Origin of the sequence: Bradyrhizobium sp. 157, from assembly GCF_023073815.1 — a bacterium.
Classification (GTDB): Bacteria; Pseudomonadota; Alphaproteobacteria; order Rhizobiales; family Xanthobacteraceae; genus Bradyrhizobium.
Window position 1 is genome coordinate 57,672 of sequence record NZ_JADPKF010000105.1, and the last position, 57,671, is coordinate 115,342.

At 62.4% G+C, this 57,671-nt stretch carries 46 protein-coding genes and 2 pseudogenes (2 of these 48 cut by a window edge); 29 read left to right on the forward strand and 19 right to left on the reverse strand.

The window, feature by feature from the left end:
* The 8 genes from IVA95_RS33015 to IVA95_RS33050 all read left to right on the forward strand — a co-directional run.
* Positions 1-638, forward strand: the 3' portion of a protein-coding gene (locus IVA95_RS33015; RefSeq protein WP_346658087.1) for a hypothetical protein. Its footprint begins 82 nt before the window's first position; only the last 638 of its 720 coding nucleotides appear in the window; its start codon lies beyond the left edge, outside the window; it ends in the stop codon at positions 636-638.
* A 303-nt stretch (positions 639-941) separates the two neighbouring features.
* A complete protein-coding gene (locus IVA95_RS33020; protein WP_247514301.1) occupies positions 942-1,712 on the forward strand; it encodes a hypothetical protein in 771 nt (256 codons plus the stop codon).
* A gap of 140 nt (positions 1,713-1,852) precedes the next feature.
* On the forward strand, positions 1,853-3,784 hold the full coding sequence (locus IVA95_RS33025) for a hypothetical protein (protein WP_247514302.1): 1,932 nt from the start codon (positions 1,853-1,855) through the stop codon (positions 3,782-3,784).
* A 114-nt stretch (positions 3,785-3,898) separates the two neighbouring features.
* Positions 3,899-5,929 carry a type I secretion system permease/ATPase gene (locus IVA95_RS33030; protein ID WP_247514303.1) on the forward strand — a complete coding sequence of 677 codons (2,031 nt, stop codon included), beginning with the start codon at positions 3,899-3,901 and terminating at the stop codon, positions 5,927-5,929.
* 36 nt (positions 5,930-5,965) lie between these two features.
* Positions 5,966-7,330, forward strand: a complete 1,365-nt coding sequence (locus tag IVA95_RS33035; protein ID WP_247514304.1) for an HlyD family type I secretion periplasmic adaptor subunit — start codon at positions 5,966-5,968, stop codon at positions 7,328-7,330.
* A 44-nt stretch (positions 7,331-7,374) separates the two neighbouring features.
* A complete protein-coding gene (locus IVA95_RS33040; RefSeq protein ID WP_247514305.1) occupies positions 7,375-8,937 on the forward strand; it encodes a GNAT family N-acetyltransferase in 1,563 nt (520 codons plus the stop codon).
* A 659-nt stretch (positions 8,938-9,596) separates the two neighbouring features.
* Complete coding sequence (locus IVA95_RS33045) at positions 9,597-11,714, forward strand: VTT domain-containing protein (RefSeq protein ID WP_247514306.1); 2,118 nt, start codon at positions 9,597-9,599, stop codon at positions 11,712-11,714.
* Positions 11,714-12,394: an endonuclease/exonuclease/phosphatase family protein gene (locus tag IVA95_RS33050; RefSeq protein ID WP_213249355.1), complete on the forward strand. Its 681-nt coding sequence runs from the start codon at positions 11,714-11,716 to the stop codon at positions 12,392-12,394. The genes IVA95_RS33045 and IVA95_RS33050 overlap by 1 nt, the downstream gene beginning before the upstream one ends.
* A 9-nt stretch (positions 12,395-12,403) precedes the next feature.
* Here the strand turns inward: IVA95_RS33050 and IVA95_RS33055 are convergent, their stop codons facing one another.
* Positions 12,404-12,595: a hypothetical protein gene (locus tag IVA95_RS33055; RefSeq protein WP_213249357.1), complete on the reverse strand. Its 192-nt coding sequence runs from the start codon at positions 12,593-12,595 to the stop codon at positions 12,404-12,406.
* A gap of 205 nt (positions 12,596-12,800) precedes the next feature.
* Here IVA95_RS33055 and IVA95_RS33060 point away from each other — a divergent pair, with 205 nt between their 5' ends.
* Positions 12,801-14,399, forward strand: a complete 1,599-nt coding sequence (locus IVA95_RS33060; protein WP_247514307.1) for an alpha-amylase family glycosyl hydrolase — start codon at positions 12,801-12,803, stop codon at positions 14,397-14,399.
* 75 nt (positions 14,400-14,474) lie between these two features.
* On the forward strand, positions 14,475-16,070 hold the full coding sequence (locus IVA95_RS33065; RefSeq protein ID WP_247514308.1) for an alpha-amylase family glycosyl hydrolase: 1,596 nt from the start codon (positions 14,475-14,477) through the stop codon (positions 16,068-16,070).
* 8 nt (positions 16,071-16,078) lie between these two features.
* On the opposite strand, the gene IVA95_RS33070 is transcribed toward IVA95_RS33065, so the two are convergent.
* From IVA95_RS33070 to IVA95_RS33080, 3 genes are all read right to left on the reverse strand, one after another.
* Positions 16,079-16,774: a DUF3750 domain-containing protein gene (locus tag IVA95_RS33070; protein ID WP_247514309.1), complete on the reverse strand. Its 696-nt coding sequence runs from the start codon at positions 16,772-16,774 to the stop codon at positions 16,079-16,081.
* Positions 16,775-17,015: 241 nt separating this feature from the next.
* Positions 17,016-18,041 (reverse strand): YihY/virulence factor BrkB family protein, encoded by a 1,026-nt coding sequence (locus tag IVA95_RS33075; protein WP_247514310.1) that lies wholly within the window; start codon positions 18,039-18,041, stop codon positions 17,016-17,018.
* Between the two features lie 117 nt (positions 18,042-18,158).
* Complete coding sequence (locus IVA95_RS33080) at positions 18,159-19,088, reverse strand: dihydrodipicolinate synthase family protein (protein ID WP_247514311.1); 930 nt, start codon at positions 19,086-19,088, stop codon at positions 18,159-18,161.
* Positions 19,089-19,198: 110 nt separating this feature from the next.
* Between IVA95_RS33080 and IVA95_RS33085 the strand changes: the two are divergent.
* The 5 genes and pseudogenes from IVA95_RS33085 to IVA95_RS33105 all read left to right on the forward strand — a co-directional run bounded on the left by IVA95_RS33085 (position 19,199) and on the right by IVA95_RS33105 (position 26,910).
* A pseudogene (locus IVA95_RS33085) lies at positions 19,199-20,382 on the forward strand (CoA transferase).
* A 901-nt stretch (positions 20,383-21,283) separates the two neighbouring features.
* Positions 21,284-22,045 carry an SDR family oxidoreductase gene (locus IVA95_RS33090; RefSeq protein WP_247514312.1) on the forward strand — a complete coding sequence of 254 codons (762 nt, stop codon included), beginning with the start codon at positions 21,284-21,286 and terminating at the stop codon, positions 22,043-22,045.
* A gap of 36 nt (positions 22,046-22,081) precedes the next feature.
* On the forward strand, positions 22,082-22,918 hold the full coding sequence (locus IVA95_RS33095; RefSeq protein WP_247514313.1) for an enoyl-CoA hydratase family protein: 837 nt from the start codon (positions 22,082-22,084) through the stop codon (positions 22,916-22,918).
* A gap of 179 nt (positions 22,919-23,097) precedes the next feature.
* Positions 23,098-25,446, forward strand: coding sequence for a bifunctional salicylyl-CoA 5-hydroxylase/oxidoreductase (locus tag IVA95_RS33100; RefSeq protein ID WP_247514314.1), 2,349 nt, complete (start codon positions 23,098-23,100; stop codon positions 25,444-25,446).
* Positions 25,447-25,656: 210 nt separating this feature from the next.
* A complete protein-coding gene (locus IVA95_RS33105; RefSeq protein WP_247514315.1) occupies positions 25,657-26,910 on the forward strand; it encodes a flavin-dependent oxidoreductase in 1,254 nt (417 codons plus the stop codon).
* 124 nt (positions 26,911-27,034) lie between these two features.
* Here IVA95_RS33105 and IVA95_RS33110 read toward each other — a convergent pair whose 3' ends face one another.
* Complete coding sequence (locus tag IVA95_RS33110; RefSeq protein WP_247514316.1) at positions 27,035-27,490, reverse strand: cupin domain-containing protein; 456 nt, start codon at positions 27,488-27,490, stop codon at positions 27,035-27,037.
* A 21-nt stretch (positions 27,491-27,511) separates the two neighbouring features.
* Positions 27,512-28,687, reverse strand: coding sequence for an ABC transporter substrate-binding protein (locus tag IVA95_RS33115; RefSeq protein WP_247514317.1), 1,176 nt, complete (start codon positions 28,685-28,687; stop codon positions 27,512-27,514).
* Between the two features lie 213 nt (positions 28,688-28,900).
* On the opposite strand from IVA95_RS33115, the gene IVA95_RS33120 reads away from it, so the two are divergent.
* Together IVA95_RS33120 and IVA95_RS33125 are read left to right on the forward strand one after the other, a co-directional pair.
* Complete coding sequence (locus tag IVA95_RS33120) at positions 28,901-29,395, forward strand: MarR family transcriptional regulator (protein ID WP_247514318.1); 495 nt, start codon at positions 28,901-28,903, stop codon at positions 29,393-29,395.
* A 23-nt stretch (positions 29,396-29,418) separates the two neighbouring features.
* Positions 29,419-30,243, forward strand: a complete 825-nt coding sequence (locus IVA95_RS33125) for an alpha/beta hydrolase (protein WP_247514319.1) — start codon at positions 29,419-29,421, stop codon at positions 30,241-30,243.
* Here IVA95_RS33125 and IVA95_RS33130 read toward each other — a convergent pair.
* Positions 30,240-31,256: an AraC family transcriptional regulator gene (locus tag IVA95_RS33130; RefSeq protein ID WP_247514320.1), complete on the reverse strand. Its 1,017-nt coding sequence runs from the start codon at positions 31,254-31,256 to the stop codon at positions 30,240-30,242. The genes IVA95_RS33125 and IVA95_RS33130 overlap by 4 nt on opposite strands.
* A 252-nt stretch (positions 31,257-31,508) precedes the next feature.
* On the opposite strand from IVA95_RS33130, the gene IVA95_RS33135 reads away from it, so the two are divergent.
* From IVA95_RS33135 to IVA95_RS33150, 4 genes are all read left to right on the forward strand, one after another.
* Positions 31,509-31,958 carry a cupin domain-containing protein gene (locus IVA95_RS33135; protein WP_247514321.1) on the forward strand — a complete coding sequence of 150 codons (450 nt, stop codon included), beginning with the start codon at positions 31,509-31,511 and terminating at the stop codon, positions 31,956-31,958.
* A gap of 12 nt (positions 31,959-31,970) precedes the next feature.
* Positions 31,971-33,485: an FAD-dependent oxidoreductase gene (locus IVA95_RS33140; RefSeq protein ID WP_346658088.1), complete on the forward strand. Its 1,515-nt coding sequence runs from the start codon at positions 31,971-31,973 to the stop codon at positions 33,483-33,485.
* Between the two features lie 192 nt (positions 33,486-33,677).
* Positions 33,678-35,363 carry a benzoate-CoA ligase family protein gene (locus IVA95_RS33145; protein WP_247514323.1) on the forward strand — a complete coding sequence of 562 codons (1,686 nt, stop codon included), beginning with the start codon at positions 33,678-33,680 and terminating at the stop codon, positions 35,361-35,363.
* Between the two features lie 101 nt (positions 35,364-35,464).
* The gene (locus tag IVA95_RS33150; RefSeq protein ID WP_247514356.1) at positions 35,465-35,848 is read left to right on the forward strand and encodes a RidA family protein; all 384 of its coding nucleotides are present in this window, start codon (positions 35,465-35,467) and stop codon (positions 35,846-35,848) included.
* Between the two features lie 7 nt (positions 35,849-35,855).
* On the opposite strand, the gene IVA95_RS33155 is transcribed toward IVA95_RS33150, so the two are convergent.
* Positions 35,856-37,376 (reverse strand): mannitol dehydrogenase family protein, encoded by a 1,521-nt coding sequence (locus IVA95_RS33155; RefSeq protein ID WP_247514324.1) that lies wholly within the window; start codon positions 37,374-37,376, stop codon positions 35,856-35,858.
* Positions 37,377-37,499: 123 nt separating this feature from the next.
* Here IVA95_RS33155 and IVA95_RS33160 point away from each other — a divergent pair, with 123 nt between their 5' ends.
* The 6 genes from IVA95_RS33160 (at position 37,500) to uxuA (ending at position 43,637) form a co-directional block, all read left to right on the forward strand.
* Entirely contained in the window at positions 37,500-38,237 is a 738-nt protein-coding gene (locus tag IVA95_RS33160) for a FadR/GntR family transcriptional regulator (protein WP_247514325.1), read from the forward strand.
* Positions 38,238-38,317: 80 nt separating this feature from the next.
* Entirely contained in the window at positions 38,318-39,295 is a 978-nt protein-coding gene (locus tag IVA95_RS33165) for a sialic acid TRAP transporter substrate-binding protein SiaP (RefSeq protein ID WP_247514326.1), read from the forward strand.
* Between the two features lie 87 nt (positions 39,296-39,382).
* On the forward strand, positions 39,383-39,961 hold the full coding sequence (locus tag IVA95_RS33170) for a TRAP transporter small permease (RefSeq protein WP_247514327.1): 579 nt from the start codon (positions 39,383-39,385) through the stop codon (positions 39,959-39,961).
* A gap of 4 nt (positions 39,962-39,965) precedes the next feature.
* Positions 39,966-41,372 carry a TRAP transporter large permease gene (locus tag IVA95_RS33175; protein WP_247514328.1) on the forward strand — a complete coding sequence of 469 codons (1,407 nt, stop codon included), beginning with the start codon at positions 39,966-39,968 and terminating at the stop codon, positions 41,370-41,372.
* Positions 41,369-42,415, forward strand: a complete 1,047-nt coding sequence (locus IVA95_RS33180) for an L-idonate 5-dehydrogenase (protein WP_247514329.1) — start codon at positions 41,369-41,371, stop codon at positions 42,413-42,415. The genes IVA95_RS33175 and IVA95_RS33180 overlap by 4 nt, the downstream gene beginning before the upstream one ends.
* Positions 42,416-42,446: 31 nt before the next feature.
* A complete protein-coding gene (gene uxuA / locus IVA95_RS33185; RefSeq protein WP_247514357.1) occupies positions 42,447-43,637 on the forward strand; it encodes a mannonate dehydratase in 1,191 nt (396 codons plus the stop codon).
* Here uxuA and IVA95_RS33190 read toward each other — a convergent pair.
* From IVA95_RS33190 to IVA95_RS33220, 7 genes are all read right to left on the reverse strand, one after another.
* Positions 43,590-44,723 carry a dipeptide ABC transporter ATP-binding protein gene (locus tag IVA95_RS33190; protein ID WP_247514330.1) on the reverse strand — a complete coding sequence of 378 codons (1,134 nt, stop codon included), beginning with the start codon at positions 44,721-44,723 and terminating at the stop codon, positions 43,590-43,592. The genes uxuA and IVA95_RS33190 overlap by 48 nt on opposite strands.
* Positions 44,720-45,700: an ABC transporter ATP-binding protein gene (locus IVA95_RS33195; RefSeq protein ID WP_247514331.1), complete on the reverse strand. Its 981-nt coding sequence runs from the start codon at positions 45,698-45,700 to the stop codon at positions 44,720-44,722. The genes IVA95_RS33190 and IVA95_RS33195 overlap by 4 nt, the downstream gene beginning before the upstream one ends.
* A complete protein-coding gene (locus IVA95_RS33200) occupies positions 45,700-47,271 on the reverse strand; it encodes an ABC transporter substrate-binding protein (protein WP_247514332.1) in 1,572 nt (523 codons plus the stop codon). The genes IVA95_RS33195 and IVA95_RS33200 overlap by 1 nt, the downstream gene beginning before the upstream one ends.
* Positions 47,272-47,287: 16 nt before the next feature.
* Complete coding sequence (locus tag IVA95_RS33205; protein ID WP_247514333.1) at positions 47,288-48,856, reverse strand: ABC transporter substrate-binding protein; 1,569 nt, start codon at positions 48,854-48,856, stop codon at positions 47,288-47,290.
* Positions 48,853-49,740: an ABC transporter permease gene (locus IVA95_RS33210; RefSeq protein ID WP_247514334.1), complete on the reverse strand. Its 888-nt coding sequence runs from the start codon at positions 49,738-49,740 to the stop codon at positions 48,853-48,855. The genes IVA95_RS33205 and IVA95_RS33210 overlap by 4 nt, the downstream gene beginning before the upstream one ends.
* Positions 49,737-50,702, reverse strand: coding sequence for an ABC transporter permease (locus IVA95_RS33215; RefSeq protein WP_247514335.1), 966 nt, complete (start codon positions 50,700-50,702; stop codon positions 49,737-49,739). Before IVA95_RS33215 ends, IVA95_RS33210 begins: the two co-directional genes overlap by 4 nt.
* Before the next feature lie 313 nt (positions 50,703-51,015).
* On the reverse strand, positions 51,016-51,858 hold the full coding sequence (locus tag IVA95_RS33220) for an HD domain-containing protein (protein ID WP_247514336.1): 843 nt from the start codon (positions 51,856-51,858) through the stop codon (positions 51,016-51,018).
* Positions 51,859-52,212: 354 nt separating this feature from the next.
* On the opposite strand from IVA95_RS33220, the pseudogene IVA95_RS33225 reads away from it, so the two are divergent.
* Positions 52,213-53,432 (forward strand): annotated as a pseudogene (locus tag IVA95_RS33225) (SulP family inorganic anion transporter); the annotation flags it as partial.
* A gap of 44 nt (positions 53,433-53,476) precedes the next feature.
* On the opposite strand, the gene IVA95_RS33230 reads toward IVA95_RS33225, so the two are convergent.
* The 4 genes from IVA95_RS33230 to IVA95_RS33245 form a co-directional block, all read right to left on the reverse strand.
* A complete protein-coding gene (locus IVA95_RS33230; protein WP_247514337.1) occupies positions 53,477-54,058 on the reverse strand; it encodes a DUF2889 domain-containing protein in 582 nt (193 codons plus the stop codon).
* Between the two features lie 29 nt (positions 54,059-54,087).
* The gene (locus tag IVA95_RS33235; RefSeq protein WP_247514338.1) at positions 54,088-55,065 is read right to left on the reverse strand and encodes an NADPH:quinone oxidoreductase family protein; all 978 of its coding nucleotides are present in this window, start codon (positions 55,063-55,065) and stop codon (positions 54,088-54,090) included.
* A gap of 84 nt (positions 55,066-55,149) precedes the next feature.
* On the reverse strand, positions 55,150-56,223 hold the full coding sequence (locus IVA95_RS33240; protein ID WP_247514339.1) for an LLM class flavin-dependent oxidoreductase: 1,074 nt from the start codon (positions 56,221-56,223) through the stop codon (positions 55,150-55,152).
* Between the two features lie 167 nt (positions 56,224-56,390).
* Positions 56,391-57,149, reverse strand: a complete 759-nt coding sequence (locus IVA95_RS33245; protein WP_247514340.1) for a FadR/GntR family transcriptional regulator — start codon at positions 57,147-57,149, stop codon at positions 56,391-56,393.
* A 154-nt stretch (positions 57,150-57,303) separates the two neighbouring features.
* Here IVA95_RS33245 and IVA95_RS33250 point away from each other — a divergent pair, with 154 nt between their 5' ends.
* On the forward strand, positions 57,304-57,671 hold the 5' end (the start) of the coding sequence (locus tag IVA95_RS33250; protein WP_247514341.1) for an extracellular solute-binding protein. Its footprint extends 997 nt past the window's final position; 368 of the gene's 1,365 nt are visible here — the first part of the coding sequence; it begins with the start codon at positions 57,304-57,306; its stop codon lies off the right edge, out of view.

Sequence of the window (57,671 nt, forward strand, 5' to 3'; positions counted from 1 at the left end):
AAGCAGGTACGATAGTATCGTTGCGGCCTTGCAAGGCGCGGAACCATACGATGTTTGTCAGCAAGCTGCCCCCAAAGCCGGATTTCGACCTGCTCGCTGCCGCGGCTCCCGCCTCAGCGGATCGCCGCACATTCGTTCTCGCCCTGATGGGAAACCTGATCTGTAGCTGGTCGAACAACGAAAGCCTTTTTATCTACGTGCTGATGATACTCTTGCGCACCGACGAGGCTTCCGCTGCCGTCGTGTTCGCGACATTGAACACGACCCGCGCCAGACTCGATCTAATCCAGCGGCTGGCCAAGATCAGGGTTACCGACAAGACTCTGTCGAAAAATCTGACGGCTCTCATCGAACGTTTCTCGGAATCCACCAAGGTTCGCAATGAGTTGAATCATTGCATGTTTATTTTCGATTCTTCCGGCGCCATCACCCACACGCAGTCGATGCGATTGATGGAAACAAAGGCGAGCCTCAGATTCGGAGAGATCAAGGCGCTGGACGAAAGCCGTCTGCAGGAGATGGTGCGGACTACTCACGAAATGACGAAGATCAATCGCGATATCTGGGATCTCCTGCCGCGCCTTGAAGCACATGTTCACGGCGTGAAGCCACAAAGCGTGCCGCGCGACGCGGCTTAAACGGTCCGGCGACGCCGGGTGGTCATGTCTCGTCCCGCCGCTGTTCACGCCAGTATCCATTCGTTCTGAGCGTCAATCGTGTCGATGGTTGATATCGCAAGATACAGCGGGCGATCGAATGCGTGCATGTTGTTGTCGATGATGTGGCGGCATTCTGACCGGGCTGGCATTCGCAATCACGCGGGTGTCGGCTGTCGGAATAAGCCGACATTAAAGAGCACCGCCGCGCTTCGAAGACCGCAGACTTAGAAGATCAGCGTTCTCCGTTCCGCCCGCGATGCTCCAAACCAACAGGAGCACGTCATGAACTTCATTCCAAGTTGGGATTGGCAGGACCAGGACCAGAAGCAGGACCAGAAGCAGGACCAGGACCAGAAGCAAGACCAGGACCAGGACCAGAGGCAGTTCCAACTTCAGGCCGCGCTACAGTCGCTGGAGTCCAAGAACGAGAACGAGAACGAGAACGACAACAAGAACGAGAACGAGAACAAGAACGAGAACGAGATCGACAACAAGGTCGATAACGAGCTCGACAACAAGGTCGACAACGAGGTCGATAATGAGCTCGACAACAAGGTCGACAACAACATCGAAAACAAGATCGAAAATACCGTCGAGAACAAGGTTGACGTCGATGTGGATATCGATGTCGATCTCGATCTGAAGGCCGACGGCCTGAGTAGCCCGGTCATCGATCTCAACCACTTCACGGCGACCGGTTCCGTGGTTATGCCCGACGTGGTGAACCAGAAGATGGACGACGGCAACCAGTTCAATATTGATCAGGTCAACAACCTGGTCGATAACGATACCAACGCTTCTTCTGCCACCTACACCGGTGGTAGCGGCGGATGGGGCTCTGGTTTCAGCATGGATGCCAAGATCGAGGGCGGCGAGTCCAAGATCGACATCGGCGGAGATGTTGGTGCGCGTGCAGATGTTGCTTCCAGCGCCGATGCAGCTCTCAACCAGTCTGCATTCGACCAGAACATCACGCAGGGTGCCAACATTCAGTTCAACAGCATCACCATTCAGGCTGCTGGTACCGAACTGACTGATTCCGATACGTTCTAGTTTCGCGTTCGACCCGCGCGGCGTTTGCCGCGCGGGTCATTTCTTCGCAAATCATTTCAGTTCAGTCGCCGCAGTTGCCGACAAGACGCTGTGGGGTCGCCGTGCGACCCTAACAGCTCGCGGCGACAGGGGAGGTTCCCATGGCGTCAGCTAGTTTCGTCGAAATCATTTCCCACTTCGCTGGATATATGCGGATCTTCGAGGACATCGCTCGCGATCGCATCCAGTACGATGAGACGCTCGCACCCGGTCCCTCCGACGACTACACGACGCTGCGACCGAACTACCACCATCGCTACGCGCCGGAGGATATGGACAGTGCGAGGGGGCCATCGCCGGAACTGATAGCCGACGATCCGATGGATGTGTTCCGCGGCCGTCCGCTCAAGCTGCCCAAAGGCCCGCAGGACCCCGATTTCGATTTCTTTCCGACGCCGCTCAAACCGAACATCCCGCTGCCGGCAGCGGGCGGCGGTGGTGGCGGAGGCGGTGGCGAGCTCAACATCAGGGTGACGTACGAGGACGGCGGCGCACAGATTCAGCTTACGGTTCGCCAGTACAACTTCATGCATGACGAGGACGTCAATCTACCGGCGGATTTCCTGGCTGCGGCCGAGCCCTTGATCATGAGCCTCAACAGCAATGCGATGGACACCATCAAGGAGTTGGTGGCCAATGCCAACGCCGAGGTTCCCACCGATTGGTGGATGCCGCAGAACGATGCCGGCGCGACGGATTTCCTGAAAGCTCATGACGCTGCATGGGCCGCCCGCGACGGTACGCCCGATGAGCATTCCGTGCCTGCCGGTTACTATGTCAACGGCGAGCTGCAGGAACCGCCAACGGAGCCGAGGCCGCCGATCGAGCTGAAGGAGTTGCCGGACACCGGCGACGGCATCGGCCAATGGGCGTCGATAGGCGACAACTACAGCATCAACGCGGCGCTGCTAGTCGATCTGGGCGAGAGCGCCCGCACCATGGTGGTGTTGGGGGATTACTTCAAGACCGACGCCATGTTCCAGACCAACACGACCATCGACAACGATCAGGTCAGCGTGTCGGGCGGGGAGGGTACGCCATCGGTGACCAGCGAAGGCAATGTCGCGACCAACATTGCCAATTTCGTGCAGAACCCCAGCATCTACGCTGACCTTCCGTCCTACTGGGCGGGGCCGAACTGGATCGTCGATGTGGTCGACGGCGACTACTATAGCGTCAATGTGGTGAGCCAAACCAACTATCTCTCCGACAACGATGTCGCATCGCAGGTCAGCAGCGAAGGGCACTACAACCTCGTCGGCGGCCACAATCAGCTCGGCAATCTGGCTCAGATTTTCGATGGTGAGATTCAATACGACCTGATCATCATCGAAGGCGCCTATCACGGCATGAACGTGATCTTCCAGAACAACATCCTGTTGAACAACGACAATATCGTGATGTCGGCCGACGGCACCGATCCGTCTCAGTCGGTGAATTCGGGCCACAACAAGCTGTTGAACGAGGGAGCTATCGAGAATTATGGCGGCGACAACTTCGACGCGCTGACCCCGGGGCTCCAGCTAATCCTGGATCTGCTGGCCTCCGGCGTGACATCGATTGATCCCGAGCTGGGCAGTGCCATCGCCGGCAATGGCGGCCCTCTGCGCGTGCTCTACGTCAAGGGGGACTACTACGACATCAATGCGGTTTGGCAGACCAACATCACCTCCGACATCAACGTCCTGTATCAACTGCAAAACGAGCCGTCGGCCGATCTGATGGCGCTTGATCCGGACGGGGGCGTAACGCAGTCGGCCAGCACCGGCGGCAATGAACTCGCCAACGACGCTGCGATTGTCGACGTCAATCCCGACGTCATTTACGTCGAGGGCGAGGTCTACACGGATTCCATTCTGGTACAGGCCAACCTGCTGCCGGTGGACCAGGATGATGCGGTCAATGGCGATACCGATACGCTGGTAACTGAACTCATCGCGTTCGTCGACGACGCCCAGGACCAGACAAACGCGACCCCGGCTGTCGCTACCAATTCGGTGCAGGCCGATCCGATGGCGAGCGTGCTGCATTAGCGACAAGCAAGATGTTTTGATTATTGGAAGTAACGGAGTTTCCAAATGTGGGGTTGGGATGATCGTCCAGGCGGGAGTTGGCGCTTGAGGGAGTATGACGAATCAACGCCGCACATGGCAAAGATAGTTCCGCTTCGCCCATGGTTTGATGAGCCCACTCCGCATCCCAAGGCTCCGCCGGTCGAATCTGCGCACGAGAAGGCACCTCCGGCCGAAGCCAGAGTCGCGGACCCGCCGGCTGTCGAGCCATCCCTGCGGGAGGAAGCCAAGACCCCGGCGCCGGGATCCACCGTCGTGATCGAGCAGCAGACTCCTGCGCCCCCGCTGCAGCGTGGCGGCGACAGGGACGGTGGCGGCTCCTCCGGCGGCGGTGGTGGCGGCGGCGGAGGTGGCGGCACGCCGCGGCTCCAAAAGCGTTCCGGTGACAATGAATTTCGCGACGTACTCGGCAAGGGTCTTGCGAGCGCCCGCCGCAACCTGGTTACCGTGGGGATATTCTCGATCGCGGTCAACCTGCTGGTGCTGGTGATTCCGATCTATCTGTTCAACGTGTCCGATCGCGTGATGACCAGCCGCAGCACGGACACGCTGGTGATGCTGACCATTATCGTGGTCATCGCGCTCGGGGCGCATGTGCTCATGGATATGATGCGCCGCGTCATCCTGATGCGGGTTGCGGTGGAGACCGAAGCCAAATTGGGCGGACCCGTGCTGAGCGCTGCCGCCAAATCCGCGCAGAGTGGATCCAGCCGCGAATTCCAGACGCTGGCCGACCTGCAGCACCTACGCGCGTTCATTACCGGCCCCGTGCTGCTGACGATGTTCGATACGCCGGTCGCGCCGGTCTATTTCGCCGTCGTGTTCCTGATCCATCCGCATCTCGGATTCATCGTATTGGGCGCAGGCGTCGCGCTGGTCATTGTGGCGCTGATAAACCAGCGGGTCACCGCGATCCCGTTCAACCAGGCCAACAACTACGGCGCCAGGGCCAACCTGCAGGCGGAATCGATGGCGCGCAACGCCCAGGTCATCAACGCCATGGGCATGATTCCCGAAGGCGTGCAGGTATGGGGCCGCGAAACCGTGGAGTCCCTGAAGGCACAGGTGATCGGACAGGACCTCAACATCCTGATGACGGGCGTGTCGAAATTCCTGCGACTGTGCACCCAGATCGCGATCCTCGGCTGGGGAGCATGGCTGGCGCTGGAGAGCGAGATCACCAGCGGCATGGTGATCGCGGCCTCGATCGTGGCGAGCCGGGCGCTGGCGCCGCTGGAAGGCACCATCGAAGGCTGGCGCAACTTCGTGCAGGCGCGTTCAGCCTATGCCCGCATCAAATCCCTGCTGCTGAACTCGCCGCTCAACCTGGAGCGGCTTCGGCTGCCGCGTCCGGCAGGATACCTCAGTGTCGAGCGCATTCTCTACGTGCCGCCGCCGAACAAGAAGGTGATCCTGAACGGAATCAGCTTTCAACTGAAGCCTGGGGAATCCCTTGCCATTGTCGGAGACTCCGGTACCGGCAAAACCATGCTGGCCCGCATGCTGGTCGGGTCCATCATGCCCACCGCCGGCAGCGTCAGGCTGGACATGATGGATCTGCGTAACTGGGATCCGCGCCAGTTCGGCGAGAGCGTCGGCTACCTGCCGCAGGATGTGCAACTGTTCCCCGCGTCCATCAAGGCCAACATCGGCCGGATGCGCGAAGACGCCCGCGACGAGGATGTGTTCGACGCAGCCGAGGCCGCCGACGTGCACGAACTGATCTCGAGCTTCGCCCAGGGCTACGAGACCATCGTCGGCATGGACGGCAGTCCGCTGTCGGGTGGCCAGCGGCAGCGCATCGGGCTGGCGCGCGCGTTCTACGGCAACCCGCGCCTGCTCGTGCTCGACGAACCGAATTCGAATCTGGACTCCAATGGTGAGCGGGCGCTCGCCAAGTCGCTGCTGCGCGCCAAGGAAAAGCAGATCACGGTAGTGACGATCACGCAGCGCGCGGCGCTGCTGATGAGCGTCGATAAAATCATGATCCTGCATCAGGGCGCGGTGCAGGCGTTCGGAAGCCGCGACGAGATCATTCCCATGATCACCGGGCGCAAGCCGAACAATATCCCCAACGGCGATCCCCCTCCTGCGTTGAATTCATAGGGACGTCAGCCGGTTTGACAGCAACGAGGTTACGCGATGGCCAGCAGGAAAATTGCGGACCGCTCCGCAGTATCACAAGGCACCTGGTACGATTCGCTGCCGCGATCGACCAAATTTCCGACGGTTGCCGGCGCGCTGATCATGGCCGTGGTGGTGATGGGGTTCGGCGTCTGGGGCAACACGGCGCCGATCGCCGGCGCGGTGGTTGCGTCGGGCGTGTTCGTCGTTACCGGACAGAACAAGATCATCCAGCATCTCGAGGGCGGCGTGATCCGCGAGATCTTCGTGCGCGAAGGCGACACCGTGGAGGCGGGACAATTCTTGCTCGAACTCGATGACACGGCGGCGCGCGCGGAGTTGCAGCGGCTGTTCCTGCGCCGCATCCGCCTGTCGGCCATGGATGCAAGGCTGCAGGCCGAGATGAGGGAGGAGTCGGATATCACGCTTCCGGCCGAGGTCGTGGCTTGGCTGGACAAGTCGCCCGATGTGAAGGAAATCGTGGACAGCCAGCAGATGACGTTTGCGGCGCGCCGCAACAACCTCAACAGCGACGTCAAAAGTATTCAGGAGAGCATCAACGCTCTGGAGGAGCGGATCCGGGGATCGCGGGTGCAACTGGACGCGGTCCGGCGCCAGATCGTCCTGCTCGACGAGGAAATAGTGACCAAGGACAAGCTGGTGCAGGCCGGGCTGGTGCGCAAGCCGGAGCTGATGGTGTTGCAGCGGTCGAAGGCCAATCTGGAAGGCGAGGTCGGCCGCATCATGGGCGATATCGGGGATGCCAAGGAACGCATTGCGCGCGCGCTCGAGCAGATCAATGGTGTGCGCAAGACCGCGATCAAGACCGCGGTCGAACAGATGCACGAGGTGCGGGGCGAACTGGCCGACGTCCGCGAGCGGATGCTCAGTGCCAAGGGCATACTCGATCGGGTTCGCGTCACGGCGCCGGTCAGCGGTGTCGTGGTGAAGCTCCGCTATCACACGCGGGGCGGGGTGGTCGAGGCCGGCAAGAACATCATGGAGCTGTTGCCGCTGAAGGACGAACTCATCATCGAGGCGCGATTGCGTCCGCAGGACATCGACAGCGTAAAGCACGGACAGGCCGCGATGGTACGGCTGACGGCGCTGAACCAGCGCATCACGCCGATGGTCTCCGGCGACGTCGTGTATCTGTCGGCCGATACCCTTGCGGACGAAAAGAAGTCCCAGCAGGTCGGGCCGACCGACATCTATCTCGTCCGCGTCAGGCTCAACAGCGAAGAGAGCCGGAATCTTCCGGGCTTCAGTCCGACGCCCGGCATGCCCGCAGAGGTCTACATCAAGACGGCGGAGCGCACGTTCTTCCAGTACCTCATGAGGCCCATCTACGACAGCTTTATGCGCGCATTCCGGGAGCGCTAGGCACACGACAGGAACTCAACACGCACTTTGGAAAGGCGTCCGCCGTGCATATCGACATCATCGAAGGCTTGCCGTCGCTGGCAAAACTCGAGGACAACTGGAATGCCGTCTACGACGCGGACGACGAAGCGCAGATATTCCTGTCATGGAAATGGCTGAGCGGCTGGCTGTCCTGCATCCCGGGACCATGGTTCATCCTGGCGGCGAAGGAGCGTGACGCCGCCGATCTGCCTTACGTCGCATTCTTTCCGTTGCGGCTGCAGACCAAAATCGAGAAATCCGACGTTATCAGCGACATGCGGATGGGAGGCAATTTCGCCGCCGACTACACCGGCTTGGTTTGCAGGCCCGAGATCGAGAACAAGGTCATTCCCGCCTTTGCCCGCACCATCAGGCAGATGAACTGGACGCGCTTCAACCTCGACAATCTGCGAATGTCGGAGCGGCGCGTGCGGTTGCTGCTGGCTTGTTTTCCGAAAGCCAGCTTTCGTTACACCGAGCTCAACAGGATCAACAAGGTCGACGGTATCGATAACAGTCTGTGCCCGTATGTCACGCTGCCGAAGAGCTGGGATGCCTATCTCGAATCGTTGAGCACCAATACCAGGCAGAAGATCCGGCGTCTCCTGAAGCAGGTCGACGCGACGGGTGAATATCGAGTAACCGTTGCCACGCCAGAGACATTCGCGCAGGCCCTCAAGACCCTGCTGGGATTTTGGGAGACAAAGTGGCGCCCTCGGAAGGGAGATCGAGTCAATAGTCTGGTTCAGTCGAACGGCGCCATGCTGACGCGCAGTTTTGAATCCGGCTTGGTCTACCTGCCGACGTTCTGGCACGGCGATCGGGCGGTCGCGGCGCTGGCCACGCTGGTGGATCCGCGCAAGCGCACCTTCTTGTTCTACATGACCGGACGCGACGAGACGTTCGATGGGCCGCCGCCGGGCGTGATCCTGCATGCCTTCAGCATTCGCCACGCGATCGAACTCGGCTATACCGAATACGATTTCCTGCGCGGAAACGAGCCGTACAAATATTCGTTCGGCTGCGCGGAGCGCAAGATCCTTGGCACCGTTTTGGAGACCAGGAACGGCAGGCATCTCGGCGCCGGGATCGACCGCAGGAGCATCCCTGACGTCCTGCAACAGGCGACTGAACTTCATCGGAAGGGGAAGGCTGCCGACGCCGAAACAGGCTACCGGCGGATTCTGGAGGTTCAGCCCAAACACGCCGACGCGCTGCACCGGCTCGGCCAGTTGCTGGCGGCGAAGGGCGATCTCGCCGCGGCGAAGCGGATGTTCCGCACCCTGACGGTGGTTCGCCCCGACGCTGCCAAGGCGTGGCAGTGCCTCGGACAGGTCTGCGAAAGCCTCGGTCAGCATGAGGAAGCGCTGCGCCAGCATCTCGAATTCATGCGGCTGCAGCCGGATTCGCCGGACGGGTTCGTCGCGGTTGCCAGATGCATGGTGAAGCTCGGGCGGATGGCGGAAATCAATGCAGCGCTATTGGCTGCGATCGAACCGGCGAGCGGGCCGTCAGTGAGAAAGTGGCGTGATTGGCGCAGTATCGCAGATAGGCAGGCTGCCCGCGAAAACTCCATCTCGGCATAGCGCAGAATTGTCTGAATTGTCCCGTTGGCAGGCCCACGGTGGGGAGGAGGACAGCATGCTCCTGATGACAGGAAAGGTCAGGCGCTGGCTGACGGCCGCGATGACCTCCGGGACGCCACCGTTCGTCAATCGCATGGTGCGCCGGTGGATTTCTCGCCATGCATTCGAGACCGAACGTATGTCATCTCCGGCGCATAGATGAACCGGCGAAGGCGCGTGGTCTGAGGATGCGATCCCCCAAGGAGCCACCCGATCACCGGACCCCGTTGCCTGAAGGGACACGCGGCAGGATGAGCGCACTTGGAGCGGCGCGATGCCCAAAGTTCGCCGGCCGGGAAGGGGTGATCATCGGCTCCGGCCGCTATCGCAGCACCGTTCGCATCATGTTCGACGGTTTCAAGTCCCCGACCTCACTGCACAGCACCTACATCGAACCTGTGGTTGAGGAAGAAAGTGTCTCCCGCTCGGGCCGGGACGCTATGCCCCCGGATCGGCGATAGGAGCAACCGTCGCTAACGCGCGCATCCGGTGATTCAACGACGCCGAAGTCGGAGGGAAGGCGGCAAGTTCCGCCTGGCTGGAACTGTCGCGCCTGCAGATCGTTGGATTGACGTCGGGCGAACAGTTGTTCGTGATCCCGAACCGGTTTTCTCAGTCTGTTGCCGAGGTGCCGTCTGCTGCAGAGCTCATCTATCCTCATTCCTGGCAAGACCGTCTGGAAAAGGTGCAAGGCAGGGCGGCTGGCAATCCTCAATGATGCGGCCGCCTATTTCGCCGCCTTGCGGGAAGCGCTGCTGCTCGCAACACAGCAGGTGTACATCATCGGCTGGGACATCCACAGCCAGACCCGGTTTGTCGGGCCCTCCGGGCACGCCGACGACGGCTATCCGCAAGAGCTCGGTGCGTTTCTGAAAGCGCTGCTGAAGGCCAAGCCCGATCTGCGGATCAACGTCCTGATCTGGAATTTCCCGCCCCTCTACGCCGCGGAGCGGGAGTGGAATTCGGTCGCCAAGTTCACCGCGCACGCGTCGGACCGGTTGCGCTTTTGTTTCGACTCCAGCCTTCCTTTGGGCTCAGCGCAGCATCAGAAGATCGTCGTCATTGACGGTGCGCTTGGCTTCGTCGGCGGTCTCGACCTGACGATCCGGCGCTGGGACACCAGCGCGCATGAGACGCATCATCCGCTTCGTACCGATCCCGACGGCAAACCCTATCCGCCGTTTCACGACGTGCAGTGCATGGTGGATGGCGAAGCTGCGGCCAGCCTGACGGAAATCGCAGAGAACAGGTGGCGCGTCGCCGGCTGCACGGTCGAGCGACCCGCAGCGATCAAGGGCGAGCGCTGGCCGGCCTCGGTCCCGGTGCAGTGCCGGGGAATGACGGTGGGCATCGCCCGGACCGAGATAGCCACCGCGCGCGGTGGCGGCGTGAACGAAGTCGCGCGGCTGTTCGCAGCGTCCATCAACGCGGCCGACCACTTCATCTATATCGAAAACCAGTTCACCAGCGCCACCGATATCGCGCGCCTCCTGGCGCAGCGGATGCTGGACGTGCCACAGCTTCGGGTCCTGATCGTCATGCCGAAGATGCATTCGTCGTGGTTCGAATCGCAGGCCATGCAGAGCGGGCGCGGCGGATTTATCGCCCGGTTCGTGTCGGCAGGCGTCATGGACCGGGTCCGCTTTGTCTATCCATCGACGCGGGATGCCGAGCTGGCGGCCGCGGTCATGGTGCACAGCAAGGTGATGATCGTCGACGATCGCATCCTGCGCGTGGGATCGGCCAACCTCAACAATCGCTCGATGGGGGCGGACACCGAATGCGATCTGGCCTTCGAGGCCACCTCCGATGCGCATTGTGAATATATCGCCTGGCTTCGCCGTAGTCTGATCGGGCATTTCTGCGGCGTCGATGAACGCGAAATCGAACACCACGAAGCCGACCTGTTTGGATTTCTCGACCGCCTGGCGGAGGACGACGGCCCGAAATCGTTGCAGCCGATTGATCCGGCCGCGTCGGTCGGCGGCGTGGCGATCATGGTGCAGCCCGTCGCCGATCCCAGGGAACCGCTTCACCTCGACCGCGCCGCCAATCGCATGTGGACGGCAAAAACCATTTTGGCCGTATCTGGCCTCGCGGCGGCGCTCGCCGGCCTGGCGCTGGCTTGGCAATACACGTTGTTGCGCGATTTCACCGATGTCGGCTTGGTCTCCTCGATCATCTCGCAGCCTGCGTGGTCGCAATTCGCGCCGCTGTTTGCGATTGCCGCCTTTGTTGTCGGCGGGCTGGTGGTCTTTCCGGTGCTGGTACTGATCGCCGCGACCTCTGCGGCGCTGGGGCCGTGGATGGGGTTCTTGAGCGCGAGTGCCGGCGTGCTGCTCAGCGCGCTCACGCTGTTCTCGATCGGCCGCGTGCTGGGCCAGGCGCGCCTGCAGCGGCTGCTCGGGCGCCGGGCCGCCCGGGTTCAGAGCCGCATCATCGGCAAGGGGGTCATGGCGGTCGCTATGATCCGGATGGTGCCGATCGCTCCGTTCTCGATCGTGAACGTGGTGGCGGGCGCCAGCAAATTGAGCCTGCGCGATTTTGTGCTCGGCACGGTGCTCGGCATGGCGCCGGGAATCGCTGTGATGGCCGCGCTCGGCGCGCAGATCGCGGATCTGGCGCGAAACGCCTCTTGGACCAATGCGCTACTGCTGGCGCTGGCGATCATCGCCTGGATCGCACTGTGCCTTGGCGTGCAGTTCCTGGTGACTTGGCTGGCGGGGCGAAGAACGTGATGGCTACGACTCGCATCATGACGTGGAACGTTCACGGCATCTTCCACCTCAATCCCGGGTTTGATTTGGATGGCGTCTGTTCCGTCATTCGCCGCTGGTCGCCTGATATCGTGGCATTGCAGGAGGTCGATTCGCGCGGAAGAACCGACGATCCCTTTGCCCTTCTGGCGAAAGCCGTCGGCGATCACAGCGTCGATGCGCGCTCGATCGTCACCGAGGACGGCGACTACGGACAGGTGCTGTTGAGCCGCTGGCCGTTCGCCGAGCCCCCGAAGATCTCCGACGTCTCGTATCAGGAGCGGGAGCCCCGCAGGGCCATCACCGCGCGCATCTTGTCTGATCATGGCGAGGTGAGGGTCATTGCCACGCATCTCGGCTTGAGCATCCACGAACGGCACGCCCAGGCGCATGCCCTGGCCGAGCTGGTGCACCCGACGCGGACGCTCGTGCTCGGCGATTTCAATGACTGGTTCTGGGTGAAATCGGTGCGGGGCGTGCTGGCGCGGATTTGCCCGGTCCGAACGCGGTTGCGGACGTTTCCAGCGCGCTTGCCGATGATGCGGCTCGACCGAATCTACGCCTCGCGCGATCTCGTGATCCGTTCGGCCTGGACCGATCGCAAGGCGCGCGCCTATTCGGACCATCTTCCCGTCATCGCGGATGTTGCGTTTCCGGAATAGAGGTCCGCATCAGTCGGGCTTGGCCGGATGTTGCGTTCTGGGATGGCGGTCATGCAGCAGCTTCGCCAGATCGTGACGCAGCTCGGAGCGGTTGCGCATCGCGGTTTCGAACAGCGCCTCCTGAATGTCCCGGGGCATGTCGCCCCAAATGGCGATGGCCGCCTCGCCCAGGATGGGCGCAAAGATCTTTTCTTGCGTCATGTGATCCTCCGCCGGCTTTACGTCTGAGCGTCGCCAAGGTTCCCGCGCGCTTGCATCGGTCACATGTTCGGAACCGCGGCTTGCCCGACGAATTGTTGTCGCGAACGCGTCGGCGGCCGGCAGTCATAAAGATTTTGCCATCCTTCGGCAGGATTATCCATCGCGACCCGACTTCGTGGTCCCCGCATCGGAACGATTGACAGCCATGAATGGTTCGAGGCCGTGGTGGCAATCCGCCGTCATCTATCAGATCTATCCGAGGTCCTTTCAGGACACCAATGACGACGGCATCGGCGACCTCAACGGCATCACCCAGAGGCTGCCTGATCTGATCGATCTTGGCGTCGACGCGATCTGGATTTCGCCGATCTTCCGTTCGCCGATGAAAGATTTCGGCTACGACATCTCCGATTACGTCGACGTCGATCCGATCTTCGGCACCATGGCGGATTTCGAGCGGCTGATTGCCGAGGCGCATGCGCGCGGGATCAAGGTGATCTTGGACTTCGTCCCCAACCATTCCTCCGACCAGCATGCGTGGTTTCTCGAGAGCCGCGCGTCGCGCACCAGTCCGAAACGCGATTGGTACATCTGGCGCGATCCGGCTCCCGGCGGAGGTCCGCCCAACAATTGGCTGTCCGAATTTGGCGGCAGCGCCTGGGAGTTCGACGCGGCGACCGGCCAGTATTACTATCATGCGTTCCTGAATTCCCAGCCCGACCTGAACTGGCGAAATCCGGAAGTTGTGGCAGCGATGCGTGACGTGCTTCGCTTCTGGATGCGCAAGGGCATCGATGGCTTCCGCGTCGACGTCATCTGGCATTTGATCAAGGACAGACAGTTTCGCGACAATCCGCCCAATCCGAACTACCACGCCGGCAGGCCGCCGAACGAAGCACTGATCCCGCTCTACACCACCGACCTGCCTGAGGTGCACGATGTCATCGGGACGTTGCGCCGAACGATCGACGAGTTTCCCGATCGCCTGCTGATCGGAGAGATATACCTGCCGGTGGAGCGCCTGGTCGCCTATTACGGCAGGGATCTCGGCGGGGTGCACCTGCCGTTCAATTTCGCGTTGCTCAGTGCGCGCTGGGACGCAAAGCATCTCCAGGCGCTGATCACGGAGTATGAAGGCGCTCTGCCGAAAGGCGGGTGGCCGAATTGGGTGCTCGGCAACCACGACCGGCCGCGCATTGCCGGCAGGGTGGGGCAACGGCAGGCCGCCGTCGCCGCCATGCTCCTGCTGACGCTGAGAGGTACGCCTACGATCTATAATGGCGATGAACTGGGAATGCGTCAGGTCGATATTCCCCGGCATCGCGTGCGCGATCCCTTCGAGCGCAACGTGCCGGGGATCGGCGTCGGCCGGGACGGCTGCCGGACGCCGATGCAGTGGGACTCGAGCCGGAATGCCGGCTTCAGCAGGGTCGATCCGTGGCTGCCGCTCGCGGACGATTGGCGATCGAACAACGTCGCGAACCTGCGCGAGGATGCTCTTTCGATCTTAAATCTCTATCGCCGCCTGTTGCGCGTTCGCAAGGAAAGGCCCGCGCTGTCGCTTGGCTCCTATCGGCCCTATGTCGTGGACGAGGATCTGCTGGCCTATTACCGGGAGCTCAATGACAGCAGGCTACTCATCGTCTTGAATCTGACCGACGGCCCGCAGGCGCTTAAGCTGGAAGAGGGCGCACATGCGAGAATTCTGGTGTCGACCGAAGCGAAGCGGGACGGAGACCTGGTTAAGGGCACCGTCACGCTTGCTGGTGACGAGGGGCTCGTCATTGATATGGCGAGCCGTTAGGAACCACCGCATCCAGCAGACGTTTGGCACTCATGTCAGGCGATCCCGCCTGACGAAGGGAGCTTAGCTGCGCGCGTGAGTGCAAAGAAAACGTCGACGGCCTGGTGGCGCGACGCCGTCATCTACGAAATCGCTGCCATCTCATTTCAGGACAGCAATGGCGACGGCTATGGCGACCTTCCGGGTCTGTTGCAACGGATCGATTATCTCAAATGGCTCGGTGTCGGCGCCGTATGGCTGACGCCGATTTACAAGAGCCCCGATCAGGACTTTGGCTACGACATTTCTGATTTTTGCGCCGTCGATCCGCGCTACGGCACGATGGCGGATTTCGATCGCCTCAAGGACGCCCTGCACGCGGCCGGCATCAAGCTCATTCTCGATTTCGTCCCCAACCACACCTCCGATCAGCATGCTTGGTTTCAGGAAAGCCGCGCGTCCCGAAACAATCCCAAGGCCGACTGGTACGTGTGGGCGGAAGCGGGCGCGAACGGCGGCCCGCCGAACAACTGGCTGAGCCGCTTTGGCGGCAGCGCCTGGGAATGGTGCGAGGCGCGCCGGCAGTTTTACTATCACTCGTTTCTGACCAGCCAGCCCGATCTGAACTGGCGAAACGAACAGGTCCGCCGGGCCATGGCCGACACCATGCGCTTTTGGCTCGACCGCGGCGTCGACGGGTTTCGTGTCGACGCCAGCGCCGTGCTGATCAAGGACGAGCTTCTGCGCGACAATCCCGCCGATCCCGACGCCGACGGCAACACGCCGCCGCCGCAGAAATATACGCCTGTCTTCACCGATGACCGGCCCGAAACCATGCGCTGCCTCGAATACATCAGGAGCGTTCTGGACGAATATGACGACAGGCTTGTCTGCGGCGAGGTGCAGGGCAAGACCGATCGCATCGGCCATTTCTACGGCAACGACAAGCCGCGGCTGCATCTGCCGCTCAATTTCGCCCTTCTGGATACGGAATGGAATGCGATCGCGCTGCAGGCGACGATCGATGCCTATTTTAACGCGATTCCGCATGGCGCCTGGCCCGACTTCGTGATCGGCGGCCACGACAAGCATCGGGTGGCGAGCAAGGTCGGCCAAGCTCAATCCAGAATTCTGGCGATGCTGTTGATGACGATTCGTGGCACGCCCTTCCTGTTTGCCGGCGATGAGATCGGATCCGAGCAGGTGAAGATTCCACCCGAACGAATCCAGGACCCGTTCGAAAAGCTGGTGAAGGGATTTGATCTCAACCGCGATCCGGAGCGTGCGCCGCTGCGCTGGGACGATACCGAGCGCGGCGGGTTCACCACGGGCGAGCCCTGGTTGCCGCTCAGCGAAGACCGTTCGCGCAACATCGGGGCACAACGGCGCGACGCGCGATCATTGCTAAATCTTTACCGTGAACTCATCGCCCTGCGGCGCAAGGAGCCCTGTCTGTTGCGCGGCGAGTACCGGCCGCGGCGGGCGCACAACGACATCTTCTGGTTCGCACGAACAGTTGACCAAACCGAAATCCTGGTCGCTCTCAATCTCTGCAGGGAGCCGAGATTGTGGGAGTGGCAGGGCAGCGGCACCAGGTTGATGTCGACCTACCTCGACCGCGAGGCAGGCAAAGTCGAGGGCCCGACGCATCTGCGGCCAAATGAAGGCGTGATTGTCAAAGTGAACCGGTGAAGCCGCGATCACGGGCCAAGCGGCAACCCGAGCCGGCCGACACCCGGCAGTTTCAATGCGGGGCGGCGGATATCGAAGCCGAGAACGCCTCCGAAAAAATTAAGTTCGATGCCTTCGATCCATCCGATCGTCAGCCCAAGATAACCTCCGAGCGAAGCAAACACGCCGGTTCGGGATGGCGTGAAGCCGATCCAATCGCCATGGTAAGGGTAATCCTTGCCGATTGCCGTCGGCGGCAACACCGCCTCAAGTTCCGGAACGGCGTCCAGAATCGCCTGGATGAACGTGTTGGAGTTCGGACCCGGCCAGGCGCTGTAGTCTCCATTGGCGCGAAACTTGTAAGTCTCGATGACCGAGCGGATTTTGGGAATCAGCGCTTCCGCTTTCGGACCATCGACTCTGACGACCGTTTCGGGGATCTCGCCAAACCAGCGCCCGTCGGCCTGGAATCCGTCGATCCGGATCGGTTCACCCCAGGCCGTGTAATCGTAGCGGCTGTAACGGCTGGCCCCGCGCTCCTTCACGACGATCCAGGTGTGGACCGCGAATATTCCGCGCCAGCGTACGGTTCTTGCCGCGAACACCCTGATCACGGCATCGGCGTGTTCGGAAGCTTTGGGAAGAAGCCCGGCGCTTGAACGGTCCGCCGTTTGCCAGTTCTCGCGCCTGTCGCCGAGCAGGTATTTCACGGCGGAAACAGCCATGGGAACGAGCATGAGCAGAAGGAAAATGACGAGGAATTTCTTCACGGCGGGAAAAATGTGAGCGGAAACTTGATGTAATGACTTCAACTCTGATTTCCAGTTCAGCCCTCCGCAATTATCGCGATCGAAAACGGAGAACGCCGAGCGCGAAAGGCAGGCCGATGGTCACGGCTGCCGAAATTAACAGCGAGCCAAGACATCCCAGCCTGTTCGAGAGAACCGGAACATGCCGCCTTTGCGCCTATGATTTCATCTCTCCGATCGTGTCGGCCATCTTTGCGCCGCGCTGACCCAGCGGCTTGTTTCCGTCCTCTGTGCTATCGGCCGCGGTCTGATGCTCGATTTCCGCATTGAGTTCGGCGCCAAGCAACACGACGATCGTGGACATCCACATCCACATCATCAAGCCGATCGCGGCTCCGAGTGAGCCATACGTCGCGTCGTAATTCGCATAATTGGCGAGATAGAAGGATAGCAACGCCGATCCCGCAAGCCACGTCAGCGTTGCAACCACGCTGCCGACGCTCAGCCAGCGCCACTGCGGCCTGCGGCGACTTGGTCCGAACCGATAGAGCACCGCGAGGCCAAAAAGCATCGTCAGGACCAGGACTGGCCACCGTCCGAATCGAAACAGCGCCTCGGTGACGGCCCCGAGCCCGATGGTGGACAGAATGATCGGAAGCGCGACCACGGAACCGATGGCGAGAAGCACCGCCAGCAGCCCGCCAAAGGTGAAGGCGAGGGAGATCGCGTTGAGCTTGAAAAAACCGCGCTTCTCGTCTTCGTCATAGACCACATTGAGCGCATCGATGATGGCCTTGATGCCGCCATTGGCGCTCCACACCGCAAGCAGGAAGGAGAACAGGAACGCCAGTCCCAGCGTGACGTCGCCCTTGGCAAGCACGCGATTGACCTGGTCTCTGACGATTCCGAGGGCGCCCTCCGGCAGGATGCCCGCAAGCATCGTCATGTGGTCGTTGATCGTACTTGCCTGGGCGAACAGCGCGTAGGACGAGACGAGGGCGGTGATCGCCGGGAACAGGGCAAGCAGGCCGTAGAAGACGACGCCTGCGGCAACCGCGAGAAGCCGGTCTTCGCTGACCTGCTGATAGGTCCTGATCAGGATGTCCTTCCATCCCCTCCAGGGAATTTGCCATGGAGATACCGCGCGGCGGCCGCGGCCCTGATTGCCTGGATCTCCCTCAGTATCCGGCTCGCCCTCGGCTGGCTCAAGCTTCGTATCGTGCAGGTATTTCACATGGCTCATGGCGAACCGTCCCGCGTCTCTACGCCTTAATGCGCAGTGGGCGACGACGTTCCTGGGCAAGTCGCGATGAGCAGGTGGCGATACCGCGCCGGAGCGATGCCCGCTGACGGTGGCGATCTACCGGCCCCAGCGCAACACCACGGGATCGAGCTGGCGGGCGATTTCGATCAGGCCCGCACGCGCCGCCGGATGAACCCTTTGCAGGGGGTGGCGCACCGCGTCCGAACCGATCACGCCGCCTTCCTTCATCAGGATCTTGGCAGCCTGCAAGCCGCACTGCCGGTTCTCGTAATTGATCAGCGGCAGCCAGCGCGCATAGGCTGCCATCGCTTCGTCGCGACGGCCTGCCAGATAAGGATCGATAATCTGCCGGATGCCATCAGGGTAGCCGCCGCCTGTCATGGCGCCGGTCGCACCGGCGTCGAGATCGGCCATCAGCGTGATGGCTTCCTCGCCGTCCCAGGGACCTTCGATGTTGTCGCCGCCGGCCGCGATCAAATCGCGAAGCTTCGCCGCCGCCATCGGCACCTCGATCTTGAAATAGCGGATGTTCGGAATTTCCCTGGCCATTCGTGCCAGCAGGTCGACAGAAAGCGGCGTGCCGGCAACGGGCGCATCCTGGATCATGATGGGAATGTCGATGGCGTCGGAGACGGTACGATAGAACTCGAAAATGGCCTTTTCCGGCACGCGGAACGTAGCGCCGTGGTACGGCGGCATGATCATCACCATCGCCGCGCCCGCGTCCTGCGCTTGGCGGCTGCGCTCGGCGCAGATGCGCGAGCCGAAATGCGTCGTCGTCACGATCACCGGCACCCGGCCGGCGACATGCTCCAGCACCGCAACCATCACTGTTTCGCGCTCGGCATCGGTGAGGACGAACTGCTCGGAGAAATTGGCCAGGATGCACAGGCCGTTCGAGCCGGCGTCGATCATGAAATCGATGCAGCGGCGTTGACCAGCGAGATCGAGCTCCCCCTGATCGTCGAAGATGGTCGGAGCGACGGGGAAGACGCCGCGATAGGGCCGTTGTGCTGTCGGGGTCATTTAAGGATGTTCCGTTCGAAAGGGATCAGTGATTGTATGGTCGTCCAATTCATTCATCAACATGATAGAAGGCTCGACACAATCGAGCAGTCAGACAAGGAAAAAGACCGATGGGGGGAGTTCTGGAGGGCGTTCGTGTCCTCGATTTCGGGCGTTATATCGCGGGGCCGTATTGCGCGACATTGCTGGCGGAGTTCGGTGCGGAAGTCATCCGGGTGGAAAAACGCGATGGCAGCGAGGACCGCTTTGTCGCACCGGTCGGCGAAGGCGGCGAGGGGGCGCTGTTCCTGCAGGTCAACCGCAACAAGAAATGCATCACGCTCGATCCGATGAAGCCCCAAGGCCAGGAGGTGATGCGCCGGCTGGTTGCGACATCAGACGTCGTGGTCGCTAACCTGCCGCCGCAGACGCTGCGTGCGATGAAGCTTGACTATGACTCGTTGAAGGCAATCAAGCCGGACATCATCCTGACGACGGCGACCGCCTTCGGTGGGCCGGGGCCATGGTCTGACCGCGTCGGCTTTGATGGCGTTGGCCAGGTAATGTCGGGCGCTGTGTACATGACAGGCCGCGGCGATCCGCCGTACCGCGCCGCGGTGAACTGGGTCGATTTCGGCACCGCGCTGCATTGCGCGTTCGGCACGCTCGCCGCGCTGATCGAGCGCGGCAAGTCCGGGCGCGGGCAGATCGTCGAGGGAGCGCTCTTGGCGACCGCGCTCTCCTTCACCAATGCGACGCTGATCGAGCAGGCGGTGATATCAGCCAACCGCGTGCCCACAGGCAATCTCGGCCAGACCGCAGCGCCCGCCGACATCTACCGCACCAGCGACGGCTGGGTGCTGTGCCAGGTCACCGGCCATCCCCTGTTCATCCGCTGGGCGAAATTGATGGGCGAGGATCATTGGCTCAGCGATCCGCGGTTCGCCGATGACATCAAGCGCGGTGACCACGGTCCTATCATCAGCGAGCGAATGGCGCGCTGGTGCGCCGAGCGCACCACGCAGCAAGCCGTCGATACGCTCGGCCAGGCGATGATCCCCGCCGGTCCGGTCTTGAGCCCACAACAGGCGCTGGAGCATCCGCACATCCGCGCCACCGGCTTCATGCAGGATGTCGACTACCCCGGCTTGCCGAACCCCGCGCCGACGGCGCGCGCCGCGGTGCGGTGTCGGAAACCCCCGGCGAAATCGTCACGCGCCCGCCAATGCTCGGCGAGCACACCGATCGCGTGCTCGCCGACATCGGCTACGACGGGGACGCGATTGCAGCTCTGCGGAGAGAGGGGATTATTTAAGCGGAGGGTGGGCAAAGGAACGTGAGCGACGTGCCGACCATCTATCGTCGAGCGCGCTTCTCGATGGTGGGCACGCCTCCGCCTTCTCGTTGAGCTACGGCGTCGCTTTGACCACCTACGGACTGCGAACTGATTTGCCATGCGCCCAAGCGAAATTTCAATGCGCGGCTGCGACCAATTGGCACGACGGGCAAATCACCAAAACTCTGTCCAGCCCTTCCGGCAAAAATATTCCGCTTAACTTCGAGAGCAAATCATCTGCATAACTCCGCCCGTCTCACTCATTGAGGGGCGCTCGCGATCGTCACGAACGTGCGGTGAGATGCGATGGACGCTGATGGCGCGCTAGACGTGTGCGCCCGACGCGTACGGCGAAGTCGTGTGGTTCTGGCGCCGCGGTGCTGGCGTTAAGTTGCGCAAGGTTCATCCTCGCGTGGCGACGGTGGCAAGAAAGCCGTTCACCGGGGAGAGCACGAAGTAAGCCGTAAAGCCATTGCGCAGGGAAGGCCGGGATGCTCCCGCTGTACCTGTATGCTCGTGTGCGCGTTCTTAGTGCGCAAATTGCACACGAGACCGCGGGTGCGGCGCGCACCCGGTCTTCCCTGCGCCCTCTGATTGGAGAGGGCGGGAAGTTAGTAGCAAACCTCGGGCGCAATGCGCCGCGAGATCGCCGCCTCATATCCATCCGTCATCGTCCGCGAAAGCGGACGATCCAGTATTCCAGAGACAGCAGTGATAGAATCGAGAAGCCGCGGCGTACTGGATCCCCGCCTTCGCGGGATGACAGTTGCATGTAGTGGCGAAGCAATGGCCTAAGCAGCTCAAAGTGCCATTCCCCCTTCCTTGCAAAAGCTTGAAGTTTAAAATATATGCTGAAACCCTGATCCTGGAGGCGTAACCGATGTCCCAATTGTCGCGTTCCTCCCATGCGTTCGTCACCGGTGGCGGGCGGGGCATTGGCCTTGCGATATCGGCGGCGCTATCGAATGCAGGTGCAACGGTAACGGTGCTCGGCCGCAATCGCGCAACGTTGGATGAAGCGGTTGCGTCCGGCGCAGCGCAGTTTGCAGCCGTCGCTGATGTTGCCGACCAGGCTTCCGTCAAGTCAGCAGTTGCCGAAGCCGCCGCGCGGCAGCCGATCGACATCCTCATTGCCAATGCCGGCGCGGCCGAGTCCGCGCCGTTCGGCCGCTCCGATGCGGCGTTGTTCCAGCGGATGATGGACGTCAACTTCATGGGCGTGGTTCATGCCGCGCAGGCGGTACTGCCCGGAATGCTGGAGCGCCGCCGCGGCCGGATCGTCGCCGTCGCGTCGACCGCCGGCCTCAAGGGCTACGCTTATGTCAGCGCCTACAGCGCGGCGAAACACGCGGTGATCGGTCTCGTCCGTTCGCTGGCGCTAGAGACGGCCAAGAGCGGCATTACCGTGAACGCCGTGTGTCCCGGCTTCACCGAGACCGATCTGCTGGAAGGGTCGATCGACAACATCATCAAGAAGACCGGCCGCAGCCGCGAGCAGGCGATCGCAGAGTTGTCAAAGCACAATCCGCAAGGACGCCTCGTGGCGCCGTCGGAAGTAGCTGATACGGTGCTCTGGCTCTGCGGCGGAGGCGCCGGCGCGATCACGGGGCAGGCCATCGCGGTCGCCGGTGGCGAGGTCTGACCGGCCAATGACAATAATGCAATTCAGGGAGATCCCATGAGCAAGCCTGCAAATCCCGTCACGCTGCCGCTGGCCGACTATTCGCCGAAACATTTCTTGCTGGCCGTTGTCGATCGCGTCGCCACAGTGACGCTCAATCGTCCTGAGCGGAAGAATCCGCTGACCTTCGATAGCTATCGCGAACTCACGGACTTTTTCCGCGCCTGCGCGATGGACGACGAGGTCAAGACCGTCGTCGTGACCGGCGCCGGCGGCAATTTCTCGTCCGGCGGTGATGTGTTCGAGATCATCGGTCCCTTGATTCAGATGGACACCAAGGGCCTGACCGCCTTCACCCGAATGACCGGTGATCTGGTCAAGGCAATGCGCGCATGCCCGCAACCGATCGTGGCCGCCGTCGAAGGCATTTGCGCCGGCGCGGGCGCGATCATTGCCATGGCCTCGGATATCCGTCTCGCCGCCACCGGCGCCAAGGTCGCTTTCCTCTTCAACAAGGTCGGACTCGCCGGCTGCGATATGGGCGCTTGCGCAATCCTGCCGCGCATCATCGGGCAATCACGGGCATCGGAACTGCTCTACACCGGCCGTTTCATGACCGCTGAGGAGGGCGAGAAATGGGGCTTCTTCTCCAGGATGGTCACGCCGGAACAAGTGCTGCCGCAGGCGCAATTATTGGCCAAGCAGATTGCGGAAGGGCCTACCTTCGCCAACACCATGACCAAGCGCATGCTGGCGATGGAATGGGCAATGTCGGTGGAAGAAGCGATCGAGGCCGAAGCGGTCGCCCAGGCGCTCTGCATGACTACGGAAGATTTTGCGAGAGCCTTCGAGGCGTTTTCGAACAAGCGCACTCCGGTGTTTCAGGGGAATTGAGGGGACGTTGACCGTAGCCCGGGTGCAGCGAAGCGAAACCCGGGACTTCGCTCGGCATTGGCAGCGGCCCCGGATTGCGCTTCGCTCCATCCGGGCTACGAAACGACCCCTTGCCGCGAAATTATTTTAGGCTTAAAGTAATTTGGAACTAGCCCGACAGCCTGTTTCGGAGGCGGTAGATGAAGATCGCGATAATCGGCGGCGGACCGGCCGGTCTCTATGCCGCGATCCTCTTGAAGAAACAGCGGCCGCAGGCCGAGATCACCATCTATGAGCGCAACCGTGCCGACGATACCTTCGGCTTCGGCGTCGTGTTCTCCGATGCCACGCTGGACAATTTCGAGAAATACGATCCGCCGAGCTATCGCCGCATCACCGAGGAATTCGCCTATTGGGACGACATCGCCGTGCATTTCCGCGGCACCGTCCACCGCGTCGGCGGCAACGGTTTTTGCGGCTGCTCGCGCCGCACGCTGCTGTTGATCCTGCAGGAGCGCGCGCGCGAACTTGGCGTGACGCTGCTGTTCGAAACCGACATCGATGACGAAGCCCGCTTCGCCGACGCTGATCTGATCGTGCTCGCCGACGGCATCAACAGCCGCTTCCGCGACAAATACATCGGGCATTTTCAGCCCCGGGTCGACCTGCGCTCCAACAAGTTCGCCTGGATGGGTTCGACCCGGCCGCTCGATGCCTTCACCTTCATCTTCCAGGAGACCGAGTGGGGGCCGTTCATCGCGCACGCCTACCAGTACGAAGCGGGCCGCTCGACCTGGATTTTCGAGACCGATGCCGTGACGTTTCAGCGGGCCGGTCTCGAAGGCCTAAGCGAGCGGCAATCCGCCGATCGCATGGCGGAGATTTTCGGCTGGTTCCTCGACGGTCATCCGCTGCTGATCAATCGCTCGATGTGGCGCAATTTCCCGATGATCCGCAGCCAGCGCTGGGTCAAGGACAACATGGTGCTGCTTGGCGATGCCAAGGCGACCGCGCATTTTTCGATCGGCTCCGGCACCAAGCTTGCGATGGAAGACGCGATTGCGCTGGCAGATGCGATGGCGCAGGCGCCGACCGTCGACGCCGCCTTGCAGACCTACGAGCAGGGGCGGCGCGAGGAGGTCGAGAAGACCCAGCATGCCGCCGACGTGTCGCTGGTCTGGTTCGAGCATGTCGACCGCTTCTGGGATTTCGATCCCGTGCAGTTCGCCTTCGGCGTCATGACCCGCGCCAAGGCCATCACCTATGACAATCTGACGCTGCGCGCGCCGGAGTTTGTCCGCGAGGTCGACAAGGCGTTTGCGAAGCAGGTGCGTGCGAAGGGCTTTGACGTCGATCTCGACAAGCCGGTGGCGCCGATGTTCCAGCCGCTAAGACTGCGCGAGATGGAAGTGAGGAACCGCGCGGTGGTCTCGCCGATGTGCATGTACTCGGCGAAAGAGGGCGTGCCCGGCGATTTCCATCTGGTGCATTACGGCTCGCGCGCGATCGGCGGCGCCGGGCTTATTTTCACCGAGATGACATGCGTCGGCCGCGATGCCCGCATCACGCCGGGCTGCACCGGTCTGTGGAACGACGAGCAGCAGGCGGCGTGGACGCGGATCGTTGATTTCGTCCACGCCAATTCGTCGGCAAAGATCTGCCTGCAACTCGGACACGCCGGCCGCAAGGGCGCGACCAAGTTAATGTGGGAGGGGATGGATCGGCCGCTGGAAGAGGGCGGCTGGGACACGATCTCGGCGTCGCCATTGCCCTACTTCCCCGATAGCCAGGTGCCGCGCGAAATGGATCGCGCCGCAATGGACCGCGTCAAGGCCGAATTCGTGGCAGCCACCTTGCGCGGCGTGGCCTGCGGCTTCGACATGTTGGAACTGCACTCCGCCCATGGCTATCTGCTGGCGAGTTTCATCTCGCCGCTGACCAATCAACGGACCGACGAATATGGCGGCACGCTCGCCAACCGGCTGCGCTATCCGCTGGAGGTGTTCGAGGCGATGCGCGCGGCGTGGCCGGCTCACAAGCCGATGTCGGTGCGCATCTCGGCGACCGACTGGGCCGCGGGCGGCATCACCGGCGATGATGCGGTCGCGGTCGCGCGCGCGTTTGCCGAAGCCGGCGTCGATCTCGTCGATGTCTCCACAGGCCAGACCGTGCGCGATGCGCAGCCGGTCTATGGCCGGATGTTCCAGACGCCATTTTCCGATCAGGTCCGGAACGAGGCCCGCGTCGCGACGATGTCCGTCGGGAACATCACCACCGCGGATCAGGTGAATACGATTTTGGCCGCCGGCCGCGCCGACCTCGTCGCGCTCGGCCGGCCGCATCTGGTCGATCCGTCGTTCACGATGCGGGCTGCGGCCTGGTATGGCGCCGACATTGCCTGTCCGCCACAATATCTGCCCGGCAAGGAACAAATTTTCCGCAACAGCGTGCGCGATCGGCAGGATTTCGAGGACCTCAAGATTAAGGCTAAACCGAAAACCCGCGCCGAGCTGAAAGCCGAGGCAACAAAGCCGCTTGCAGCCGAATAGGCCGGATGGCAGGCTCTCTCCGTCACCTCCCTCTCCCCGCCCTTCGCGGGGAGAGGGCAGGGGTGAGGGGCTCTCACCGCGAGCTGTGAACGCGGTGAGTGCGGTACCCCCTCACCCGGATCGCACCGGACGATGCTTCGCATCGCCGAGGCGATCCGACCTCTCCCCGCAAGCGGGGCGAGGTTGAGGAAGAGAGTTGGAGCTACGCGCATGAAAGCGATCATCGTCGGAGGCGGCATCGGAGGCCTCACCACCGCGCTGATGCTGCGCGCCCGCGGCATCGACTGCGAAGTATTCGAGCAGTCCGACACCATCCGGGAGCTCGGTGTCGGCATCAACACGCTGCCGCATGCGATCAGAGAATTGACCGGCCTTGGCCTGTTGGATCGGCTGGACGCCGCAGCTGTTCGCACCGATCAATTGTATTACCTCAACCGCCACGGCCAGGAAGTCTGGCGCGAGCCGCGCGGTCTCGATGCCGGACACGACGTGCCGCAATTCTCGGTCCACCGCGGCCGCCTGCAAAGCGTGATCCATCGCGCCGTCGAGGAACGGCTCGGCGGCGAGGCGATCCACACCGGTTGCCGACTCGGCGCATTCGCGCAGCACGAGGGCGGCGTGGTCGCGCACTTCTTCGACCGCACCGGCTCCCATGTCAAAACCGCGCGTGGCGATATTTTGATCGGCGCCGACGGCATTCACTCGCGCGTGCGCGAGATGCTGTTCCCGGACGAGGGTCCGCCGTGCTGGAACGGCTTGATGCTGTGGCGCGGCGCGCGCGACTGGCCGGCATTCCTGACCGGCCGCTCGATGATCGTGGCCGGCGGGCTGAATGCCAAAGTCGTGGTATATCCAATTGCGGAAGGCTCGAGTCCATCGAGCCGGCTGACCAACTGGGCTGTCATGGTGAAGATCGGCGACGGCAATTCGCCGCCGCCGCGCCGCGAGGACTGGTCGCGTCCCGGCAAGCGCGAGGAGCTAATGCCGCATGTCGAGCGGTTCAAGGTGCCGTATGTCGACGTGCGCAGCCTGATTTCGGCGACGCCGGAATTTTACGAATATCCGTGCTGCGACCGCGATCCTCTGCCGTACTGGACCTGGGGACGCGTCACGCTGCTCGGCGACGCCGCGCACCCGATGTATCCAGTCGGATCGAATGGCGCCTCGCAGGCGATTCTCGATGCACGGGCGCTCGCTGATGAACTAGCGCGCGCCGAGCATCCGCGCCAGGCGCTGGTCACCTATGAGAAGAAGCGCCTGCCGATGACGGCAGAGATCGTGCGCGCGAACCGCCGCGGCGGGCCCGAGGGCGTGATCGACGCCGTCGAGCAACTGGCGCCGGACGGCTTTACCGATATCGAAAAGGTGCTGAGTCACGCCCAGCGCGAAGCGATCGTGCGCGGCTATGCGTCCAAGGCCGGCTTCGCGCCACCGCCGCTCGGGCTGGCGGCGGTGCGGGCGTAGGGACATCCGCGTAGCACGCCCGTAGCCCGGATGAAGCGAAGCGCAATCCGGGACGGTCATGGCCGTGACGCGCGACCCCGGATTTCGCTGCGCTCCATCCGGGCTACGGCTAAGGGATATTCCCTCACGCCCCCGGAGGCGGCGGCAGGAAGTGGATGTTGTGCTCGGCCGCCAGCGCCACCACAGCGTCCGGCGTCTGCTCCTTCATGTTGTGGATCGCCCAGAACAGATCGTAGAGCCGCCGTGTCGGCGAGACCCAGAACAGCGTCTTCGCGGTCCGTCCCGACTTGTTGAAGATGCCGTGCGGCTTGCCCATCGGCAGCCGAACCAGATCGCCGGGGGTGGCCTGTGTATCGGCGCCGTCGAGGAAGAAGTCGAGCTGCCCTTCCAGGATGTAGAGATACTCGTCCTGATCGGGATGGATGTGCGGCGGCACAAAAGTCTCGGGCGGTAACGTCGCATGCCAGGAGAAGGAATGCTCGGTGACGCTCTTCGGCACGTAAGTCTGTCCGAGGATGCTCCAGGAAATTCCCTGCATTCCCTCATTGGCGCGGGTGATACCGGCGATTTCAGTCTTCATGGTGTCATTCCCTCTCGATGGTTATTTGCCGGCCGTGCAGTCCTTGGCGTAGCGGTCGCCGTAGTTGGAAAACACCTTCTCGACGATCTCGGTTTGGAATTTGCCGTCCGGGCGCTTGGCGACCTTGGTCAGGTAAAAATTCTGGATCGGATAGCCGTTGACGTTGAACTTGAAGTCGCCGCGTAGCGAGGTGAACTCGGCCTTTTTCAATGCCGCGGACACTGCGTCCTTGTTTTTGAGGTCGCCCTTCACCGCCTTCACCGCGCTATCGATCAGCATGGCCGTATCGTAGCCCTGCATGGCGTAGGTGCCGGGCACGCTGTTGTAGGCGGCCTCGTAAGCGGCGACGAATTTTTTGCTGTGGGGATTGTCCATGTTCGGCGCCCAGTTGGCGCCGCCGAACATGCCGACGGCGGCATCCTGCTGCGCCGGCAGGGTAGATTCGTCGACCGTGAACGCCGACAGCACCGGGATCTTGTCGGCGAGGCCGGCCTGCCGATACTGCTTGACGAGGCCAACGCCCATGCCGCCTGGCATGAAGGTGAACAGCGCATCGACCTTGGAGGAGGCGATCTTAGTCAGCTCGACCTGGAAATCCAGCGTGCCGAGCGGGGTATAGCTTTCCTCGACGATCTCGCCCTTGTAATCCAGCTTGAATCCGGCCGCCGAATCCTTGCCGGCCTGATAGTTCGGCACCAGCACATACATGCGCTTGTAGCCGCGGTCCTGGGCGACCTTGCCGAGGATCTCGTGAACCTGGTCGTTCTGGTACGAGGTCACGTAGAAGAACGGGCTGCACTCCTTACCGGCATAGCTCGACGGCCCCGCATTCGGGCTGATCAGGAACGTTTTGTTTTCCGTCACCGGCCGGTGAATGGCCTGCAGGATGTTGGAGAAGATCGGTCCGACCACGAAGTCGACCTTCTCGCGCTCTAGCAGGCCCTTGACCTTGGTCACGGCGCCATCGGGCTTGAGTTCGTCGTCGACGACGACGGCCTCGACGTCCTTGCCGGCCATCTTGCCGCCGAGCTCCTTGACCGCGAGCTGGAAGCCGTCGCGGGATTGCTGGCCGAGTACGGCCGCCGGGCCGGACAAGGTCGTGATTATGCCGATCTTGATCTTCTCCTGCGCTGCGGCCGGAGCGGCGGCAAACCCCAGCAAAACGGCCAGCCCGGTCAGCTTCAACGACTGCTTCATAATTATTCCTCCGTTCGGCGGCTCTGCAGCCAACCCCACGCTACATCAAATGCTCGGAGTGCAGCTTATTCTGGCGGTGACTGCACCTGCAAGCAACAACGGAGCCATGCAAGCCATGCGCCAATTGCTTGAAACTTAAACAAATCTGGACAATGATCCCGAGCTGCGGTCTGTTCGGGGTCGCCGAACGTCCAACGCAGACAAGATAGCACCATGACTCTCGATTCAGAGACCAAAGCCGTCGAGCTCCCGGAGCATCATGGCGACGAACTGAGGCTGTGGCTTCGCCTCCTGACCTGCACGACCCTGATCGAGGGCGAGGTACGCAGCCGTTTGCGCGAGCGCTTCGATGTCACGCTGCCGCGGTTCGACCTGATGGCCCAGCTCGACAAGGTGCCAGAGGGCATGACGCTGTCCGATGTCTCGAAGCGGATGATGGTTTCGAATGGCAACGTCACCGGCCTCGTCGAGCGCCTGGTCGAGTCAGGGCATCTCGACCGTCGCACCTCGGATGTCGACCGCCGCGTGCAGGTGATCCGCCTGACCAAGGCGGGTCGCGCCGAATTCCGCAAGATGGCGGCGGAACACGAATTATGGATCGCAGATATGTTCGCGGACCTGACGCCGAAGGATGTCCGCGAGTTGATGCGCCTCTTGGCCAAGACCAAGGCTTCAGCACAGAAATCCGCGAAGGCGCGGGGCGGCTGAGCTGACAAGGGAAGGGTGATCCGTTGAGCGCCGATGTGGATTACGAGGCCGAATACAATAATCGCGCGCGGGTCCCCGAACACCCGGCAATCATGTCCGGCTGGTCTCGCGATGCTGCGGCTTATCGCGAGGCGCATCGCGAGCGTTTCAAGACAATTGCTTACGGCCCAGGCGAACGCAACCGGATCGATCTGTTTGCCGGCGATGATGCGGGTCCGATCGTCGTATTCATTCATGGCGGCTACTGGCAGGCGCTCGATGGTTCGTCATTCAGCCACCTGGCTGCGGGATTGAATGCCCATGGCATCGACGTCGCCGTACCGAGCTACAATCTGTGTCCCGCCGTTTCCGTTGGCGACATCATCGGCGAGATGCGATCGGCGGCGCGGGAACTGGCAAAGCTCGGACGGCCGCTCGTCGTCAGCGGCCATTCCGCGGGCGGCCATCTCGCGGCCTGCCTGCTGGCGACCGACTGGCACGCGTTCGATCCGTCGCTGCCGGAGAATCTTGTAACCGCTGCCTATGCCATATCAGGCCTGTTTGACCTTCGTCCGCTGGTCAAGACATCCATCAACACGGCTTTGAAGCTCGACGATGCATCGGCGAAGGCGGCGAGCCCCTTGTTCTGGAAATCGCCGATGTGCGGCAGTCTGGACGCGGTGGTGGGCGGCAATGAGAGCGCCGAGTATCTCCGGCAGAGCCGCACCATTGTCGATGCCTGGGGCGCGGTCGGCACCGCGACGCGATTTGCGACGATTCCCGAGGCCAACCATTTTACCGCCATCGCGCCCCTTACCGATCCAAACTCGCCGATGACGCTGCGGCTGAAGCAACTGGCCGGGCGCTAGTTCATCCCGCGCAGGGTCGCCGATGGCGTCTCGCCGAACTTGGCGCGATAGGCGCTTGCCATCCGGCTGAGGTGGGTAAAGCCGAGCTCGAACGCGATATCGGTGATTCTTTCGTCAGGGGAGGCGGCGGAAAGCCTGACATTGAGATGCGCGAGGCGGACGTCGCGCAGCATCTCGGAAATCGACATTCCGAAATGCCGCCGGAAGCCGAGCTGCAGCGCGCGGATGCCCGTGCCTGCGGCCGCGGCAAGCTGCGCGAGATCGAGCGGCTCGTCCGCATGCGCATGCAGGAATTCGCGCGCCCGCCGCAACGATTGCGGCAGCGTTTCGGCCCGGCCGCCAAACCGGTTCATCGCATCGCTCGCGCTGTGATGCTGGCCGTGGAGCAAAGCACCCAATAACGTCTCGCGCATGTTGGCCGCGGCCGTCGGCGAAAGCGGTCTTCGCGGTCCGAGGCGCTCGGCGAGATCGACGAACTCCAAAATCTGCGACTGAAGCGCCCGCCCGGCTGCGGAGGAGAGATCGATCGCAGGTTCGAACTCGACCGCGCCGGCCGGCCGGCCCGACAGCGCCGCGGCGCGCTGCTCCAGCAGACGGCGATCGACCAGCAGAATGATCTGGGCGCAATTGCCCTCCCAGCTCATTCGTGTCGGTACCGTCGGCGACAACAGCGAGGCGCAGGCGCCGGGCGCGGTTGCGATGTCGCGGCAAGCGGTTTGGATCCGCGCCGAACCGTGCACGGGAATTTGCAGCAGGAAGAAGCGCTCGAGACAGCCGGGGTCAATCGACACCGATCCGCCATAAGCGACGTAGTTGACGGACAATGCGCCGAAGACCGCGCTGTTATGCAGCGCGAAGAATTCGGTCGTTCTGCGTGCGGGCATCAATGCATGCGGGCAGAAGATGCGTCCGATCGCCTCGGCAGCGTCATCGACGCTCTCGGTCGAAACGCGGTTGAACGCCGCCAGCCGGGCGGCCGGATCATGCCTGTCAATGCTGATGCCCGTCGCCATAGCCCGGCCTTCCGCATTATTTGAAGCCTATAATATCTTCGGCCGGCGTGGTTGGAAAGGCGATTTGGTAGTCGTGGGTGCCTGGTCGGAGGGCAATGCGGTCGCCTTGTCATTCCGCGCCGCAGCAATCCCAGAAATCTCCCGCGAGGCCGGTGAGATTCGTTTTCCGGCTAGACGGCCGCATCGGCTCGATCCAGCCTGCGCGAACTATTTCGGACATTGCAACCACATCAACTGCGAGAGGAGGGCGATATGGCAGCACTCGAAAAAGGCATCACCAGGAACGGCACCGGCTACGGCGGCAAGACCTGGAACATCCTTGGTCAGGTCTACTTCCCCAAAGCCGTGACCGATTCAACCTTTGCTTTCGAGACCAATAGCGAGCCCGGCCAGTTCGTGCCGGTGCACGTTCACCCGACGCAGGATGAGTTCATCCTGGTGCAGGAGGGCGTTCTCGATCTCAAGCTCGACGGCGTCTGGGTGCAGGCCAAGGCCGGCGACCTCGTTCGAATGCCGCGCGGCATCCCGCATGGCTACTTCAACAAGTCGGACAAGCCGGCGCGCGCGCTGTTCTGGGTGTCGCCGATGCAGAAGCTCGAGGCGTTGTTCAACCAGCTCCACAATCTGACGGACCCCGAAGAGGTGGTGCGGATCTCGGCGCAGCATGAAGTGAACTTTTTGCCGCCCGAGGCCAACGAGTAACTTCCTGAACTCATCCTCGCTGGAGACGTCGTCATGGTCAGCCGAAAGAAGGTCTGCGTTATTGGCGCAGGCGTATCCGGACTTGCGGCCGCAAAGGCCTTTGCCGCGCGCGGACACGAGATCACGATCATCGAGCGCAGCGGCGATCTTGGCGGGGTCTGGGAGCCAGCGCGCTCCTATCCGGAGGTCCAAACGCAGAGCCCGAAGGATTTGTACCGCTACACCGACAAAGCAATGCCGGATTCGTACCCGGAATGGCCGAAAGGTCCGCAGGTCCACGCCTATCTCACCGAGTACGCAAAGGACAACAGTCTCCTCGGTGCGATCCGCTTTAACACGACTGTGGTGCAGATGAACCGTAGGCCGGACTCGAAGCCCGGCTGGGGGCTTGACCTGAGTTGGCCGGACGGCAGCATCGGTCACGAAGATTTCGATTTCGTCGCTGTCTGCACCGGGCAGTTCAACGAGCCGCAGACGCTCAGCCTGCCCGGCGAAGACGCCTTCAAGGCGCAAGGTGGACGCATCCTGCACTCCTCGCAATATAACGACCCGGCGATTGCCAAAGGCCGCAGGATCGTCGTGCTCGGCGGTTCGAAGTCGGCAACCGACATCGCGGTCAATGCGGTCAATTCCGGCGCCGCGGAAGTGACGCTGGTGTACCGCGAGCCGGTGTGGCGGATTCCCTATTTCATCGGCGGCTTGGTTAATTTCAAACGCATTCTCTACATCCGCGCGCAGGAGGAGATGTTCCGGAGCTGGGGCATCGGCGCGATATCGCGGTTAGCGCATGCGGTCGCAAAGCCGTTCATCTGGGCCAACTGGCGCGGGCTGGAGAGCCTTCTGAAGGTTCAGCTCAAGCTCGGCAAATGCGATATGGTACCGAAAGAGCGGATTGAGGACGGCGTCAACTGCTCGGTGCCGATTGCCACGCCGGGATTCTTTCCGATGGTCGCGGACAAGCGCATTAAGGCTATCCGCGGCAGCTTTGAGCGCTACGACGGCAATTCGATCGTGATGACCGGCGGGCAGAGCGTCCAGGCCGATGTCGCCGTGCTCGCGATCGGCTACAATTTGGGCGTTCCGTTTCTGCCGCAGGCGTATCGCGACAAGCTGGTCGATCCTGACGGGCAGTACCGGCTCTATCGGCTGATTGCCAATCCGGACCTGCCCGAAATGGGATTTGTCGGCTTCAACTCCAGCTTCTGCACGGTATTATGCGCAGACCTCGCCGCGAACTGGCTCGTGCGCTACGCCGATGGACAGCTCGCCCGTCAGCCGACGCCCAAAGAGATGCGGGACAACATCGAGATGATGCTGCATTTCAAGCGCGTCGAGCGGCCGGCCGCCGGCGTCTATGGCGGGCTTTGCGTCGCGCCCTATCACTTCAAGCATTTTGACGAACTGCTCGCCGACATCGGCGTATCCGGACGCCGGCGTAATCCGCTCGTGGAGAAATTTACCCCTCCCGATGCCGCCGCTTACGGTCGCTTCCTCGCCGCGGCGCCGAATTACCGAGCCGTCGCCTAGGGCAGGGAGGAGTTCCCGAAACACCAATGGGAGCCGGGCGGCTGCTGTCCGATTCTTCTCCATATGGTGGGAAGCGTCATTCCACCCTTGCGAAAAATTGTTTTAAGCCTAAAATGATTAGCGAGACGGCGTTGCCGGGCGTCCTCGATATTGATCTCGAGCCTTTCATTGTGAAAGCGAGGAGAGACGGAAATGTCAGGTACAATTCCCAGCCGATCCCTCGGTCCGTCGGGCCACGTCGATGATTTTGCGCGGCGAAATCTGCCGTCATCAGAGCAATGGCCGGATCTGCTGCTCGACCGACCGGAATTTCAGTATCCCGAATATCTCAACGCCGCGGTCGAACTGACCGACCGTATCGTCGAAAAAGGTTGGGGCGATCGGATCGCACTGATCGGCAACGGCCGCCAGCGCACCTACAAGGAATTGGCCGACTGGTCGAACCGTCTCGCGCATGCGCTGGTGGAGAATTACGGCGTCAAGCCCGGTAACCGCGTCCTGATCCGCTCCGGCAACAACCCCGCGCTGGTGGCGGCTTGGCTTGCGGCCACGAAAGCGGGCGCCGTCGTGGTCAACACCATGCCGATGCTGCGCGCCGGTGAGCTGAGCAAGATCGTCGACAAGGCGGAGATTGCATTGGCGCTGACCGACAGCCGCATCGCCGACGAGCTGGTCGCATGCGCGAAGACCAGCCGCTTGCTGAAGCAGGTGGTGAATTTCGACGGCACGTCGAATCACGATGCCGAGCTCGACCGAGTGGCGCTGAACAAGCCGGTCCGGTTCGATGCGGTGAAGACCGGACGCGATGACGTCGCCTTGCTGGGATTCACCTCGGGCACCACGGGCGAGCCGAAAGCCACGATGCATTTCCATCGCGACCTCATGATCATCGCGGACGGCTATGCGAGGGAAGTCCTCAACGTCACCGAGGATGATGTTTTCGTCGGCTCGCCGCCGCTGGCCTTTACGTTCGGGCTCGGGGGGCTCGCAATCTTCCCACTGCGGTTCGGCGCGACGGCGACGCTGTTGGAGAACGCCTCGCCGCCCGAGATGGTCAAGATCATCGAGACCTACAAGGCGACGATCTGCTTCACCTCGCCGACGGCGTACCGCGCGATGATGGCGGCGATGGACAATGGCGCCGATCTGTCATCGTTGCGGATCGCGGTCTCCGCCGGCGAAACCTTGCCGGCGCCGGTGTTCGAGAGCTGGACCCACAAGACCGGCAAGACCATTCTCGACGGCATCGGCTCGACGGAACTGCTGCACATCTTCATTACCAACCGCGTCGGCGATGCGGTGGCGGGCACGACGGGACATCCCGTGACGGGCTACGAGGCAAAGATCGTCGACGACGACATGAATGAGTTGCCAGCAGGTACTGTCGGCAAGCTCGCGGTGCGCGGGCCGACCGGATGCCGCTATCTAGCCGACAAGAGGCAGTCGAATTATGTGCGCGACGGCTGGAATCTGACCGGCGATACCTTTGTCCGCAACGCGAACGGCCGACTGTCCTTTATCGCCCGCTCGGACGATATGATCGTCTCTTCCGGCTACAACATTGCAGGGCCAGAGGTCGAAGCGGCGCTGCTGTCGCATCCTGCCGTCGCCGAATGCGGCGTGGTCGGCGCGCCCGACGAGGCGCGCGGCATGATCGTCAAGGCCTATGTGGTTCTGGCGGGCGGCGTTGCTGCCGATGCTGCGCTGACGCAGGCCTTGCAGGATCACGTCAAGCAGACGATTGCGCCCTATAAATATCCGCGTGCGATCGAATATGTCGCGCAACTGCCGAAGACCGAGACCGGCAAGCTGAGGCGCTTTACGCTCCGGCAGATGGCTGCGGCCGGTCCAGCGTCGCCAAGCGTTGCCGCGGAATAACTTCTAACCCTGATGGAGAAAAGCCGGTGACAGCCCCCAAAGGCCCCACACTGAGCGTGGTGCCTCATCCCACGACCGATACCTCGCCGCCAGGCCCGCAAATGCTGCAGCCGAGCGGCTGGCCGATGCCGAAAGGCTACGCCAACGGCATGGCGGCGGACGGCCGTCTCGTGGTGACTGGCGGCGTGATCGGTTGGGATACGCAGGGCCGCTTGGAACCCGATTTCGTCGCGCAGGTGCGCCAGACGCTCTCCAACATCGCCGAGATACTTGCCGAGGGCGGCGCCAGACCCGAGCATCTGGTGCGCCTGACCTGGTATGTCGTCGACATCGAGGAGTATCTCACAAGCCTGAAAGAGCTTGGCCGCGTCTATCGCGAGATTTTCGGCGCGCATTATCCGGCGATGGCGCTGGTGCAGGTGGTGCGCTTGGTCGAGAAGGAAGCCCGCGTCGAGATCGAGGCGACGGCAGTAGTGCCGCGCTGATCTTGCTTCATGTGGGCTGAAACGTCTGCACGGTCTGACGTGCGCCCAGTGCGTAGAGCTTTGCGAGCGCCTCGGTGACGGCGCTGCGCATGCGGGGATCGTTACCGAGCGCGCCGAAAATGGAGCTGACCTCCAGCAGCGCGGGCGCAAGCCGCTCCGCGAGTGGGCCGGCACGCTCGGCGATATCACCCAATTCTCCCGCAAGGGGGTCGCGCACATCGATGGCGCGGTCTTGCTCGTCGGTCCCCGTCACGTAACGCATCCAGCCGGCCACCGCGAGCGCGTGGGTATCGATCGGCAGCCCCAGCCGCAACCGGTCTTGCATGGTCGCGAGCAGCCGTTGCGGCAGCTTCTGCGAACCATCCATCGCGATCTGCCAGGTCCGATGGTGCAGGGCGGGATTGGAGAAGCGCTGCAGCAGCGATGCGCTATAGGCTGCCAGATCTGTGCCTTCAGGCATCCGCAGCGTCGGCGCGGCGTCCTGCATCACCTGCCGGGCAAATGCCGCAAAGCGAAGATCAGTCATGGTTGCGGCGATGGTCTCAAAGCCTGCGAGATAGCCGAGATAGGCCAGCGCCGAGTGGCTGGCGTTGAGCAGCCGCAGCTTCATATGTTCGAACGGCGTCACATCCGAAACCAGTTGCACGCCCGCGGCCACAAAGTCCGGCCGACCGGCCGGAAAGCGGTCTTCAACGATCCATTGCGTGAATGGTTCTGTGATAATGGGCCATGCGTCGATCATGCCGAGCGCTGAAGAAATCTCCGCCCGGTCGAGGTCCGTGGTCTCCGGCACGATCCGATCCACCATGGTCGAAGGGAAGGCCACCTCGGCTTCAATCCATTTGGCGAGATTGCGCGATCGCAGAGCGGCGAACTGCGTCACGATCCGCCTGACCGTTTGGCCGTTGGCGGAGAGATTGTCGCAGGAGAGAACGGTGAAGGGGGCTTCGCCTGCGATACGTCGGCGCGCGAGCGCGGCCACCAGGAATCCGACGGCCGAGCGCGGCGTACCGGGATTCTGCAGGTCGTGAACGATATCGGGATGATGCTCGTCGAGGTCGCCGGTTTGCGGCGTATGACAATAACCCTTCTCTGTGACCGTCAGCGAGACGATACGTGTGGCCGGGTTGGCCAGACGCGCGATCAACTGCCCGGGTTTTTCGGGCGCGACGTCGATGGCGAGAACCGAGCCGATGATGCGGTGATCGGTGCCCGCGCCAGAGCGAACAGCCAGTGTATAGAGGCCGTCCTGCGGGGCGAGGGCGTCGCGTGTCGCGGGACTGCGCAAGCTGGCCCCGATGATACCCCAATCCATCGCGCCGCCTGCAAGCAGGTCGTCGAGTACCACCGCCTGGTGTGCCCGGTGGAACGCGCCAATTCCAAGATGAACGATGCCTTGCGAGATGAGCGAGCGGTCATAGCCGGGGCGGCGGATCTGGCCGGGAAGCCGATGGAGGTTGGCATTCGAAAGGCGGAAATTGCTATCTTTCGGGCCGAATGCCGGGCTTTTTGCCACGTCGCTTGACATGAGAGGCTCAATCCATCAATCTTTGGTCAATTGGTAAGGCCAATTTTCCAGATTTATTGGCCTTATCCCGACCAAAGCAAGAAAAATCGATTCACGTCAGGGGATCGTCAGGGAGAGCCGAGCGTGCCGCTCGAAGCCGTGGAAGCACGACGCCTTTATCGCCAGGTTGCCGATCAGCTTCGCGCCTTGATCGACAGCGGCGAATACACTGTGGGCAGCCGCCTTCCGACCGAACGCGATCTTGCCGAACAATTGAAGGTGTCGCGGCCGACCGTGCGCGAAGCCCTGATCGCTCTGGAAGTCGAAGGCAGGGTCCGGATTCGCGTCGGTTCGGGAGTTTATGTCAGTGAGCCGCCGGCGCTCGCACCGCCTTTGCCACTGGCGGCCGAGATCGAAGGCCCGTTCGAACTGCTGCGCGCCCGTGAATTCCTCGAAGGCGCCATTGCCGAACAGGCGGCGCGGGTGGCGACAGCCGAAGATATCGTGCGCATCGATGCTTCGCTGGAGGCGATGGCCACCGTGCAGCATCCCGGCGAAGCCTCGATGATCCATGACCGCGCGTTTCACATCGCGGTGGCCGGATGCCTCGACAACGCCGTGTTGGTCCGCGTGGTCGGCGAGCTATTCGACCAGCGGCTCAATCCCTACTTCGCCAAGCTCGCCCATTATTTCGAAAATCCGGAATCCTGGAATGCAGCGCTGGCCGAGCACCGCGCGATCCGCGATGCCATCGCCGCGCACGATCCCGACGCCGCCCGCGTAACGATGCGCGAACACCTGGCGCGTTCGCAGGCCCGCTTTGCGCAAAATTTTGGGGCGGAAGCTTCGTCCGCCTCGCGCATCCGCGCAAGCAGCGGCTGAATGACGAGAATTCGAACGGTTCGGCGAATGTCGGTCCGGTTGGGTAACAAAAGCAAATTGTAACGACGGAGGAAATTCACGTGTTGAAGAAATTGACGATTGCATTCGCGGCGTCTGCTGCTGCGCTGTTGGCCGCAACTACATCAGGCATGGCGCAGACCAAGCTGAAATGGGCTCACGTCTACGAAACCTCGGAGCCGTTTCACACTGCTTCCGTCTGGGCCGCGGGCGAGATCAACAAGCGCACCAACGGGCGTTACCAGATCGACGTCTATCCGGCTTCCCAACTCGGCAAGGAAACCGACATCAACCAGGGGCTTTCGCTGGGCTCGGTCGACATCATCATTTCCGGCTCGAGTTTTGCGGCCAAGAGCTTTCCGCCGATCGGCGTGACCTACTATCCCTACACTTTCCGGGATGCCGATCACCTCCTGGCCTACACCAAGAGCGACGTCTTCAAGGAGCTTGCCAAGGGCTACGAGGACAAGAGCGGTCATCACATCGTGGCGGTGACCTATTACGGGGTGCGCCACACCTCGTCGAACAAGCCGATCAAGGCCTGCGCCGACATGAAGGGCCTCAAGATGCGTGTGCCTGACGTGCCGGCCTATCTCGCGATGCCGCGCGCCTGTGGCGCCAACACCGCGCCGATCGCCTTTGCCGAGGTCTATCTCGCCCTGCAGAACGGCACCGTGGAAGCCCAGGAAAATCCCCTCACCACGATTGAGGCCAAGAAGTTCTACGAGGTGCAGAAGCACATCGTGCTGACCGGTCACATCGTCGATCACCTCAACACCGTCGTCGCCGGTGCGCTCTGGAAGAAGCTTTCGGAAGAAGATCGCAAGATCTTCACCGACGTCGCCCAGGAAGCGGCGGCAAAGGCCACGGCCGAGATCAAGACCAACGAAGCCAAGCTGGTCGATTTCTTCAAGCAGAAGGGGCTGACGGTCACCGAGGTCAACAAGGACGAGTTCCGCGACACCGTGATCAAGACCACGAAGTTCGAGACCTTCGACTACCGCAAGTCCGACTGGGATCGCATCCAGGCGGTGAAGTAAACGTCCAGGCCTTCGTCCGTGCTTGCCGCGATTTTCCGGCGGCAGGCACGGCGGAAGCCTCGAATAAGGCCAGCTCGGGGAGGGCGCATGTCGATGGTTGAAGTTCACAAGCAGATCACGGCGGACGAGATCGCCCACACCTTTGAGGACGAAGTCCCCAAGGGCGCCGATCTCGGCCAATATGCCGCCGAGGATTGGCTCGCGCTCGCGATCTTCTGGGTCATGGCGCTCTCCGTCTTCCTGCAGTTCTTCACCCGTTACGTTCTCAACGACAGTTACGCCTGGACCGAGGAGATCGCGACCTACTGCCTGATCGGCGTGGTCTTCATCGGCTCGGCGATGTGCGTGCGGCTGTCGCGGCACATCCAGGTCGATCTTCTGTTTCGCTATCTGCCGCATGTGGTGGGGCGCGCACTCTCGACGGTCATCGATGTGATCCGGATCGCGTTCTTCGGCTACGCGATCAAGCTGGTTTGGCAATTCATCCAGATCATCGGCGACGAGCGGATGACCACGATCAGGTTTCAAAAGGGATTTGTCTACTACGCCGTGCTGCTCGGCTTCGTGCTGATGTTCGCGCGATCGATCCAGATCGCGGTCGAGAACTGGCGGCGGGGCTACTCGATCCTGGAGCGCCCCGGCGCATTCGACGGAACGGAAGGGTAGGGCGATGCTGCTGCTGCTTGGGGGATTTCTGCTGCTGATGCTGGTCGGCCTGCCGGTCGCGCTTTCGATGGCGGTGTCGTCGCTGGTCTATATTCTCGTCACCGGCATCACCCCGGATGTTACGCTGGCGCAGCGCATGATTGCCGGCGTCGAGAGCTTCCCGCTGCTCGCGGTGCCATTCTTCATTCTGGCCGGCAATCTCATGAATATCGCGGGCGTGACCGGCCGCATCTACAAATTCGCGGTCGCACTGGTGGGCTGGATGCGCGGTGGCCTCGGCCACGTCAATATCGTCGGCTCCGTGATCTTCTCGGGCATGTCCGGCACCGCGATTGCGGATGCCGCAGGGCTCGGCACCATCGAGATCAAGGCGATGAAGGATCACGGCTATTCCACGGAGTTCGCGGTCGGCGTCACCGCGGCATCCGCCACGCTCGGCCCGATCATCCCGCCGTCGCTGCCGTTCGTGATCTACGGCATGATGGCGAACGTCTCGATCGGGGCGCTGTTTCTGGGCGGCGTGATTCCGGGCGTGTTCATGACGTTGGCCATGATGGCGACCGTGGCCTATTTCGCGCACAAGAACGGCTGGGGCAGCGATACGCCGTTCTCATGGCCGCAGATCGGTTCGGCCGCCCTCGAAATCTTCATCGTCCTGGCGTTCCCGCTGGTGGTCTGGCTCTTGGTCGTCGGCGGGATGTCGGTGAACATGGCGGTGGGCATCGGCCTCGTGGCGCTGCTGGCGCTCGACTGGTATTTCGATTTCTCCGCCGTGATGGCGCTGATGGCGCCGGTGATCCTGATCGGCGGCATGACGCTCGGCTGGTTCACGCCGACCGAAGCGGCAGTCGCCGCGGTGATCTGGTCGCTGTTCCTCGGGCTGGTGCGTTACCGCTCGATGACGCTGCAGACGGTGGCGAAGGCCACCTTCGATACCATCGAGACCACGGCATCGGTGCTGTTCATCGTGACCGCAGCCTCGATCTTTGCATGGCTCTTGACGGTCTCGCAGGCGGCGCAGATGCTGACGGATGCGATGCTGAGCATCACCCAGAACAAGTGGGTGTTCCTGCTGCTGGCGAATATCCTGATCCTGTTCGTCGGCTGCTTCATCGACACCATCGCCGCGATCACCATCCTGGTGCCGATTCTGCTGCCGATCGTGCTCAAGCTCGGCATCGACCCGATCCATTTCGGCCTGATCATGACACTGAACCTGATGATCGGCCTCCTGCATCCACCGCTCGGCATGGTGCTGTTCGTGCTCGCGCGCGTGGCGAAACTGTCGGTCGAACGCACGACCCTGGCAATCCTGCCGTGGCTGGTGCCGCTGTTACTGGCGCTCGTCGCCATCACCTTCATCCCGGAGCTGACGCTCTGGCTGCCTAAATACATGGGACTCTCAAGATGACATCGATGGCTTTGGCTGCAACGCTGTTCGGACCGGAAGATCTGCGCATGGTCGAGCGGCCGCTCGATCCGCTCGCCTCGGGCATGGTGCGTATCCGTTTCGGTGCCGGCGGCATCTGCGGCTCCGACATGCATTACTATCGTCATGCCCGCACCGGCGATTTCGTCGTGACCTCGCCGCTGGTGCTCGGCCACGAGATTGCGGGTGACGTGGTCGAGATCGCAGGTTCCGCGCCGGGCGTAAAAGTCGGCGATCGCGTCGCCGTCAACCCGTCGCGCTGGTGCGGCCACTGCAAGCCATGCCGCGAGAACCGGCCCAATCTCTGCGAAAACATCTTCTTCATGGGATCGGCCTCGAAGACCCCGCATATGCAGGGCGGCTTTGCGTCTTACTTCGACGCCATCCCGGCGCAATGCGTGAAGATTCCGGATCACGTGACCTATCAGGCGGCGGCGCTTGCCGAGCCGCTCGCGGTCTGCCTGCACGCGGTGGCTCGCGCCGGGGACGTCACTGGCAAGCGCGCGGTGCTGTTCGGCGCCGGCCCGATCGGTCTGTTGACCATGCTGGCGGCGCAGCGCGCCGGGATCGCAGAGACGACCGTCGTCGATATCGCGGCCGCGCCGCTGGCGTTCGCCACGAGATTGGGCGCCAATCATGTCGTCGATATCTCCGGCGGCGAAGAGGCGCTGAAGGCGCAGGCTGCTGCGCAGCCGTTCGATGTGGCGTTCGAAGTCTCCGGTACCGCAGCGGGCTTGGCCAGCGCGATCGGTGCGGTCAGGCGCGGCGGCGTCGTGGTTCAGGTCGGCAACCTGCCAGGCGGGCAGATTCAGGTGCCGGCGAATGCGGTGATGGCCAAGGAGATCGACCTGCGCGGCTCGTTCCGCTTCGGGGCGGAATTCTTCACGGCGGTCGAACTGATCTCCGACAGCAGTGTGGACGTGCTGTCGCTGGTGACGGCGCAACGCCCGCTGGCGGTCGCGCCTGACGCGGTCCGGCTGGCGCTCGACCGTTCGCAAAGCGTCAAGGTCGTGCTGACCGCTTGATTGCCGTTCTCATTTCAGGAGCTTCCGCATGATGCTGCAGGGGTGGCGGTGGTACGGGCCTAATGATCCCGTATCGCTCGACGATATCCGTCAGGCCGGCGCCACCGACGTGGTGATGGCGTTGCACCAGGTGCCGATCGGCGAGGCCTGGACGCGCACGGCCGTCGAGGAGCGCAAGAACCTGATCGAGAACTCGCAGCCCGGACGCTCGCCGCTGATCTGGTCGGTGGTGGAATCGATTCCAGTGCCCGACGACGTCAAGCGGCTCGGAGGCGTGGCGACACGCTCGATCGAGGCCTGGATCGCGAGCATGGAGGCGGTTGCCGCCGCCGGCATCAAGATCATCTGCTACAATTTCATGCCGGTCGTTGACTGGTGCCGCACCGATCTCGAATGGGAACTGCCGAACGGCGCCAAGGCGATGCGCTTCGATCAGGACCGTTTCGCGGCGTTCGATCTGCACATCCTGCAGCGGCCGGAAGCGCCGGCGGAATATTCCGAGGCCGCGCAGCGCCGCGCGAAGCAGGTCTATGAAGCAATGACGCAGGCCGATATCGACTGCCTCATCACCAACATTGCCAGCGCGCTGCCGGGATCCACCACCGATCCGCTGACCATACCGCAGTTCCGCGACCGCCTGCAGCAATACCGCGGCATTGATTCCAAGGTGCTGCGCCAGCACTTATGCGAATTTCTCGCTCGCGTCGCGCCGGTGGCGGAGCAACTCGGCGTCACGCTGACGCTGCATCCGGACGATCCGCCACGTCCGCTGTTTGGCCTGCCGCGCATCGCTTCGTCGGCAGAGGACTATCAGGCGCTATTCGATGCGGTGCCGTCGAAGGCCAATGGCATCTGCTTCTGCACAGGTTCGCTCGGCGTGCGCGCGGAGAACGATCTGCCTGTCATGGCCAAGCGCTTCGCGCCGCGGATCGGTTTTGCCCATCTGCGGGCGACCAGGCGGGAAGCGGATGGGCTTTCGTTCTTCGAATCCGATCATCTCGATGGCGACGTCGATATGATCGCGGTGTTGAAGGTTTTGCTGGCGGAGAACCGAACGCGTTCGCCCAAGAATCAGATCGTGTTCCGGCCCGATCACGGCCATCGCATGCTCGACGATCTCGCCGCGACCAAGCGCACCAATCCCGGCTACACCGCGATCGGCCGGCTGCGCGGCCTAGCGGAGCTGCGTGGTGCTATCCGCGCCATTGAACACACCGGGTAACTGCGCTTCCGTCCGTTTCAGCCCCTGCTTCGCAGCCTCAAAGGCTGCCAGCCGCTCGGCGAATTTGCCGTTCGCAAGGCCAGCGCGCGCCAAAATGGTCGGCGTAGGCAGCGTCTCGAAGAAATGACAGGCCACGCGATGGCCAGGTGCTGCTTCGCGCAACTCCGGCTCTTCGGCCGAGCAGCGTGCTTGCGCATGCGGGCAGCGGGTATGGAAGCGACAGCCGGACGGCGGCCTGAACGGGCTCGGCACGTCACCTTGAAGCATCACGCGTTTGGTGCGGAGCGCAGGATCGGGTTTCGGAATGGCCGCGAGCAGCGCCTGGGTATAGGGATGCAACGGACGGTTATAGAGTGACTTCTTGTCTGATATCTCGACCAGCTTGCCCAAATACATCACCGCGACGCGGTCGCTGATGTGCTTCACGACAGCCAGATCATGGGCGATGAACAGATAGGAAAGACCAAATCGCTGCTGCAGGTTCTGCAGGAGGTTGACGATCTGCGCCTGGATCGAGACGTCCAGCGCCGACACGGGTTCGTCGCAGACGATCAAATCAGGATTGGCGGCGAGCGCACGCGCAATGCCGATGCGCTGGCGCTGCCCGCCCGAGAATTGATGCGGATAGCGCCCGGCATGTTCGGGCAGCAGACCGACGATGTCCAGAAGCTCGCGGACGCGCGCTTCGCGCGAGGCGTCATCGCCGATGTCGTGAACCCGCAGCGGCTCGGCCAGGATCTCGCCGACCGTCATGCGCGGATTGAGCGAGGCATAGGGGTCCTGGAAAATGATCTGCATGTGCCGACGCATCCGGCGCAGCGCGTCCTTGTCGAGATCGGCGATCTCCTTGCCCTTGAAGCGCACAGAGCCTGCGGTCGGGTCCATCAAACGCAGGATCAGCCGGCCGGTGGTCGACTTGCCGCAGCCGGACTCGCCGACCAGCGCCAGCGTCTCGCCGCGGGCGATCTGAAAACTCACATCCTCGACGGCACGCACCAGTCCGATGGTCTTGCGGCGGATCAGCCCGCGCGTGACCGCAAAATGCTTGACCAGGCCATCGACCTGCAGGACCGGAACATCGCTCATGACGCCACCTCGACCGGCGCCTTCCAGCATGCCACCCGATGGCCGGGCGCGATGTCGCGCAAGGGCGGCGGATCAAGTCGGCAGCGCTGGTCTGCAAATGGACAGCGCGGTGCAAAGCGGCAGCCCGCCGGCTGGTTGTTGGGACTGGGCACGGTACCTTCGATGGTGGCGAGGCGCTTGCGGTCGACATCGATGCGCGGGATCGAGCCGAGCAGACCGATCGTATAGGGATGCTGCGGATCGGCGAACAGGTCGTTGACATCCGCGCTCTCGACGATGCGGCCGGCATACATCACCAACACCTCATCGGCGACCTCCGCGATCACGCCGAGATCATGGGTGATGATCAGGATCGCCATGCCGAGCCGCCGCTGCAGATCGCTCAAGAGGTCGAGGATCTGGGCCTGGATGGTGACGTCGAGCGCCGTCGTCGGCTCGTCGGCGATCAACAGCGCCGGCTCGCAGGAGAGCGCCATCGCGATCATGACGCGCTGGCGCATGCCGCCCGACATATTGTGGGGGAAATCGTCGATGCGCTGCGCCGCTGACGGAATCCGCACCAATTCCAGCATCTCGATCGCCCGTGCCCGCGCTGCGCGCGGCGACATCGCGGTGTGGGCAAGGATCGCCTCGATGATCTGCTGGCCGACGGTGTGGACCGGATTGAGCGAGGTCATCGGCTCCTGAAAAATCATCGACATCTTGCCGCCGCGCAGCTTGCGGCGTTCGTCGGCCGAAAGCCGCAGCATGTCGCGATTGCCGAACAGCACCGCCTCGGCCTCGACCTTGCCCGGCGGGCTCGGCACCAGGCCCATGACCGACAGAGACGTCACGCTCTTGCCGCAGCCGGACTCACCGACAAGGCCGACAGTGCGGCCGCGCGGAACGCTGAAGTTGATGCCGTCGACGGCGCGAAACAAGCCGCGGTCTGTCGCGAAGTGGGTCTTTAGGCCGCGAACCTCGAGGAGCGTGTCCATCAGAAGGAGTAATCCAGTCCCTTATAGAAGGTGTTTTGATAGAGCATGTGCGGCCGGACGCCTTTCAGCTTCTTCGAACTGGTGGTGTACATCGCAACGTTCATCACCGGCATCCAGAGATGCTCGTTCGTTACCTTCTCCTGCACGCGGGCATAGTTGAGTGCGCGCTCGGTGTCGGTCAGGGCGGCGCGGCCGGCGCGCAGCCACTCGTCGGTTTCGGCGTCCTTCCAGTTCATGCGATTGGGGGTGGGGACGTTCTTTGAGTTAAAATAGATGTTCATCAACTCGCCGGCCGACAGATAGGGAACCGTCACCGTCCAAAGCTCGTAGTCCTGCTTGCCCATCTCGGCAGGCGCAATCGTGGAATCGAAGCCCACTATCTTCCAATCGACTCCGATCTTGCGCATGTAGCCCTGAATGGCTTCGGAGACGCGCGGGAAATAGGCGACTTGCGTGAACAGCACCCGGGGCGCGAGCTTCATGCCGTCCTTCTCACGAATACCGTCGGCGCCGACCTTCCAACCGGCCTCGTCCAAAAGCTTCTTGGCGCGTTCGACATCTTCCTTGATGACACCCTTGGTTTTTTCGGCGAAGTCGAGTGCCTTGGGATCGACAAAAGTGAACGCCGGCTCGGCATTGCCCAGCATGACGCCCTTGACGATGTCGGCACGGTTGATCGCGATGTTCATCGCCTCGCGCACGCGCTTGTCTGATACCATCGGGCGCGTGATCTTGTAGCCGTAGTACATGAGCTGGAAGTTCGGTTTGGCTTCCTGAACGGTCAGGTTGGGCGCAGCCTTGACCTGCTCGATGAACTGCAGTGGGACCTGATGGGTAAGGTCGAACTGCCCGCCCATGATGGCGGCGACCCGGCTGGCATCTTCGGGCACGATCTTGATGCTGAGTTTTTCGAACTTCACCGGGCCCTTGTTCTGATACATCGACGGGCCCCATTTGTAGGCGTCGTGGCGCTTGAGCACGATTTCGGTGCGCGGCTGCCAGCTCTCGAAACACCACGGACCGGTGCCGTCGATTCCCTTGATGCCGTAATCCTTGCCCAGCGTTTCCACGCTTTCCTGGTTGTGGATTGCGTTGGTGTACATGGTGAGCTGCAGCAGCAGCTCGGAGTAGGGCTCGTTCAGCTCATACTCGACGGTGTAGGGATCGGGCGCGCGAAGCTCCTTGATCTCGCCGGCGCGCCATGCATACGGCGCCTTGGTTTCCGGATCCTTGAGCCGCTTGAAGGTATAGATGACGTCGGCGGCGGTGAACTTCTTACCGCTGCAGAACGTTACGTCGTCGCGCAGCTTGAACGTATAGGTCCTGCCGTCCTCGCTGATGGTCCAGGATTTCGCGAGGTAAGGGGTCGCCGTCTTGCCGTCCCAGTCGAGCGCTACCAGCGTATCCTGGAACATATTGACGATATCAGACGTCGGCGACCAGGTGGTGCGCTGGCCGTCGTAATGCGGCGCGTCCAGCGACTTCATTACCCGCAAGGTCTGCGCCTCGGCTATCGCGCACATTCCGGCCGCTCCCAGCAGCGCCGCAACGCCCGTCAAAATGCTGCGCATCGTGTTCTCTCCCTCGTTATTTCTGGCGCGACACGTCCAAGCCTTTGTAGAAAGTATTCTGGTAGATCATGTGCGGCCTGGCGTCGGCGATCTTCTTGTTGGCCACCTGGTCCATGTTGATGTTGAGCACGGGCATCCAGAGGTGCTCGCGCATCACCTTCTGCTGGACCTTCGCGTAGTATTTCGCGCGGTCGGCATCGGTCAGCGCCGAGCGGCCCTGCTTCAGCCACTCATCGGTTTCGGCGTCCTTCCAGTTCATCCGGTTTGGCGTCGGGATGTTCCTGGAATCGAAGTAGATGTTCATGAGGTCGCCGGCCGACAGATAAGGCACGGTCACCGACCAGATCTCGTAGTCCTGCTCGGCCATCTTGGCGGAGGCGATGGTCGAGTCCCAGGGTTGAAGCTGCCACTGGACGCCGATGCGGCGCAGGTAACCCTGGATCGCTTCGGCCACCCGCGGCGTGTTGCCGGCCTGAGTGTAATAGACCTTGGGCTGCAGCTTGACGCCGTCCTTTTCGCGGACGCCGTCGCTGCCCATCTTCCAGCCGGCTTCGTCGAGCAGTGCTTTTGCACGCTCGATATCCTCCTTCACGATGCTCTTGGTGGCGGGGTCGTGATCGAGTGCGTCCGGGTCGACAATGGTGAAGGCGGGATCGGCATTGCCGAGCAGGACGCCCTTGGCAATTTCAGCGCGGTTGATGGCGATGCTCATCGCCTCGCGCACGCGCCGGTCCGCCACCATCGGCCGAGTCGTCTTGAAACCGAAATAGAGTAATTGGAAATTCGGCTTTGCCGCTGTGACCGTCAGCATCGGGGCCGCCTTGGCCTGCGCGATGAATTGCGGCGGGAACTGATGGGTCATGTCGAACTGGCCGGCCATCATCGCCGCCACACGGCTGGATTCCTCCGGCATGATCTTGACGCTGAGCTTTTCGAACTTGACGGGCCCCTTGTTCTTGTACATCGACGGGCCCCAACGGTAGGCATCGTGGCGCCTGAGCACGATCTCGGTGCGCGGCTGCCAGCTCTCGAAGCACCACGGTCCGGTGCCATCGGCGCCCTTGATGCCGTAATCCTTGCCGAGCGCCTCCACGCTCTCCCTGTTGTGGATGACGTTGGTGAACATGGTGAGCTGCAGCAGCAGCTCGGAGTAGGGCTCGTTGAGCTCGTACTCGACTGTGTAGGGATCAGGCGCGCGCAGCTCCTTAATGTCGCCGGCGCGCCAGGCGTAGGGCGCCTTGATCGCGGGGTCCTTGAGCCGCCTAAAGCTGTAGATGACGTCATCCGCGGTGAATTTCTTGCCGCTGCAGAAGGTGACGTCGTCGCGCAGCTTGAACGTATAGGTCCTGCCGTCCTCGCTGATGGTCCACGACTTGGCGAGATATGGAATCGGCGTGCGGCCGTCCCAGTCGAGCGCGACCAGCGTGTCCTGGAACATGTTGACGATATCAGACGTCGGTCCCCAGGTCGTGCGCTGCGCATCGTAATGCGGCGCGTCTATCCCCTTCATGAGCTGGAGCGTCTGGGCCGACGCCGGACCCGTGACGCACAGTGCCAAGGACATTCCCAGCGCGAACCTGATCATGTCTGCAGCCTCGGATCGAGGACGTCGCGGAATGCGTCGCCCAGAAGGTTGGCGGCCAGCACGATCACGAAAATGGCACAGCTTGGGATCGTCGCGATATGCGGCGCCATGAACAGGAAGTCGCGGCCCTGCGCCGCCATCATGCCGAGTTCGGCGGTCGGCGGCTGCGCACCCATGCCGAGAAAACCGAGCGCCGCGCCGATCAGGATGATCTGGCCGAAGCGCAGCGTCAGGAACACGAAAATGGTCGAGATGCAGTTCAGCGTCAGGTAGCGCCAGATCAGTTCGCCGTCAGAGACGCCGACGGCGCGGCCGGCCTCCATGAACTCCTGGCCCATCACGCCGATCGCTGCACCGCGCGCCACGCGCGCCACATCGGGCACGGTGGCGACGACGAGCGCTATCACCACCGCCGTCAATCCGGCGCCGAAGATCGCGGCCACCGCAAGCCCGATCAGGATTGCAGGGAAGGCGAGCATCACGTCGACCAGCCGCATGATCCAGCCGTCCAGCCGCCGGTAGTAGGCGGCGAGGATGCCGAGAACGCCGCCGATGAAACCGCCGACGATCACGCCGACCAGCCCAAGCATCAGCGTGTTGCGCGTTCCGTAGAGAACGCGGCTGAAGATGTCGCGCCCCGTATTGTCGGTGCCGAACCAGTGCGCGGCGTCGGGCGACCGCATCACCTTGGTAAGATCGGTGAAGTAGGGATCGTAGGGTGCGATCCAGGGCGCAAATAGCGCTGCCAGCACAATCGTTGCCAGCACCAGTCCAGCGAGTGCCGCGACCCGGTCTCGCGCCAGCCGGCGCAACACTCCGGCGCGGGCGAATACGCCGGTTTCGCGCTCCGGGACAAAGCCTTGTTCGAGAGCCTCGACGCTCATCTGCGCTGCACCCTCGGATCGAGATAGACATAGAGCACGTCGACGATGAGGTTGATCGTGAGAAAAGCGACGGCGAGGATCATGATCGCGCCCTGCGCCGTCGGGAAATCGCTGGAGACGATGGCGCCGACGGCGAGCCGGCCGACGCCGGGCCATGAGAACATGGTTTCGGTGACCACCGCACCGCCGAGCAGGAACGCCGCCTGCAGTCCGATCAGGGTAACGACGGGGATCATGGCGTTGCGCAGCGCGTGATGGATGATCACCACCCGCTCGCGCAGTCCCTTGGCGCGCGCCGTGCGGACGAAATCGGCGCCGAGCACTTCGAGCACGGCGGTGCGCGTCAGTCGTGCGATCGGGCCGATCAGCACCGCGCCCAGCGTCAGGGCGGGGAGGATCAGGCTCGGCAATCCGCCGTCCCATACCGGGCCGGTGCGGCCGGTGAACGGCAACAGCGCCCATTTGAATCCGACGAACTGAATCAGGATCAGGCCGATAAAGAACACCGGCATCGACACGCCCGCCACCGAGCAGGCCATGATGACGCGGTCGGACAGGCGTCCGCGATTGACGGCCGCCAGCGTGCCGAGCGCGAGCCCGCTCGGTACCGCGATCAACATCGCCCCAAGCATCAACTCAATTGTCGGCCCGATCGTCATCGCCAGTTCCTCGCTCACCATTCGGTTGGAAATGATGGAGCGGCCGAGATCCCCGCGCAGCACACGCAGGATGTATTCGAAGAACTGGATCGGGATCGATCTGTCGAGACCAAGTTCCTGGCGGATCGCGGCAATGGTCTCGGCTTTGGCATCGGGCCCGGCGATGATCATCGCGGGATCGGCGGGCACGACTTGCAACAGGCAAAAGCAGAGGAAGAGAACCCCGAGCAAGGCGGGGAACGAAATCAGCAGACGATGGACAATCTGTTGTCCCATGCGACGCCAACGGACGGGTTGGGCCAAGGAACTCTCGCGCCAACGTTGACGCTTCTATTTCCCCCTCGGCAGCCGCGCTTCGTCCGACGTGCGCGGCTTTTTATTATCCTGGATAGTGGCACCTGTCGGACGCGGCGTCACGCTCAATCTGACAGTTCGCTCCCGCTGCGTCCTTTTGCGCGTCGCGCCGCGATGGCATTTCGCAATGCGAGAATTTCGTCTCACGGGAAGCGGTTAAAACGCGCGTTAGCAAGCTCGCAATCTCAGATGCTTCCTGGCCCTGCCGTGTCATCGATCGCTGATGGCAGGCGAAACTCCAGCGGATGATTTGCATCACCTGTCAATGCTGCGGCCCCATCAGACGTCGAGCATTTTCCGCGCATAATAGATGATGGTGAAGATTGGCGATCCATTGGCGGCCGGAAGCGGTCAGGTTCAGGTACTTGATGCCTTCGTCGAGATATTCCGAGACGCTGTTCCAGAAGAAGTCCGGATATTTTTCCACGAGATCCGCCGGACATGAATATCCAAGCTGGTGATTCATCCCTGTTTCTTCAAATTCGTAAAAAAGCGCATTGACCTTTCTTGCATACATCGGGTCGCCAAGTTGCCCGATCAGGTCCGCCGCCTGAACCAGACGAGGTATGTTCGTCTCCGTCGTCTTTCTCTCGGGTGGAGGCGGGAAACGCGTATGTTCGATCGCCTCCACGATACGCGCGGCGTCCATCACCGGTGAATTTCCGAGCCGTTCTATGGCAAACAGCTTCGAACGGTCGACGTGATAGGGCATCAACGCGGCATCCGACGCTCCGCGAGGCAAGGCGATTCTCCGTCCGTCTTCATCGACCACGAACTCGTCGTCGGTATCGCCGCTCAATATGCCGCGAACATAGCCGATGTCGTGCAGCAGGCAGGCAACGATGAGATGCGTGTAGTCGGAAGGTTCGATACGGCGCGACATCATCATGCCTTGCAGGATGTCGCGGCCGGCCATCGTGACCAGCCACGTATGCTCATAATTGTGATAGAGAGCGTCGCTTCTTCCAATGCATTCGATGGTGATCCGGGCAAGTGAGCCGAGGCGCTCTGCCAGATCGTCATGCATGGGACCAAAGATTTCGCGGAAGTCCTTGGTCAGGAATTTGCCGAGCCTGCGGGCTGCCGACGCCGTGATGGTTCTCATCGTCACTCTCCGATGAACCGGAGCCGTTCAGTGGAAAGGTTATCACAGGTTTCAGCGACGTGGCATGCCGCGGTCGCGGTGTCACATCGCAAAGCGTTTTCAGGACAGGGCGGTATCTGCCTCCGCCGTTTCGGGCAGCGAAAGGAGCCCTGTAGCATCGTCGGGCAGGCGGAGGGACGAGGGGAAGCATGCAGTCGCGTGCCCGTGTCGCGGGCAAGGTTGATTGCCCGGCAGCCTTGGTTGAAAGCTATACGCCTGGGTCTAACGAAAGTCGCTTCGGCCCGTATTTGATCCGGTGGCAGTCCGCCGGGCCTTCGACTATAGTCTCCGAACCCAGATTGGTTCGCCCGCCAAATGCCCGACGGCTCCGCTACTGCCCATCATTATCGCCCGAAGCTCGCGACCGTCCTGTCCGAGGGATACGATCTCGGCTGCTTTCGAAAGGATTTGCTGGCGGCCTTGACGGTCGCCATCGTTGCACTCCCGCTGTCGATGGCGATCGCCGTCGCCTCGGGCGTTTCGCCCGAGCGGGGATTGTACGCCGCCGTGATCGGCGGCTTTTTAGTATCGGCGCTCGGTGGCAGCCGTTACCAGATCGGCGGACCCGCGGGCGCGTTCATCGTCCTGGTGTCGGCAACCGTGACGAAATTCGGCATCGACGGGCTGCTGCTGACGGTCTTCATCTCCGGCTTCATGCTGACGGTGATCGGGCTGCTGCGGCTAGGGGCGCTGATCCGCTACATTCCGCATCCGGTGACCGTCGGCTTTACATGCGGCATTGCGGTCACGATCTTTGCCAGTCAGCTCAGGGATCTCGGCGGCCTCAAGCTGCCTGCGGCCGAACCCGGACCGCTATTGCCGAAGCTTGTGATGCTCGGCCAATCCTTGCCGACCATCAGTCCGGCCGCGCTGGCGGTTGGCGTGGGGTCGGCGGCCCTGATCTTCCTGCTGCGGCGACTGGCACCGAATTGGCCGGGAATGCTGATCGCGGTCACGCTCGCTTCGGTCGCCGTCTTTCTGCTTCATCTGCCGGTAGAGACCATCGGCAGTCATTTCGGACAATTGCCTGATGGAGTGCCGTCGCCGCAGCTACCCTCGATCTCTTATGCTTCGGTGCTCGAGGTGTTGCCGGCGGCGCTCTCTTTCACTCTTCTGGGTGCGGTTGAGAGCCTGTTGTCCGCCAAGGTCGCCGACGGCATGACCGGGCGCAAGCACCGCTACAACATGGAGGTGGTGGCGCAGGGCATCGCGAACGTCGCCTCCGCCATCTTCGGCGGCATCAGTGTGACCGGAACGATCGCGCGTACCGCGACCAATATTCGCGCGGGCGCCTGCAGCCCGGTCTCCGGCATGGCGCATGCGATCTTCGTTTTGGCTTTCATGCTGGTCGCAGCGCCGTTGGCGAGCTTCATTCCGCTCTCCGCGCTGGCGGCGTGCTGGTGGTGGTGTGCTGGAACATGGCGGAGAAGGAAGAATTCCTTCGCTTGCTTCACGATTGGCGCAGTGCGGCGGTGCTGATCGCAACTTTCGGCCTCACGCTGATCGAAGATCTGACATTCGGCATCATCGCCGGATGCGTGCTGGCCGCAGCGTTTGCGATCTACGATCGCGTCCGCGCCTAATCTTTCGCCGCCGGCTTGGTCGCGAACTGCGGAAACATCGCCGCGACAACGGGGCCGTCGGTCCGCCAGGAATGGCAGCCGCCGATGAAGAACGGACGTTGGCCGGAGTTCTGCTGGTTCTCCAGCGTATCGCGGCCTTCCGGCTGCTTGCCGTAGGACATGGTCTGGTACAGCGTGGTGACGGCGGGGCCGAGCAATTCCATCAGATGCGTGCAGGTCTCCAGCCGGCCGATCTTGCGCCGCACCGTCTCGCGCCAGCCCGGGCCGATGCGCTCGCCGATCAAGCGCCGCAAGATCGGCTCGACCTCGATGCAGGTCGGGTAGGGCGTGGCGCGCATCATCGCCTCTGCCGCGCGAATCGTCATGCTGTCGTCGATCGCAAGCCGCAGGCCGATATCGTGGACGGGATCGCCCGGCTTCAGTTCGCTGCGGAAACGATCGGCACGCTGGGTGAAAGGCTTGGTGTCCCGCAGCCACGCCTCGACTTCCCAGAATCCGTCGTCGCGCAGAAAGCCTTCGCATTCGACGGACCGCCTGTGCATCAGGCGGCGCGATGGCTTGCTGTTTTCCAGAGACATCAGTCCGTATCCTGCTTCGACGCGTCGCTTCAGCCGAACTTCACGATCATCTTCCCAAGCGCCGATCGCGACTGCATGGACGTGAAGGCCTCGCGGAAATTCTCGAACGGCACGATCTTGCCGACCACGGGCTGCAATTTGCCCGACGCCAGCCAGTCGAACAATTGCGCCATCAGGCGAGTGTGCGTCTCCGGCTCGCGCTTCTGGATCTGGGCGAGGTCGACGCCGAGCAGCGCGCCGCCCTTGAGGAGCGGCAGGTTGAACGCCAGCGCCGGAATGGTGCCGGAGGCGAATCCGACCACGAGATGCCGCCCGCGCCAGGCGATCGAGCGAAACGCCTGCAGTGATACTTCGCCGCCCACAGGATCGAAAATGACATCCGGCCCATGCCCGCCGGTCAATTCCTTCAGCGTCTCCCGCCAATCCGCCTGGGTGTAGTCGATGGTCTGATCGGCGCCGTGACGAACCGCAAATTCACGCTTCTCCGCCGTCGAGGCAGCTGCGATCACCCGCGCGCCCATCAGTCTGCCGAGTTGAACGGCGGCGATGCCGACGCCGCCGGCCGCGCCCAGCACCAGCAATATCTCGCCTTCGCGCAGCGACGCGCGGGCATCCAGCGCGTAGAGCCCGGTCAGATAGTTGGCCTGAAACGACGCGCCGGCCTCGAACGGAACCTGCGGCGGCAGATGCTTGAGCGCCACAGACGGCACAGAGATATATTCGGCGAGCGCACCGGACCGGGCCATGCCGATCACCGGCATGCCCGGCTTGAACGCACCAACGTTGTCGGCGACGGCATCGACCGTTCCGGCAAACTCCGTCCCCGGCACGAACGGCAGCGGGTCCTTGGTCTGATAAAGGCCCTGCACCTTCAGCCCGTCGACGAAGCCGACTGCCGCCGCGCCGATCCTGACGCGGACCTCGCCCGCGGCGAGGCCGGGCGTATCGATCTCCATGATCGAGATGCCGTCGATTGAATTGTAGTTCTCGACAACGACCGCCTTCATGCAAATTCTTTCATGGGTTTTCTCTTCGTGCGCCAAGACCTTGCGCCGGCATCTTGAGATGCCTGCGGATTCTTCAGGTGAACTCTATTCGGCCGCTTCGGCCTGCCGGTCGATCGCCAGCGCGCCTTGCTTGATGAGTGGAATCAAGTCACGGCCGATCGCCATCGTGTCGTGCGGATTCTCAAAGCCGCGCAGCAGGAAGGAATGAATGCCGAGCCGGTAATATTCCAGCACCGCTGCCGCGATCTGTTCAGGCGTTCCAACCAGGCACGACGTATTGCCGGGAGCGCCGGTGGCGCGCGCAATTCCCATCCATAGCCGCTCGTCATGGACGTCGCCGCGCGCGGCGTAACCGAGCAGGCGCTCGGCGGAGTGGTTGGTGGGTTGGGGCGCGGCGCCGGTCTTGCGCTCGACATCCGCCAGTAGCGCGTTCGCCTTGTCCCACGCCGCGCCTTCGGTATCCGCCATGATCGGCCGCAGCGACATGTTGAAGCCGACGCTGCGCCCAAAGGCGGCTGCGCGCTGCCGGAAATCCTGCACTCGTTCCCGGGTCTCCTTCAGCGGCTCGCCGAAGATCGCGAACACGTCGCAATGTTTGGCGCCCATCTCCAGCGCGCCTTCGGACGAACCGCCGAAGAAGAGGGTGGGGTAAGGCCGCTGGTAGGGCTTGATGTCGGAGAAACCGCCCTCGACGCGGTAGAACTCGCCCTTGTGATCGATCGGACTGTCGCTGCTCCAGAGTTTCTGCATCACCTCCAGATACTCGCCCGCGCGGCGATAGCGGTCATTCTTGGGCAGGAAGTCGCCTTCGCTCGCCTGGTCCGCGTCGCTGGTGCCGGCGATGATATGCAGCGCCATCCGGCCCTGCGTGAGCTGGTCGAAGGTTGCTACCTGCCGCGCGGCCAGCGCCGGCGCCACCGAACCCGGCCGGTGCGCGATCAGGAACTTGATCCGCTCGGTGTGATCGGCGGCATAGAGTGCAATCGCAAAGCCTTCGGCGGCAGAAGCGTAATATCCGACCAGGACGGAATCGTAATTCCACTGCTCATGCAGCCGGGTGAAATCGACCACCCATTGTCGCGATATTTGTCCCTTGATCAGGTGAACCGCGACGCCCTCCTGCTGGGTGCCGATCATTCCGATGATTCTTGCGGGCATGGTCGTTTTCCCGGTCGCTGATGTTTGACTGGAATGAAACGCGCAACACCAAGGGAAAGCAAGTGTTCTGCAGCGTTTTCGCGCGAAGCATGCCCTCGGACTTGATCCGAGGGTGGATACCGGTTCGCGTGAAGAAAACGCGTCAAAAAAGACCTTATCCTGTTCCGTTACACGTCGTGTTCACGGCTGGCATCCGCTGCCGCCATCGCTTCGCCATGCCGGCGTGACAGCGCGGAGGTAATATTGCGCTCGGTCAGGTCCATCAGGCGATGCATCGCGCGCCGCGCGCCATCGGGATTGCGCGCCCATATCTCATCGAGGATGGCGCGGTGATAGGGCAGGCTCTTGCGCGGTGCGCCCGGGTTCAGCGTCGAGAGTTCGAACGACATCCGCAGCGCCGCCTCGACAGTGGCGCCGAAGGCGACCAGAAAGTCGTTGCCGGTCGCCGTCAGGATGCCGCGATGGAAGCGCAGATCAGGCTCGGAATAGGCGCGGCTGTCCATTCCGGCGGCGTCCATCTCGCGATAGGCCCGTTCGATCCGGGCGAGGTCGGAGTCCGAGCCGCGCTCGGCGCAGATCGCGCAAGCCTCCGGCTCGACGATCCGGCGCACCTGCGTGAGCTGGCGGGCAAACTCTTCCGTCGGACGCAGTGCCCATGTCCATTCCAGAAGCTCGGCATCCAGCATGTTCCAGTTGATCCGCTCGCGCACATGAGTGCCGGCCTTCTGCCGCGCCGCGATCAAGCCCTTTGCCTTGAGGATGGACAGCGATTCCCGGATCGAGGTGCGGCTGACGCTGAATTGGGAAGCGAGCTCGACCTCGCGCGGCAGCGTCTTTCCCTCCTGCCATGTGCCGGAGACGATGAGCTTGGCGATTTCCCGCGCGACGTGGGTGTTGGATTGACGGGGTTCGACGTCCCTGGACAAATGTGGACCCTCAAGCCTTGAAACAATAATGTCTGCTTTATTGCGATATGGTGTCAATTGATATCGCGAAAGCAGCCGTGTTGGGAGAAGCCTCCTTTTGACAGTATATTTTATGTCGGTCATATTGTCGAAAAAGACTGTCAGGGAGGCTGCTATGACGAAGAAGAATCCGAGCCACAAATCCGCGGGCTTCAGCCGCCGAACGCTGCTTCAGGCCGGTGCCGCCACCCTCGGCGCGGCCGCATTTCCGCTGCCGGCCATTGCGCAAACAAAACCGTTTGCCGGCATCACGCTGCGCGGCGCGTCCTTTCAGCACCGCTTTTTCACGCTGCTGCAGAACTACATCCCGGAGTTCGAGACGCAGACCGGCATGAAGGTCGATCTGCAGCTCTCCGCGTTCCCGGTCTACAACCAGCAGGCCAATCTCGAATTGTCGTCCGGCGGTTCGGCGTTCGATTTCGTCAATGTCACCTTCATCCTTGCCGCGCGCTGGGTGGCGGCGGGGCTACTCGCCAATCTCGA

Excerpts from the sequence above, each read along its gene's own strand:
- IVA95_RS33175 (WP_247514328.1), top strand. The coding sequence starts at position 39,966 with ATGCTGCTGCTGCTTGGGGGATTTCTGCTGCTGATGCTGGTCGGCCTG.
- IVA95_RS33180 (WP_247514329.1), top strand. The coding sequence starts at position 41,369 with ATGACATCGATGGCTTTGGCTGCAACGCTGTTCGGACCGGAAGATCTG.
- IVA95_RS33145 (WP_247514323.1), top strand. The coding sequence starts at position 33,678 with ATGTCAGGTACAATTCCCAGCCGATCCCTCGGTCCGTCGGGCCACGTC.
- IVA95_RS33170 (WP_247514327.1), top strand. The coding sequence starts at position 39,383 with ATGTCGATGGTTGAAGTTCACAAGCAGATCACGGCGGACGAGATCGCC.
- IVA95_RS33195 (WP_247514331.1), bottom strand. The coding sequence starts at position 45,700 with ATGGACACGCTCCTCGAGGTTCGCGGCCTAAAGACCCACTTCGCGACA.
- IVA95_RS33205 (WP_247514333.1), bottom strand. The coding sequence starts at position 48,856 with ATGATCAGGTTCGCGCTGGGAATGTCCTTGGCACTGTGCGTCACGGGT.
- IVA95_RS33060 (WP_247514307.1), top strand. The coding sequence starts at position 12,801 with ATGAATGGTTCGAGGCCGTGGTGGCAATCCGCCGTCATCTATCAGATC.
- IVA95_RS33025 (WP_247514302.1), top strand. The coding sequence starts at position 1,853 with ATGGCGTCAGCTAGTTTCGTCGAAATCATTTCCCACTTCGCTGGATAT.
- IVA95_RS33240 (WP_247514339.1), bottom strand. The coding sequence starts at position 56,223 with ATGCCCGCAAGAATCATCGGAATGATCGGCACCCAGCAGGAGGGCGTC.
- IVA95_RS33130 (WP_247514320.1), bottom strand. The coding sequence starts at position 31,256 with ATGGCGACGGGCATCAGCATTGACAGGCATGATCCGGCCGCCCGGCTG.
- IVA95_RS33110 (WP_247514316.1), bottom strand. The coding sequence starts at position 27,490 with ATGAAGACTGAAATCGCCGGTATCACCCGCGCCAATGAGGGAATGCAG.
- IVA95_RS33135 (WP_247514321.1), top strand. The coding sequence starts at position 31,509 with ATGGCAGCACTCGAAAAAGGCATCACCAGGAACGGCACCGGCTACGGC.
- IVA95_RS33080 (WP_247514311.1), bottom strand. The coding sequence starts at position 19,088 with ATGACCCCGACAGCACAACGGCCCTATCGCGGCGTCTTCCCCGTCGCT.
- IVA95_RS33090 (WP_247514312.1), top strand. The coding sequence starts at position 21,284 with ATGTCCCAATTGTCGCGTTCCTCCCATGCGTTCGTCACCGGTGGCGGG.
- IVA95_RS33070 (WP_247514309.1), bottom strand. The coding sequence starts at position 16,774 with ATGGCTGTTTCCGCCGTGAAATACCTGCTCGGCGACAGGCGCGAGAAC.
- IVA95_RS33050 (WP_213249355.1), top strand. The coding sequence starts at position 11,714 with ATGGCTACGACTCGCATCATGACGTGGAACGTTCACGGCATCTTCCAC.
- uxuA (WP_247514357.1), top strand. The coding sequence starts at position 42,447 with ATGCTGCAGGGGTGGCGGTGGTACGGGCCTAATGATCCCGTATCGCTC.
- IVA95_RS33200 (WP_247514332.1), bottom strand. The coding sequence starts at position 47,271 with ATGCGCAGCATTTTGACGGGCGTTGCGGCGCTGCTGGGAGCGGCCGGA.
- IVA95_RS33055 (WP_213249357.1), bottom strand. The coding sequence starts at position 12,595 with ATGACGCAAGAAAAGATCTTTGCGCCCATCCTGGGCGAGGCGGCCATC.
- IVA95_RS33030 (WP_247514303.1), top strand. The coding sequence starts at position 3,899 with ATGGCAAAGATAGTTCCGCTTCGCCCATGGTTTGATGAGCCCACTCCG.
- IVA95_RS33115 (WP_247514317.1), bottom strand. The coding sequence starts at position 28,687 with ATGAAGCAGTCGTTGAAGCTGACCGGGCTGGCCGTTTTGCTGGGGTTT.
- IVA95_RS33095 (WP_247514313.1), top strand. The coding sequence starts at position 22,082 with ATGAGCAAGCCTGCAAATCCCGTCACGCTGCCGCTGGCCGACTATTCG.
- IVA95_RS33075 (WP_247514310.1), bottom strand. The coding sequence starts at position 18,041 with ATGAGCCATGTGAAATACCTGCACGATACGAAGCTTGAGCCAGCCGAG.
- IVA95_RS33105 (WP_247514315.1), top strand. The coding sequence starts at position 25,657 with ATGAAAGCGATCATCGTCGGAGGCGGCATCGGAGGCCTCACCACCGCG.
- IVA95_RS33020 (WP_247514301.1), top strand. The coding sequence starts at position 942 with ATGAACTTCATTCCAAGTTGGGATTGGCAGGACCAGGACCAGAAGCAG.
- IVA95_RS33190 (WP_247514330.1), bottom strand. The coding sequence starts at position 44,723 with ATGAGCGATGTTCCGGTCCTGCAGGTCGATGGCCTGGTCAAGCATTTT.
- IVA95_RS33035 (WP_247514304.1), top strand. The coding sequence starts at position 5,966 with ATGGCCAGCAGGAAAATTGCGGACCGCTCCGCAGTATCACAAGGCACC.
- IVA95_RS33230 (WP_247514337.1), bottom strand. The coding sequence starts at position 54,058 with ATGTCTCTGGAAAACAGCAAGCCATCGCGCCGCCTGATGCACAGGCGG.
- IVA95_RS33100 (WP_247514314.1), top strand. The coding sequence starts at position 23,098 with ATGAAGATCGCGATAATCGGCGGCGGACCGGCCGGTCTCTATGCCGCG.
- IVA95_RS33120 (WP_247514318.1), top strand. The coding sequence starts at position 28,901 with ATGACTCTCGATTCAGAGACCAAAGCCGTCGAGCTCCCGGAGCATCAT.
- IVA95_RS33235 (WP_247514338.1), bottom strand. The coding sequence starts at position 55,065 with ATGAAGGCGGTCGTTGTCGAGAACTACAATTCAATCGACGGCATCTCG.
- IVA95_RS33150 (WP_247514356.1), top strand. The coding sequence starts at position 35,465 with ATGCTGCAGCCGAGCGGCTGGCCGATGCCGAAAGGCTACGCCAACGGC.
- IVA95_RS33220 (WP_247514336.1), bottom strand. The coding sequence starts at position 51,858 with ATGAGAACCATCACGGCGTCGGCAGCCCGCAGGCTCGGCAAATTCCTG.
- IVA95_RS33210 (WP_247514334.1), bottom strand. The coding sequence starts at position 49,740 with ATGAGCGTCGAGGCTCTCGAACAAGGCTTTGTCCCGGAGCGCGAAACC.
- IVA95_RS33155 (WP_247514324.1), bottom strand. The coding sequence starts at position 37,376 with ATGTCAAGCGACGTGGCAAAAAGCCCGGCATTCGGCCCGAAAGATAGC.